At 68.4% G+C, this 56213-nt stretch carries 50 protein-coding genes (1 of these 50 only partly in view); 20 read left to right on the top strand and 30 right to left on the bottom strand.

From position 1 onward, the window contains the following. Window positions 1-2118: the 5' portion of a TonB-dependent receptor gene (locus FHW85_RS11665; RefSeq protein WP_343203696.1), read on the bottom strand. It extends 9 nt beyond the left edge of the window; 2118 of the gene's 2127 nt are visible here — the first part of the coding sequence; it begins with the start codon at window positions 2116-2118; its stop codon lies off the left edge, out of view. A 95-nt stretch (window positions 2119-2213) separates the two neighbouring features. Between FHW85_RS11665 and FHW85_RS11660 the strand changes: the two genes are divergently transcribed. The 4 genes from FHW85_RS11660 to FHW85_RS11645 all read left to right on the top strand — a co-directional run bounded on the left by FHW85_RS11660 (window position 2214) and on the right by FHW85_RS11645 (window position 6423). Beyond that, a complete protein-coding gene (locus FHW85_RS11660) occupies window positions 2214-3401 on the top strand; it encodes a peptidoglycan DD-metalloendopeptidase family protein (RefSeq protein ID WP_167253393.1) in 1188 nt (395 codons plus the stop codon). 113 nt (window positions 3402-3514) lie between these two features. Beyond that, window positions 3515-4870, top strand: a complete 1356-nt coding sequence (locus tag FHW85_RS11655; protein ID WP_167253395.1) for a S41 family peptidase — start codon at window positions 3515-3517, stop codon at window positions 4868-4870. A 118-nt stretch (window positions 4871-4988) separates the two neighbouring features. Next, window positions 4989-5618 carry a thymidine kinase gene (locus FHW85_RS11650; protein WP_167253802.1) on the top strand — a complete coding sequence of 210 codons (630 nt, stop codon included), beginning with the start codon at window positions 4989-4991 and terminating at the stop codon, window positions 5616-5618. A 40-nt stretch (window positions 5619-5658) separates the two neighbouring features. Then, window positions 5659-6423 carry a hypothetical protein gene (locus tag FHW85_RS11645; protein ID WP_168648341.1) on the top strand — a complete coding sequence of 255 codons (765 nt, stop codon included), beginning with the start codon at window positions 5659-5661 and terminating at the stop codon, window positions 6421-6423. Between the two features lie 123 nt (window positions 6424-6546). On the opposite strand, the gene mutM is transcribed toward FHW85_RS11645, so the two are convergent. The 6 genes from mutM to FHW85_RS11615 form a co-directional block, all read right to left on the bottom strand. After that, window positions 6547-7371 (bottom strand): bifunctional DNA-formamidopyrimidine glycosylase/DNA-(apurinic or apyrimidinic site) lyase, encoded by an 825-nt coding sequence (mutM, locus tag FHW85_RS11640; protein ID WP_168648340.1) that lies wholly within the window; start codon window positions 7369-7371, stop codon window positions 6547-6549. 12 nt (window positions 7372-7383) lie between these two features. Beyond that, entirely contained in the window at window positions 7384-8805 is a 1422-nt protein-coding gene (gene gndA, locus FHW85_RS11635) for an NADP-dependent phosphogluconate dehydrogenase (RefSeq protein WP_168648339.1), read from the bottom strand. A 97-nt stretch (window positions 8806-8902) separates the two neighbouring features. After that, the gene (locus tag FHW85_RS11630; protein WP_168648338.1) at window positions 8903-9385 is read right to left on the bottom strand and encodes a hypothetical protein; all 483 of its coding nucleotides are present in this window, start codon (window positions 9383-9385) and stop codon (window positions 8903-8905) included. Further along, the gene (locus FHW85_RS11625; protein ID WP_168648337.1) at window positions 9382-10734 is read right to left on the bottom strand and encodes a GldG family protein; all 1353 of its coding nucleotides are present in this window, start codon (window positions 10732-10734) and stop codon (window positions 9382-9384) included. Before FHW85_RS11625 ends, FHW85_RS11630 begins: the two co-directional genes overlap by 4 nt. Continuing rightward, the gene (locus FHW85_RS11620) at window positions 10734-11522 is read right to left on the bottom strand and encodes an ABC transporter permease (protein WP_167253407.1); all 789 of its coding nucleotides are present in this window, start codon (window positions 11520-11522) and stop codon (window positions 10734-10736) included. The genes FHW85_RS11625 and FHW85_RS11620 overlap by 1 nt, the downstream gene beginning before the upstream one ends. Beyond that, window positions 11519-12256, bottom strand: a complete 738-nt coding sequence (locus tag FHW85_RS11615; protein WP_167253409.1) for an ABC transporter ATP-binding protein — start codon at window positions 12254-12256, stop codon at window positions 11519-11521. Before FHW85_RS11615 ends, FHW85_RS11620 begins: the two co-directional genes overlap by 4 nt. Before the next feature lie 161 nt (window positions 12257-12417). Between FHW85_RS11615 and FHW85_RS11610 the strand changes: the two genes are divergently transcribed. Continuing rightward, on the top strand, window positions 12418-13614 hold the full coding sequence (locus FHW85_RS11610) for a fatty acid desaturase (protein WP_167253411.1): 1197 nt from the start codon (window positions 12418-12420) through the stop codon (window positions 13612-13614). A gap of 93 nt (window positions 13615-13707) precedes the next feature. Beyond that, window positions 13708-14244, top strand: a complete 537-nt coding sequence (locus FHW85_RS11605; protein WP_168648336.1) for a DUF4166 domain-containing protein — start codon at window positions 13708-13710, stop codon at window positions 14242-14244. Between the two features lies 1 nt (window position 14245). Here the strand turns inward: FHW85_RS11605 and FHW85_RS11600 are convergent, their stop codons facing one another. Then, on the bottom strand, window positions 14246-15355 hold the full coding sequence (locus tag FHW85_RS11600) for a saccharopine dehydrogenase NADP-binding domain-containing protein (RefSeq protein ID WP_167253415.1): 1110 nt from the start codon (window positions 15353-15355) through the stop codon (window positions 14246-14248). A gap of 139 nt (window positions 15356-15494) precedes the next feature. Between FHW85_RS11600 and FHW85_RS11595 the strand changes: the two genes are divergently transcribed. The 3 genes from FHW85_RS11595 to FHW85_RS11585 all read left to right on the top strand — a co-directional run bounded on the left by FHW85_RS11595 (window position 15495) and on the right by FHW85_RS11585 (window position 19797). Then, complete coding sequence (locus tag FHW85_RS11595) at window positions 15495-16343, top strand: C2 family cysteine protease (protein WP_167253417.1); 849 nt, start codon at window positions 15495-15497, stop codon at window positions 16341-16343. A gap of 189 nt (window positions 16344-16532) precedes the next feature. Beyond that, window positions 16533-17180 carry a hypothetical protein gene (locus FHW85_RS11590; RefSeq protein WP_168648335.1) on the top strand — a complete coding sequence of 216 codons (648 nt, stop codon included), beginning with the start codon at window positions 16533-16535 and terminating at the stop codon, window positions 17178-17180. Window positions 17181-17298: 118 nt separating this feature from the next. Continuing rightward, on the top strand, window positions 17299-19797 hold the full coding sequence (locus tag FHW85_RS11585; RefSeq protein ID WP_168648334.1) for a prolyl oligopeptidase family serine peptidase: 2499 nt from the start codon (window positions 17299-17301) through the stop codon (window positions 19795-19797). Between the two features lie 92 nt (window positions 19798-19889). On the opposite strand, the gene rpmG is transcribed toward FHW85_RS11585, so the two are convergent. Together rpmG and rpmB are read right to left on the bottom strand one after the other, a co-directional pair. Beyond that, the gene (rpmG, locus tag FHW85_RS11580; protein WP_026635435.1) at window positions 19890-20057 is read right to left on the bottom strand and encodes a 50S ribosomal protein L33; all 168 of its coding nucleotides are present in this window, start codon (window positions 20055-20057) and stop codon (window positions 19890-19892) included. 13 nt (window positions 20058-20070) lie between these two features. After that, window positions 20071-20307, bottom strand: coding sequence for a 50S ribosomal protein L28 (gene rpmB / locus FHW85_RS11575; protein ID WP_167253427.1), 237 nt, complete (start codon window positions 20305-20307; stop codon window positions 20071-20073). A gap of 327 nt (window positions 20308-20634) precedes the next feature. Here rpmB and secB point away from each other — a divergent pair, with 327 nt between their 5' ends. The 4 genes from secB to FHW85_RS11555 all read left to right on the top strand — a co-directional run bounded on the left by secB (window position 20635) and on the right by FHW85_RS11555 (window position 25927). Continuing rightward, complete coding sequence (secB, locus tag FHW85_RS11570) at window positions 20635-21126, top strand: protein-export chaperone SecB (protein WP_167253429.1); 492 nt, start codon at window positions 20635-20637, stop codon at window positions 21124-21126. A 9-nt stretch (window positions 21127-21135) separates the two neighbouring features. Then, entirely contained in the window at window positions 21136-22161 is a 1026-nt protein-coding gene (locus tag FHW85_RS11565) for an NAD(P)H-dependent glycerol-3-phosphate dehydrogenase (RefSeq protein WP_167253431.1), read from the top strand. Between the two features lie 114 nt (window positions 22162-22275). Continuing rightward, on the top strand, window positions 22276-25302 hold the full coding sequence (locus FHW85_RS11560; RefSeq protein ID WP_167253433.1) for a DEAD/DEAH box helicase: 3027 nt from the start codon (window positions 22276-22278) through the stop codon (window positions 25300-25302). 7 nt (window positions 25303-25309) lie between these two features. Then, window positions 25310-25927, top strand: coding sequence for a class I SAM-dependent methyltransferase (locus FHW85_RS11555; RefSeq protein WP_168648333.1), 618 nt, complete (start codon window positions 25310-25312; stop codon window positions 25925-25927). 275 nt (window positions 25928-26202) lie between these two features. On the opposite strand, the gene FHW85_RS11550 is transcribed toward FHW85_RS11555, so the two are convergent. From FHW85_RS11550 to kdpF, 16 genes are all read right to left on the bottom strand, one after another. Beyond that, complete coding sequence (locus tag FHW85_RS11550) at window positions 26203-26526, bottom strand: hypothetical protein (protein ID WP_168648332.1); 324 nt, start codon at window positions 26524-26526, stop codon at window positions 26203-26205. An 84-nt stretch (window positions 26527-26610) separates the two neighbouring features. Next, entirely contained in the window at window positions 26611-26991 is a 381-nt protein-coding gene (locus FHW85_RS11545; RefSeq protein ID WP_168648331.1) for a DUF4440 domain-containing protein, read from the bottom strand. Between the two features lie 5 nt (window positions 26992-26996). Further along, complete coding sequence (locus tag FHW85_RS11540; RefSeq protein WP_168648330.1) at window positions 26997-27686, bottom strand: HAD family hydrolase; 690 nt, start codon at window positions 27684-27686, stop codon at window positions 26997-26999. A 90-nt stretch (window positions 27687-27776) separates the two neighbouring features. After that, complete coding sequence (locus tag FHW85_RS11535; protein ID WP_168648329.1) at window positions 27777-28256, bottom strand: DUF4189 domain-containing protein; 480 nt, start codon at window positions 28254-28256, stop codon at window positions 27777-27779. Then, window positions 28253-29497, bottom strand: a complete 1245-nt coding sequence (locus FHW85_RS11530) for a type IV secretion system protein (RefSeq protein ID WP_168648328.1) — start codon at window positions 29495-29497, stop codon at window positions 28253-28255. Before FHW85_RS11530 ends, FHW85_RS11535 begins: the two co-directional genes overlap by 4 nt. 4 nt (window positions 29498-29501) lie before the next feature. Further along, window positions 29502-30209, bottom strand: a complete 708-nt coding sequence (locus tag FHW85_RS11525; RefSeq protein WP_168648327.1) for a hypothetical protein — start codon at window positions 30207-30209, stop codon at window positions 29502-29504. 126 nt (window positions 30210-30335) lie between these two features. Continuing rightward, on the bottom strand, window positions 30336-31259 hold the full coding sequence (locus FHW85_RS11520; protein WP_168648326.1) for an AraC family transcriptional regulator: 924 nt from the start codon (window positions 31257-31259) through the stop codon (window positions 30336-30338). A gap of 327 nt (window positions 31260-31586) precedes the next feature. After that, entirely contained in the window at window positions 31587-32960 is a 1374-nt protein-coding gene (locus tag FHW85_RS11515; RefSeq protein WP_168648325.1) for an SGNH/GDSL hydrolase family protein, read from the bottom strand. Window positions 32961-33270: 310 nt separating this feature from the next. Further along, on the bottom strand, window positions 33271-33966 hold the full coding sequence (locus tag FHW85_RS11510) for a response regulator (RefSeq protein WP_168648324.1): 696 nt from the start codon (window positions 33964-33966) through the stop codon (window positions 33271-33273). Further along, the gene (locus tag FHW85_RS11505) at window positions 33966-36620 is read right to left on the bottom strand and encodes a sensor histidine kinase KdpD (protein WP_167253453.1); all 2655 of its coding nucleotides are present in this window, start codon (window positions 36618-36620) and stop codon (window positions 33966-33968) included. The genes FHW85_RS11510 and FHW85_RS11505 overlap by 1 nt, the downstream gene beginning before the upstream one ends. A gap of 112 nt (window positions 36621-36732) precedes the next feature. Further along, on the bottom strand, window positions 36733-37302 hold the full coding sequence (gene kdpC / locus FHW85_RS11500) for a potassium-transporting ATPase subunit KdpC (RefSeq protein WP_168648323.1): 570 nt from the start codon (window positions 37300-37302) through the stop codon (window positions 36733-36735). Window positions 37303-37312: 10 nt separating this feature from the next. Continuing rightward, complete coding sequence (locus tag FHW85_RS11495; RefSeq protein WP_168648322.1) at window positions 37313-38797, bottom strand: outer membrane beta-barrel protein; 1485 nt, start codon at window positions 38795-38797, stop codon at window positions 37313-37315. A 74-nt stretch (window positions 38798-38871) separates the two neighbouring features. Beyond that, window positions 38872-39063 carry a hypothetical protein gene (locus tag FHW85_RS11490; protein WP_167253459.1) on the bottom strand — a complete coding sequence of 64 codons (192 nt, stop codon included), beginning with the start codon at window positions 39061-39063 and terminating at the stop codon, window positions 38872-38874. A 29-nt stretch (window positions 39064-39092) separates the two neighbouring features. After that, complete coding sequence (gene kdpB, locus FHW85_RS11485) at window positions 39093-41180, bottom strand: potassium-transporting ATPase subunit KdpB (RefSeq protein WP_168648321.1); 2088 nt, start codon at window positions 41178-41180, stop codon at window positions 39093-39095. A 19-nt stretch (window positions 41181-41199) separates the two neighbouring features. Then, the gene (kdpA, locus tag FHW85_RS11480) at window positions 41200-43002 is read right to left on the bottom strand and encodes a potassium-transporting ATPase subunit KdpA (RefSeq protein WP_167253463.1); all 1803 of its coding nucleotides are present in this window, start codon (window positions 43000-43002) and stop codon (window positions 41200-41202) included. Continuing rightward, window positions 42999-43091, bottom strand: a complete 93-nt coding sequence (gene kdpF / locus FHW85_RS11475; protein ID WP_081805176.1) for a K(+)-transporting ATPase subunit F — start codon at window positions 43089-43091, stop codon at window positions 42999-43001. The genes kdpA and kdpF overlap by 4 nt, the downstream gene beginning before the upstream one ends. Before the next feature lie 508 nt (window positions 43092-43599). Between kdpF and FHW85_RS11470 the strand changes: the two genes are divergently transcribed. After that, complete coding sequence (locus FHW85_RS11470) at window positions 43600-44592, top strand: TraB/GumN family protein (RefSeq protein ID WP_343203695.1); 993 nt, start codon at window positions 43600-43602, stop codon at window positions 44590-44592. A 579-nt stretch (window positions 44593-45171) separates the two neighbouring features. On the opposite strand, the gene FHW85_RS11465 is transcribed toward FHW85_RS11470, so the two are convergent. From FHW85_RS11465 to FHW85_RS11455, 3 genes are all read right to left on the bottom strand, one after another. Continuing rightward, on the bottom strand, window positions 45172-45708 hold the full coding sequence (locus FHW85_RS11465; protein ID WP_168648319.1) for a pseudouridine synthase: 537 nt from the start codon (window positions 45706-45708) through the stop codon (window positions 45172-45174). Window positions 45709-45717: 9 nt separating this feature from the next. Further along, window positions 45718-46614, bottom strand: a complete 897-nt coding sequence (locus FHW85_RS11460) for a class I SAM-dependent methyltransferase (RefSeq protein WP_168648318.1) — start codon at window positions 46612-46614, stop codon at window positions 45718-45720. A 167-nt stretch (window positions 46615-46781) separates the two neighbouring features. Continuing rightward, the gene (locus tag FHW85_RS11455; RefSeq protein WP_167253471.1) at window positions 46782-47708 is read right to left on the bottom strand and encodes a LysR substrate-binding domain-containing protein; all 927 of its coding nucleotides are present in this window, start codon (window positions 47706-47708) and stop codon (window positions 46782-46784) included. 105 nt (window positions 47709-47813) lie between these two features. On the opposite strand from FHW85_RS11455, the gene FHW85_RS11450 reads away from it, so the two are divergent. Together FHW85_RS11450 and FHW85_RS11445 are read left to right on the top strand one after the other, a co-directional pair. Continuing rightward, window positions 47814-48014, top strand: coding sequence for a hypothetical protein (locus tag FHW85_RS11450; RefSeq protein WP_168648317.1), 201 nt, complete (start codon window positions 47814-47816; stop codon window positions 48012-48014). 60 nt (window positions 48015-48074) lie between these two features. Continuing rightward, window positions 48075-49019 (top strand): aldo/keto reductase, encoded by a 945-nt coding sequence (locus FHW85_RS11445; RefSeq protein ID WP_168648316.1) that lies wholly within the window; start codon window positions 48075-48077, stop codon window positions 49017-49019. 195 nt (window positions 49020-49214) lie between these two features. On the opposite strand, the gene FHW85_RS11440 is transcribed toward FHW85_RS11445, so the two are convergent. Then, a complete protein-coding gene (locus tag FHW85_RS11440) occupies window positions 49215-50000 on the bottom strand; it encodes a TatD family hydrolase (protein WP_167253475.1) in 786 nt (261 codons plus the stop codon). 464 nt (window positions 50001-50464) lie between these two features. Between FHW85_RS11440 and FHW85_RS11435 the strand changes: the two genes are divergently transcribed. From FHW85_RS11435 to FHW85_RS11420, 4 genes are all read left to right on the top strand, one after another. Continuing rightward, on the top strand, window positions 50465-52099 hold the full coding sequence (locus tag FHW85_RS11435; RefSeq protein WP_167253477.1) for a S8 family serine peptidase: 1635 nt from the start codon (window positions 50465-50467) through the stop codon (window positions 52097-52099). Between the two features lie 601 nt (window positions 52100-52700). Beyond that, on the top strand, window positions 52701-53120 hold the full coding sequence (locus FHW85_RS11430) for a hypothetical protein (RefSeq protein ID WP_168648315.1): 420 nt from the start codon (window positions 52701-52703) through the stop codon (window positions 53118-53120). Next, complete coding sequence (locus FHW85_RS11425; protein ID WP_168648314.1) at window positions 53117-55123, top strand: PA domain-containing protein; 2007 nt, start codon at window positions 53117-53119, stop codon at window positions 55121-55123. The genes FHW85_RS11430 and FHW85_RS11425 overlap by 4 nt, the downstream gene beginning before the upstream one ends. A gap of 157 nt (window positions 55124-55280) precedes the next feature. Beyond that, window positions 55281-56213 (top strand): ESPR-type extended signal peptide-containing protein (locus tag FHW85_RS11420; protein ID WP_343203694.1); only part of this gene is annotated, 933 nt, incomplete at its 3' end.

The raw sequence follows: 56213 nt of genomic DNA, 5'->3' as shown, positions 1-56213 counted from the left end.
CAGCTGCGCACCCAGCATCGCGGTGCGCCCGGGCGAGGGTTCGTAATAGCGGCCGTTGCTCTCGTTGACGATCACCGAGCCGATCACGCGGCGGTCGAACAGGTTGTCCACGCGCGCGCTCAGGTGCAGCTTTGCCGTGCCCAAGGCCAGGCCGTAGCCGATATCGGCGCCGGTCAGCACATAACCCGGCGCGCGTTCGCTGCCGCGGTCGTCGACCGTCACCGCGCCCACGCCCTGCCACTCCACGCCCATGCGCCAACCCAGGGCGCCGCCGCGTTCGATACGCAGCGAGCCGTAATCGTCGGGAACGCCGGGAATACGCGTGCCGGCGGGAATACGCACCGCCGGCGTGCCGCTCAGGAACGCGTCGCGGAAACGCGCCTGCAGATGCGTCGCGCCCAGCAGCATCCGCCAGCCGCCGCCGAGCTCGCCCTGCAGCGCAAGCTCCGCGCCCTGGCGCCGGCTGCGCCCGATATTGCGATAGCTGGAACGCCCGCCGCTGTTGCTGGCCACCGCCAGCTCGTGGCGCGTATCGGCGCGGAACAGCGCCGCTTCGAGCTGCCAGTCCGCCGCGGCCTGCCATTTCATGCCCAGCTCGCCCTGGCGGCTGCGCGCCGGCTGCAGGTCGAAGGCCAGGCCGGCGCCGCCGTCGGCGCGGTAGCCCAGTTCGGCGAAGGTCGGCGTCTCGAAGCCTTCGCCGTAGCTGGCGTAGAAGCGCAGCCGTTCGCCGGGGCGGTACTGCAGGCCGAGCACCGGCGTGGTCGCGCCGTAGCTCACGCTGCCGCTGTCGTCCGGATTGCCGGGCGCGATGTAGTGATCGGTCGCGCGAAAGCGCACCTCGCTGTGGCGCACGCCGGCCAGCAGCGACCATGACTCGGCGAAGCGCCAGTAGAGCTGCGCGTAGGGGTCGAGATTCCACACCCGGTCGTCCTCGTCGCGGCGCAGCCGGCCGCTGACGCCGAGCACGCTGCCGGCGAAATTCTCGTAGCCGCGGCGGCGCTGCTGCTGGTCGTCCCAGGACAGGCCGAGCACGGCTTCCAGCGGACGGCCGGCGAGTTCGGTGCGGCGGGTCCAGCGCGCGTCCAGGCCGCCGTAACTCGTATCCAGATCCACCACGCCGCCGGCGCTGAGCGGATTGCGCTGCGCCGCCACCGGCACGGAAAGCATCTGCTGCACGCCGCGCTCGCCGTAGTAGGCCATCAGGCGCCATTGCGTATCGGCATCGGGCGACAGCTCGTAGATCGCGCCGCCCTGCGTCTGGTGCACGCTTTTGCGCGTGTCGAACTGGTCGGCGGCGGCGATCGCCTGGCGCGGATCGGCCATGGCCTGCGCTCGGGTCAGCCCCAGCGGATCCTGCGCCTGCGGCAGGGCCACGGTGTTGAGCACCACGGTCAGGTGCCCGCGATTCCCAAGCTCGAAGCCGAGCCGCGCATTGCCGGATTCCCGCTTTGCGCGGCTGTGCTCGCGATAGCCGTCCGTCTGGAAGTGTGAGAGCGCGAGGTTGTAGTCGAAACCGCCGTCCTTGCCGCGCGTGGACACGCCCACCCGCGCCGTGCCGTTGCTGCCGCCGAACAGGCCCACCCGCGTCACCGGCGGGTCGCTGCCTTCGGCGCTCCACAGCTGCACCACGCCGCCGGACGCATTGCCGTACAGCGCCGAGAACGGGCCGCGCAGCACTTCCACCCGCTCGGCCGCATCCAGGCTGAAATGCGAGACCTGGCCCTGGCCGTCCGGCATCGTTGCCGGAATACCGTCCGCATACAGCCGCACGCCGCGCACGCCGAAGGTGGCGCGCGCGCCGTAGCCGCGCAGCGAGATCTGTTCGTCCTGCGCGTAGTTCTGGCGGTCGCGCGCCAGCACGCCGGGCACGCCGATCAAGGCCTCGGAAAGATTCACGCCCGGCTTGCCGCTGTCGCCCGGCGCCACCGCCACCACGCTGAGCGAGGCGGGCAGGTCCAGCGGCGGAATATCCAGCCGCGTGGCATTGACCCGCACCGGCGGCAGTTCGGTGGTGTCGTCCGCCTGCGCCGCGCAGGCCAGGCACAGCAGCAGGGCGCCCGTGATTATCGACTTGCCGCTGCCGCGCATCGCCGCTCCCATCCCATCGATGACATCCAAGAGACCAGCCCGCGATGGTAGGGGATGCGCGGTGACCGATCAGTGGCGGCGGTCCGCCTCTCGCCACGTTCAGCCCGCCCCCGCATAATCGCGCGATGCCACATGCCCGCTGCTCCGTCCGCCTGATCGGTGCCATCGCCCTGTCGTTCGCGGCGCTCGCCGGCGTTCCCGCGCACGCGCAGGAAAAGACCAGGGCCGAACAGGCCGAGGCGCAGAAGAAGCTGGCCGAAGTGCGCAGCAAGATGGAGGAACTGGCCAGGGAGCAGGCCGAGACCGCGAGCAAGCGCGACTCCGCCAATGCCGAACTGGCCAAGCGCGCCAACGCCGTGGCCGGCGCCGCCAAGGCGGTGCGCCAGACCGACGCGGAACTCTCTTCCAAGCAGCGCGAGCTGGAAAAACTGCAGCAGGACCGCGCCGCCCTGCAGAAGAACCTCGACGGCCAGCGCGCCGCGATTGCCGATCTGCTGCGCGCCACCTACACCCTGGGCCGCGGTTCCGACCTGCGCCTGCTGCTGGGCGACGACGACGTGGCGCGGGTGGCGCGCGCGCTGGCCTATTCGAAGTACTTCCAGGAAGACCGCGTCCAGAAGGTGCAGAAGCTGATGGGCGACCTGGCCCGGCTGCAGGACCTGGAAGCGCGCATCGCCACCGAACAGCAGGCCCTGCAGGCCACCAAGGCGCAGCGCCAGGAGCAGGCCAAGGCGCTGGAGCAGCAGCGCGCCGAACAGGCCAGGCTGGCCGCCCAGACCGACGCCCAGTACAAGGACCAGGGCGAGCGCCTGGCCCAGCTCAAACAGAACGCGCAGTCGCTCAACAGCCTGGTCGACAAGCTGCAGAAGGCCATCGACGACGCCGCGCGCGAGGCGGCCAAGGCGGCCCGGGCCAACCCGGCCGCGCCCAGCGTGTCGCCGGGCAAGGGCAGCGCCAATATCCGCGGCAACCTGCCCTGGCCGGCCAACGGCGTGGTCAACACCTATGGCAACGGCGTGCTGATCAAGGCCGGCGGCGGCAGCGAAGTGCGCGCGGTGGCGCGCGGCCGGGTGGTCTATGCGGCCTTCCTGCGCGGCTACGGCATGCTGCTGATCCTCAACCACGGCGGCGGCTGGATGAGCATGTACGGCAACAACGAAACCCTGCTGCACGGCGTGGGCGACGAGGTCGACGCCGGCCAGGCGGTGGGCACCGCGGCGGCGCCCACCGGCGTCAATACCGGCGTGTATTTCGAACTGCGCCAGAACAACAAGCCGGTCGATCCGCGCAGCTGGTTGTCACGCCAGCGTTGACGCGGGGCGTACGCCGCAGCAGGCTAGCCTGCGTTGAATTCCGGTGTCCCCCCGTGGTCCAAGCGGCCTGCCGCCGTCCGCGGTGCACCCCCAAGCTTTCCCGGAGCAAGTTCATGCGGTTTTCCTCCCTGACCCTCGTCGCGCTGCTGCTGGCGGCCCCCGCGCTGCCGCTGCAGGCCCTGCCCGCGAAGGGCGCCAAGCCGGCAGCCGAGCCGGCCAAGGCCGCTTCCGCCGCCGCGCCGGACGCGGTGGACATGGACGACATCCGCAACTTCAGCCGCGTCTACGAGATGGTGCGGCAGGCCTATGTCGAGAAGGTCGACAACAAGACCCTGATGAAGGCCGCGATCAGCGGCATGCTCACCGGCCTCGATCCGCACAGCGAATACCTCGACAAGGACGGCCTGGCCGAACTGAGCGAGGACACCACCGGCCAGTACGGCGGTTTGGGCATCGAAGTGCTGCAGGTGGACGGCACCCTGCGCATCGTCGCGCCGATCGACGACACCCCCGCCTCGCGCGCCGGCATCAAGCCGGGCGACACCATCGTCAAGATCGACGGCACGCCGGTCGACTCGGAAAACATCGACGACATGTTCAAGAAGCTGCGCGGCGACCCGGGCAGCAAGATCGTGCTGAGCATCCTGCACGAGAAGAGCGACAAGCCGGTGGACATGAGCCTGGTGCGCGAGCGCATCTCGGTCACCAGCGTGAAGGTGCGCGAGCTGGAGCCGGGCTATGCCTACGTGCGGCTCAGCCAGTTCCAGGACGACACCGCCGCGGACCTGGAAAAGAAGCTCGGCGAGCTGGTCAAGAAGAACGGCGCGCAGCGCGGCGTTGTGCTGGACCTGCGCTCCAATCCCGGCGGCCTGCTCACCGCGGCCGTGGGCGTGAGCGACGAGTTCCTCGACAGCGGCACCATCGTCACCACGCGCGGCCGCCTGCAGGACGCCAACCTGAGTTTCAGCGCGCATCCGGGCGACCTGCTCAACGGCGCGCCGATGGTGGTGCTGGTGGACAACGGCACGGCCTCGGCGGCGGAAATCGTCTCCGGCGCGCTGAAGGACAACCACCGCGCCCTGATCATCGGCCGGCGCACCTTCGGCAAGGGCGTGGTGCAGACCGTGCTGCCGCTGGATGCCGAGCATGCAGTGAAGATCACCACCGCGCGCTACTACACGCCCAGCGGCACCTCGATCCAGGCCGAAGGCATCAAGCCGGACATCGCCCTGGCCGACCTGGCGGTGAACAAGGCCGACAGCGCCGCCAGCCTGATCGGTTCGGAAGCGGACCTGCGCAACCACCTCGCCAACGAGGACGGCAGCAAGGACCGCAAGGCGATCGACAACGACGGCAGCGCCGAGAACGCCGAGCTGGCCACCAAGGACTATGCGCTGTCGCAGGCGCTGAACGTGCTGAAGGGCCTGTCGCTGAACCGCGGCAAGGCCGTGCAGACCGCCAGGCAGTAAGGCTCCGGCGTGGCCGCAGCGTGAAAGAAAGCGCCGCCTGCGGCGCTTTCCGCTTTATTACGCCAACCTCCAGTTGGCACGCGTTACCATGCGGGCCTTCTATTGCCCCGGCGCGATCATGGCCAAGCTCTATTTCTACTATTCGGCAATGAACGCCGGTAAGACCACCACCTTGCTGCAGAGCGCCTACAACTATCACGAGCGCGGCATGCGCACGCTCATCCTCACGCCGGCGCTGGACAACCGCTACGGCGAAGGCGTGGTCGCCTCGCGCATCGGCCTGAAGGCCAATGCGCGGCGCTTCCGCCCCGACGAAAACCTGCTGGCGCTGGTGGAGGCCGACATCGCCGCGCGCGGGCCGCTGCATTGCGTGTTCATCGACGAGGCGCAGTTCCTCGCCAAGGCGCAGGTGTGGCAGGCCAGCGACGTGGTGGACAAGCTCAACATCCCGGTGCTCGCCTTCGGCCTGCGCACCGATTTCCGCGGCGAGCTGTTCGAGGGCAGCCGCTATCTGCTGGCCTGGGCCGACAACCTGGAAGAGATCAAGACCATCTGCCATACCGGCCGCAAGGCCACCATGGTGGTGCGCGTGGACGAACACGGCCGCGCCGTCACCGAAGGCCCGCAGGTTGAGATCGGCGGCAACGACCGCTATGTCTCGGTCAGCCGCGCCGAATTCAAGAAGATCACCGAAGGCCACGGCCGCATCGAATTGCAGCAGCCGGTCTTGCCGCTGGGCGAACACTGACCCGCGGCGCGGCATGGCCGCCCACCACAAGGAATTCCCCATGAATGCACCGATCCGCATCCCCGCCTGGCAGCGTCCCCACTGGCATCCCGGCGGCGAGGAGATCTACCTGCACTACTACGTGTTCGGGAATTTCCAGAACGTGCGCGTGCCTTCCGCGCCCTATGGCAGCGATGGCCTGCCGCACGGCATCGAGGTGAGCAACCACCATCATTCGGCGTTGCGCTCGTGGGAGGGTTATCCGCTCAAGGGCGAGCTGGGCCGTTTGTTCAAGGAAGAAGCGCCGGACGCCTACCGCGCCGCGGTGGATGCGCCGCAGGTGATGATCCTGCGCGGCACCCTGCCGGACCAGGGCGACGTGGGTTATCTGCGCGACACCCTGGGCGTGGTGGCGGGCCTGCTCGATATCGGCGGCGTGGCCGTGCTCGATCCGCAGATCGTCACGCTGTTCGGCGCCGATGCCTGGCGCAGCCATTACCTGGTGCGCGACGGTGCGCCGATCCGCAACCACCTGCTGATCCTGCGCGACGACGAAGACAACGGCGACGGCTACTGGATCCGCACCCGCGGCATGCGCAAGTTCGGCCGTCCGGACGTGAGCCTGCGCCATGTGCCCGAAGGCGACAGCGACCGCGCCGGCATGCTGTGCGAGCGGCTGGCGGAGATGCAGGCGCTGGGTGCGCACTTCGTCGACGGGCAGGCGCTGGAAGCCGACGGCCTGCAGGGTTTCGTGGCCAGACTCGGCGGCAGTGCGGTGGAAGCGCCGTTCTACAACACCTACGTCGAATTCCGCTGGCCGCATTGAGCCTCGCCGCCAAGTAGGTTGGGGTGAGCGCAGCGAACCCCAACGATGCGCTGCGTTTGAAGGTCGCCATGTTGGGGTTCGCTGCGCTCACCCCAACCTACGCCGGACCTTGTGGGCCGGAGTTTATTTCTGGCAGCGCGGGCACCAGAACGTCGAACGCTGCCCCAGCACCACCTGGCGGATCGCCGTGCCGCAGGTCCGGCACGGCTCGCCTTCGCGGCCGTACACCTGCAGCTCGCGCACGAAATAGCCGGGCATGCCGTCCGGATTGATGAAGTCGCGCAGCGTGGTGCCGCCACGCTCGATCGCCCAGGCCAGGATGCGCTTCACCTCGGCGGCCAGGCGCGCATAGCGCGCACGCGAGACGGAACCGGCCGCGCGGCGCGGATCGATGCCGGCGGCGAACAGCGCCTCGCTCGCATAGATATTGCCCACGCCCACCACCACGGCGTTGTCCATCAGGAACAGCTTCACCGCCGCCGTGCGGCCGCGCGACATCCGCCATAGCAGGTCGCCGTCGAAGTCGTCGGTGAGCGGTTCCGGGCCGAGGTTTTCCAGCAGTTCGTGCGTGGCGCCCGGCGCTTGCCACAGCAGGCAGCCGAAGCGCCGCGCGTCGGTGAAACGCAGCACGCGCGCCCCGGTGGCGGCGGCTTCCAGCCCGAGATCGACGTGGTCGTGCTTGCCCACCGGCGCATCCGCCGGCAGCACGCGCAGCACGCCGGTCATGCCCAGATGCAGCAGCGCGCTGCCTGCGGCGGTATGCAGCAGCAGGTATTTCGCGCGGCGCTCGACGTCCTCGATGCGCTGCCCCGGCAACAGCTCGCCGATCTCCGGCGGAATCGGCCAGCGCAGATCCGGCCGGCGCAGCACCACCGAGGTGATGCGCCGGCCGATCAGATGCGGGGCGATGCCGCGCCGGGTGGTTTCGACTTCGGGCAGTTCAGGCACGGCGCGAGCTGCTCAGGACCAGTCGGCGTGGAAGCTGCCGGGGCGGTCGACGCGCTCGAAGGTATGCGCGCCGAAGTAATCGCGCTGCGCCTGCACCAGGTTCGCCGGCAAACGCTCGGCGCGGTAGCTGTCGTAGTAGGCGATCGCCGAGGCGAAACCCGGCACCGCCACGCCGGCCTGCACCGCGGCGGAGACCACGTCGCGCAGCGCCTGCTGGTATTGCGCGGCGATATCGCGGAAGTACGGATCGAGCAGCAGGTTGGCCAGCGCCGCGTCGCGCGCGTAGGCGTCGGTGATCTTCTGCAGGAAGCGCGCGCGGATGATGCAGCCGGCGCGGAAGATCTTGGCGATGGTGCCGTAGGGCAGGTTCCACTTGTACTCGTCGGAAGCCGCGCGCAGCTGCGCGAAGCCCTGCGCATAGGAGACGATCTTGCTCAGGTACAGCGCGCGGCGCACCGATTCGATAAACGCCGTGCGGTCGCCCGCGAACGGCTTCGCGTCCGGACCGGCCAGCACCTTGCTCGCGGCGACGCGCTCGTCCTTCAGCGCGGAAAGCAGGCGCGCGAACACCGATTCGGTGATCAGCGGCAGCGGCACGGCCAGGTCCAGCGCGCTCTGGCTGGTCCACTTGCCGGTGCCCTTCTGCGCGGCGCGGTCGAGGATGATGTCGACCATGGCCTTGCCGGTGTCCGGGTCTTTCTTGCCGAAGATGTCGGCGGTGATGGCGATCAGATAGCTGTCGAGTTCGCCCTGGTTCCAGTCGGTATAGACCTTGCCCAGCTCTTCGTTGGACAGGCCCAGCACCTGCTTGAGCACGGCGTAGCTCTCGGAGATGAGCTGCATATCGCCGTACTCGATGCCGTTGTGCACCATCTTCACGTAATGGCCGGCGCCGTTCGGGCCCATGTAGGCCACGCAGGGTTCGCCATCCGGCGCGCGCGCGGCGATCTCGGTCAGCACCGGCGCCACCAGGTCGTACGCATCGCGCGGGCCGCCCGGCATGATCGACGGTCCGTGCAGCGCGCCTTCCTCGCCGCCGGACACGCCGGTGCCGATGAAGTGCAGGCCGGCGTCGTTCAATTCGCGTTCGCGGCGGATGGTGTCCTGGAAGAAAGTGTTGCCGCCGTCGATCAGCACGTCGCCTTTATCCAGCAGCGGCTTCAGTTCCGCGATGGTGGCGTCGGTGGGTTCGCCTGCCTTCACCATCAGCAGGATGCGCCGCGGCTTCTGCAGCGAGTCGACGAAGTCCTGCACACTGTAGGTGGGCACCAGGCGCTTGTCCGGATGCTCGGCCATGACCTCGTCGGTCTTCTCGCGGCTGCGGTTGTAGATGGCCACGGTGTGGCCGCGGCTCTCGATGTTGAGCGCGAGATTGCGGCCCATCACGGCCATGCCGACGACGCCGATGACAGGTTGCTCGACCGAACGATTCATGCGGATGCTCCCAGGGAGGATGACGGGAATGCCTCGGATATGGGGAGGTCGCCGGGGCATGCAAGGTGCCCCGCATCATACGCAGGCCGGTGCGCGCTCAGGGCGCCTTGGCGGTGTTCGCCTTGGCCGGGCGCGGCGTGAAACGTATCGGGACCAGGGCCACGCGATCGCCCGCGCGCACGTAGCGCAGCGGGCCGGTGACGGCGACTTCGCCGAAACTCAGCGCCTGCCCGTCCAGCGTCAGCACCACCGGCGGCGGCGCCAGGCCGATCCTCGCCGGATCGAATTCCGCCAGCGGCCGCCAGCTCTGCACCGGCGCGGCGGCGGTGGCGGCGAGATCTTCCAGGCGGCCTTCGTCGACCGGCAGGGTGGTGCCGTCGACGGCCTGCCAGTGGCCATCGCGCCTGGCGTAGTGCTCGGTGACGCCGCCGTGCCAGGCAAGGTCGATGCGCTGCACCGCGGCCGGATCGAGATCGAGCAGGCTGCCCAGCGCCTGCGCGCGGTCGTGCCGCCATTGCCAGCCGGCGCCGGCCAGCAGCGCCGCGGCGATCGCCACGAACACCAGCGTGCCGCGCTTCATGCGCGGCGCCGGCGCCAGGCGATCAGCCCGCCGAGCAGCAGCAGGCCCAGCGGCAGTGCCAGCAGGAAGCCGAACGTGACCGCGTTCAACTGGCCCTGGCTGAGCTGCATCGCGCGGTCCGGCGCGCCGCGCGGCGGCAGGTTGACCAGGGCGTCGTCGCCCAGCAACCAGTCGAACACGCGCTCGCCCAGCGCGCGGTTGCCGCCGTTGCCGAGGAACGTGTTGGAGAGGAAATCGCCGTCGCCGATCATCGCCACGCGCTGCTCGCTCTTGTCCGGGCTGGGCGAGAGGCGCGCGAAGGTGAGGCCGAAATCGAGCGGGCCTTTCAGCTCGCCGGCATCGGCGTCGTAGCGGATGCTGCTGCTGCCGTCGTTGCCGATCGGCTGGAATTCGGTCCAGCTCTGCGGCCCCGAGCGCAGGAACGGCTGCACTTCCCACTCGCCGCGGCGCGCCAGCGCCAGTGCCGACACCTGCGGGAACAGCGTGGTGAGCGTGAGGCCGCGGGTGATCGCATGCACGGGATAGCTGCCCACGGTGATCAGGCGCGGGTCCTTCAGGCCCAGCGCGGCGCCCTGGCCGTCCACCAGCACGCCGGGCAGCACGTGCACGCCCAGCGCATCGGCCAGCGGCTGCAGGCCGAGGTCGTCGTTGGAAGGCTCGGTCAGCCACAGCAGGTTGCCGCCGGCGGCGACGTAGTCGGTGAGCGCCTTTACCGCGCCTTGCGGCAGCGCCAGCGTCGGTCCGGCCAGCACCACCAGGTCGGTGTGCTGCGGCACCGCGGTCACCTGCGCGAAGTTCAGCGGCACCGCGCGCATGCCGCGGCTTTCCAGCTGCGTCATGAACATGCCCAGGTCCGCATTGGCCTTGCCGTCCGCGCGGCGCTCGCCGTCGCCGGTGACGAAGGCCACGATGCGCTCGCCGCCGCGCGCCAGGCGTTCCAGCGCATTGGTGAGGCTGCGTTCGGACAGCTCGTCCAGGCGCTCCTCGCGGTTGCCGTAGTGCAGGATCAGCGCGCCGTCGACGGTGATGCCGAGCTCGCGCATCTTCGCCGGGTCCTGCTGCGGATCGACGAAGCGCAGGGTGAGGTCGTGCTTGAAGCGGCGGTAGCGCTCGATAAAGCTGGCCACCGTCTGGCGCAGGTCGCCCTGCGGGTTCGCATAGCTGACGATCTCGACCGGGCCCTTGAGCGCGTCGAGCACGGCACGGCTTTCGGGTGAGAGGCTGGAGCGGCTGTCGTGGCTCCAGTCGGCGACGTAGTCGTGGCGATACGTGAGGTAGCCGGCCGCGCCCGCGGCGGCGAACAGCGCCAGCACGAACAGCCAGCCGCGCAGGGTTCCGGTCAGGCGCATCAGCCACGCTCCTTGTCGGCGGCGACGCGGCGTATCGCCAGCGTCAGCGCGATGGCGATCACCAGCGCGAACCAGGCCAGGTCGGCGCTGGATACCAGGCCGCGCAGCAGGGCTTCCAGATGCGTGCTCAGCGACAGCCAGTTCCACAGCCCGTTGCCGATGCCGGCCTTCTGCGCGGCCAGGTTGGCGGTGAACAGCGCCAGCCCCAGCGTGAGGCTGGCGGTGGCGGCCACGGCCGGCAGCGAGGCGAAGGCCGAGCAGGCCACGCCGAGCGCGCCCAGCGCGGCGAGCGTCAGCGCCAGGCCCAGCACGGCGGCGGCGAACTTGCCCCAGTCCAGTTCGGTGCCGTGCGCCAGGCTCAGCGGCATGGCCACCGTCAGCGCCAGCCAGCCCAGCAGCCACAGCAGCACGGCCAGGTACTTGCCCAGCACGATGGCCGCCGGCGAGGTGCCGCTGGAGGCCAGCAGGGGCAGGGTGCCATTGGCGCGGTCGCCGGCCAGGGTCGACATGGTCAGCAGCGGCACCACCAGCAGGGCCAGCTCGGTGAGGCCGAACGGCAGCACGCCCATGGTCAGCGTGCTGCCCAGCAGCGGGACGCCGACCAGGTCGGTATAGCCGGGGCCGCCGGGCAGGGCGGCCAGCTTCACCTGGTTGTCGAGGAAGCTGCCCAGCAGCAGCACGAAGCGCCAGGCCAGCTGGGCCAGGGTCAGCGCGGCCAGCACCCAGGCCAGGGGACGGACCAGCAGGCGGCGCAGCTCCAGGCGGGCCACGGACAACGTCGAACTCATGCGGCCTGGTCCTTCCCGCTCATCGCGATCTCGAAAAACGTCTGTTCCAGCGCCTCGTGCCCGCCGTCCAGCGCGGCATCGTGGCGCAGCTGGCCCTCGTGCAGGATCGCCACGCGGTCGCATACGGCGGTGGTCTCGGCCAGCAGGTGGGTGGACAGGATCACCGCGGCGCCGGCGGCGGCTTCCTCGCGGATGACCTTGCGCAGCGCGGCCACCTGGACCGGGTCCAGCGCATTGCCGGGTTCGTCCAGCACCAGCAGCTTCGGCTTGTGCAGCACCGCGCAGGCCAGGCCCAGCCGCTGGCGCTGGCCCTGCGACAGCACCCCGGCCAGGCGGCGCAGCAGCGGGGCCAGTTCCAGGCGCTCGATGGTGGACTCGCAAGCCTGCTTCAGTCCGCTGGCGCGTAATCCGCGCAGGCGGCCATGGGCTTGCAGATGTTCCAAAACGGTCAGTTCCGGCCAATGCGGGGCACGTTCGGGCAGCCAGCCGATCAGGCCGCGGGCCCGTTCCGGGTGCTCGGCGAACACCTCTCCGTCCAGTTCGATATGGCCTTCGTGCGGCTGGAGCGCACCGGCGATCATGGCCAGCGTGGTGGACTTGCCCGCCCCGTTGACGCCCAGCAGGCCAAGGATCTGGCCGCGGTCCAGCGTCAGGCTGAGACGCTCCACGGCCGGACGCCCGGCGCGCAGGCGCCGAACCTGATCAAGCTTTAACAGGGGGTATGGCAGAGTCATTGCATGATTGTCACGGCGCCCCCACCGTTTGAACAGACGGCGGGGGCGTTCTTGCGCGCTGAAACACGTTCTGCGGCATAGCGGCGCAGGCATGATTTCCCATGCTGGTGGGTACGGAAACCCTCGATTAGACTGACTTTTCACCCTACTGAGTGTTTCCCATGCTCGACGCAGTGCTGAACTTCCTGTCCAACGGCCTCACCGGGGCCAGTTGGGTCGCCATGCTGGTCTTCCTGCTGGTGATGACGCAGCTCACCATCTTCACGGTGACGCTGTACCTGCACCGCAGCCAGACCCATCGCGGCGTGGACTTCCACCCCGCCCTGGCCAACTTCTTCCGCTTCTGGGGCTGGCTCACCACCGGCATGGTGGTGAAGGAGTGGGTGGCCGTGCACCGCAAGCACCACGCCAAGGTGGAGACCGAGGAAGATCCGCACAGCCCGCAGATCTACGGCATCAAGAAGGTGTTCTGGGACGGCGTGTCGCTGTACCGCGACGCCAGCTACATCAAGGAAGACCTGGAGAAGTACGGCCGCGGCACCCCGGACGACTGGATCGAGCGCAAGCTGTTCGGCGGCCACCCCTACTGGGGCCCGACCCTGATGCTGCTGATCGACCTGGCGCTGTTCGGCGTGATCGGCGCGGCCATCTGGGCCGTGCAGATGATCTGGATCCCGTTCTGGGCCGCCGGCTTCGTCAACGGCATCGGCCACTGGTGGGGCTACCGCAACTTCGAGAGCGCCGACACGGCCACCAACCTGGCGCCGTGGGGCGTGTGGATCGGCGGCGAAGAGCTGCACAACAACCACCACGCTTTCCCCAGCTCCGCCAAGTTCGCCCTGCGCAAGTGGGAGTTCGACATCGGCTGGGCGGTGATCTGCGCCCTGCGCGCGGTGGGCCTGGCCAAGGTGATGCGCGTGGCGCCGACCCTGGACATCCGCCCGAACGTGCACCTGCCCGACGCCGAGACGCTGAAGGCCGTGCTCACCCATCGCTTCCAGGCGATGACCGACTACTACCGCGGCGTGATCGTGCCGACCCTGCGCGACGAAGCCCAGCACGCCGGCGAAAGCCTCAAGGCGATGCCGCGCCGCATGCGCCGCTCGCTGGCCGACGGTGGCCGCTGGCTGGACAACGAAGGCCGCGAGCGCCTGCAGGCCGCCCTGGCCAAGCGCCCGACCCTGCGCACCGTGTGCGATTTCCGCACCCGCCTGGCCGAACTGATGGAACAGCGCGGCGCCGAGCAGAGCCTCAAGGGTCTGCAGCAGTGGATCGCCGAAGCCGAGCAGAGCGGCATCCGCGTGCTGCAGGACTTCGCGCAGCGCCTGAAGGGTTATGCGGTGAGCGGCGCGGCTTAAGCGCGGCGCCTGTCAAAATAAAAAAGCCCGCCGATCGGCGGGCTTTTTTTATGGGCGCTTGTCCGCCACGTACTAGCCACGGATGATCGCGCGATGCCCGAGCCTCTCTTCCCCGTCTTGATCGGTCCGGCCGACTGGCCGCTGCTCGCCGCGCCGGTGCAGCGCATGCACGGCGGCGCGGCTTCGCTGAGCGCGCACGGCGTGGCGCAGGTCGACGGCGCACGCCATCCCTTCGCGCGCCTGCTGCGCCGCGTGCTCGGCCTGCCGGAACCCGGTGCGGACCAGGCCATCGCGCTCAGCATCGAACGCGTGGAAGGGCGCGAAACCTGGACGCGCAGCTTCGCCAACGGCCGCATGCGCTCCACCCTGGAACGCGCCACGGGCGGCATGCATCTGCGCGAACGCCTCGGCCCGGTCTCGCTGTACTTCGCCCTGCGCCGCGACGGCGACGCGATCGACTGGCAACTGCAGCAGGGCCGACTGCTCGGACTGCCGCTGCCGCGCGCCATGTTCGGCAGCGTGTTCTCGCGCAGCCTCGCGGAAGACGGGCGCTACGTGTTCCATATCGATACGCGCCTGCCGCTGCTCGGGCAGTTGATCGCCTACCGCGGCTGGCTCGACATCGACTGACTTACTCGAACGTTTCGACGCCCGTGCGCAGCGCATAGCCGTCGAAACCCGCTTCGATCTGTTCCAGTGTCAGCAGGCCCACGCATGGCGTCGCGCCTTTGGCGTCGATCCGTCCATCCGCCATGCGGCGCGCCAGCACCACGGCAGGCGTCACCGGCACCTGCGGGCCGTCGCCCGCGTCCGCGCTCAGCCACCAGCGCAGTTTCAGCGGACGCCCATCGGCGGCGATGCCGCCCAGCTCCACCGTCATGCCGCCTACCTCGGAGCCGAAGCGCAGAAACAGCTCGCTGAAGCGCCGCAGTGCGGGCGCATACGCGGCCAAGTTACGGATCAAGCCCAGCCGCACCAGCACCGCCGCGCACCAGGTGCCACCCTGCAGCAGCGGCAGTTCGAGGCCGGCGCGGAACATCACGGTGCGTACCTGCCGATAGCGCGCGGGGAACAGATCCAGGTCCGGAATCTCGCACGCGCCCACGCGCCGCCGGCCGAACGGAAAGCGCTGCATGCGGCTGTCCATCCAGCCATGCGTCACCTGCCAGCGCCCATCGCGCCATACGCGGATCGGACGGCCGCAATAGCCCAGGATCGACGCCACCGTGGCGTCGCCGCGCGGCGTCCGGTTGCCGGGGTTGATGGTGTGCTCGATCGTTTCCAGCATGGCGAAGCGCGGCAGCAGCGCATCCACGGCCGCGGCGCTCAAGGCCGGCACGCTGGAGGCGCCGGTGACCAGCAGTCGCCCCGCCGCCAGCGCGCGTTCGTGCAGGCGTTCGATACCGGTGACGAAGCCGCGGCCATCGGCCAGGTCGACATAGTCGCTGCCCGCGGCGAGGCAGGCTTCCGCCACGCGATAGTCCTGGCCCTGGAACGGGCCGGCGGTGTGGATCACCAGTTGCGGCTGCAGCGCGGCGAGCGCCGCGGCGAAGCGCGCATCGCCGGTGTCGAGCGTGGCGATGCGGACGGAGGGATCTTCAAACGACGCGCGCATCGCTTCCAATGCATCGCGCCGCCGCCCGGCCAGCACCAGTTCGAAGCGCGCATCGCGCGCCAGCCGCTGCGCCACGCGCGAACCGAACACGCCGGTCGCGCCGATTACCACCACCCGCAAGGCCATCCCTGGGCTCCGCTCGCCAAAGCGGGCATTACAGCATGACCTGGGGGTGGCCCTAGGTAGGGATCGACCTAGCTAGGCCGTGCGGCGGCCCATCGGGTTTCATGCGATGCACAGGGTTTCCACGGTCCGGAGCAAGATCATGTCCAGCGTCAACGTCGCGTTCGCCGGTGTCGATATCCAGCGCTTCCTCGGCCTGGCCGAACACAACCCGGTGCTGGATCCGAAGATCGGCCCCGACAACAGCGCGCCGAACCGCTCGCTCTACAACAGTGCCAATGGCCAGCCGGACTTCTCCAACAGCAGCCAGCCCAATCCCAATGACGTGAAGCAGGAAGGCTACGGCGACTGCTATTTCGACGCGAGCATCGCGGCGCTGGCGCAGCAGCATCCGGATCAGATCAAGAACATGATCCACGACAACGGCAATGGCACCTTCACCGTGACCTTCCCGCACCAGAAGGACAACAGCGCCGGCAACCTGTGGGGTTTGTTCGGCGACGACTATCACGACGTGAAGATCACCGTCAGCGACAAGGACCTGCCGTCCAACGGCACCAGCTCCAGCGACGGCACCGCCAAGTGGCCGGAGGTGCTGGAAGCGGCCTACGCCAAGATGCAGGGCGGCTACGACGCGATCGGCAACGGCGGCCATCCCGCCGACGCGATGACCGCGCTGACCGGCAAGAGCGCCGATGCCTATTCGCCGAAGGACGGTGCCGGCAAGATCGAGCAGGCGCTGAAGGACGGCAAGCTGGTGACCATCGCCACGCCCGAATCCGACGGCGACCAGGCCGGCATGGAAGCCGGCAAGAATCCGCATGGCCTGGTGGGTGGCCATGCCTACACGGTGACCGGCGTGTGCACCGGGCCGGATGGCAAGAAGTATCTGGAGCTGCGCAATCCCTGGGGTTTCGATCAGCCGCAGAACATCCCGCTCGACCAGATCAACGACGGTTCGATCGATGAAGTGGAGATCGGCAACGCCTGAGCCATGCGCCGCGCTGTGATGGCGGTCATCCGCCATCGACAAACCGCGTGGCAAGCTCGACCGATGAACGTCATCGATGCAGGCCAGTTCAAGGCGAGGCGCCCCAGCGCGGGGCGCCTTGTCGCGTTCGCGGCGCTGCTGCTACTTTCGGCCGGCACTTCCGCAGGGTCGACGCAGGCAGGGAAATCCATGTCCAGCTCCAGCGATCAGCACCAGGCCGCCTCGGCGCAAGCCCCCGCAGACATCGAGATCCTCCGCGGTCGCGCCGGCGTGATCGGCCGCTCGCGCGTGGGCGTGTCGTCCATCGTCGCCACGCCGCCGCCGTTCCAGGGCGCGATGCCCGGCGCGCGCGCCACCTTGATCGAAATGCGCGACGCGCCGATGCACGTCGAAAGCACCATGGTGCTGGGCGAGAAGATGCTGCTGCCGCTGGCCGACGGCCTGCATCGCGTGAGCAAGCTCGCCATGCCCAGCGAAAGCGACCGCCAGGGCCATGTGGCGATCGACGCCGAAGCGGCGCGTGCGGGTTCGCCCAATACGGTGTTCGCCAGCGAGGAAGGCCGGCTGCGCATCGGCGGACCGGAAGTGAAAGCCGCCTACGACCTGCGCGTGCTGGCATGGACGCCGGACAAGCACGCGCCGCAGAGCGCCACCGTCGAGTGGCTGACCGCCGCCTTCCCGCGCGACAGCGTGCCGGCGCAGCAGATCCGGCAGCAGGTGGTGAAAGCGGGCGACCGGCTGCAGGTCGGCAGCGCCACGCTCACGGTCAAGGCCGTCGAAGGCCAGACGCAGGACCATCCGGCCTGGATCGAATTCGAGCTCACGCCTGGCGCTTGAACGCGGCGCCGCGGCTTCCCCCTACATGACTAACAGCATGGCGGTGCCGCTGCTCGCAGCGGTGTAACTTCCTACGGTCGCGCCCGCCATTCGGGGCGCCCCTCCAGGAGACCGCACGATGCCGTCCGCCAACCCCAGGGCACTCGCCCTCGCCGCCGCCTTGCTCGCCTGCCTGCCCGCCGCCGTGCTGGCCGGCTACGACAAGCCGCCCGAGCCGCTGCTGGGCCTGATGCACGCGCCGCTGCCGGCGATCCCGATGCTCGACCCCACCCGCTCGCGCATGCTGCTGGTCGAGCAGTCGCAGTACCCGCCGATCGCGCGCGTGGCCGAGCCTTATCTCAAGCTCGCCGGCCTGCGCATCGAGCCGGCCAATCATGCGCGGCACGATGCGTCGAGCGGCTACGGCATCCGCGCCTGCCTGAAGAGCTTCACCGTGGAAGACGTGGCCAGCCACAAGCAGCTGCCGGTGACGCTGCCGGCCGACGCCTGCCCGAGCGCGCCGCAGTGGTCGCCCGACGGCCGCCGCTTCGCCTTCGCCAACACCACGAAGGAACGCACCGAGCTGTGGCTGGGCGATGCGCTCACCGGCCAGGTGCGCCGCGTGGAAGGCGTGTGGCTCAACCCGGTGATGGAAGACGACGTGCAATGGCTGCACGGCAGCGATTCGCTGCTGGTGAAGCAGGTGCCGGCGAATCTCGGCGCCGCGCCGAAGGTGAGCGAGACCTCCGGGCCGGAGATCAAGGAATCGATCGGCGGCAAGGGCGAGAGCAGCACCTACGAAGCCCGCGACACGCTGGGCAGTCCCGAAGACGAAGCCTTGTTCGAGTACTACGGCACCGCGCAGCTTGCCGTGGTCGACGCGGCCAGCGGCAGCGTCAAGGCGGTGGGCAAGCCGGGCGTGCTCGCCGGTGTGTCCGGCGCGCCGGATGGCGAGCACGTGCTGGTGGAAACGCTGAAGAAGCCGTACTCGTACGTCACCACCTACGAGCGTTTTGCCCGCGACGTCAGCGTGCTCGACGTGCGCACCGGCCAGTCCACCGCGATCGCTTCGCTGCCGGTGGCCGACCGCGTGCCGGTGCGCGGCGTGCCGGTGGGGCCGCGCGATTTCGACTGGCGCGCCAACGCGCCGGCCACCCTGGTGTGGCCGGAGGCGCTGGACCAGGGCGACTGGAAGGTGAATGTCCCGCAGCGTGACAAGGTAATGCTGTGGAGCGCGCCGTTCAGCGGCAAGCCGCAGGAAGTGGCGCGCACCACCCAGCGCTACAGCGGCATGCGCTGGCTGGCGCAGGGCGACGAGCCCTTCGTCTACGAGTACGACGCCAACAAGCGCTGGATCCGCATCACGCGCATCGACGTCGCGCATCCCTCGAAGCCCGCGCGCACGGTGTGGGATTACTCGATGGACGAGAACTACAAGCAGCCCGGCTCGCTGCTGATGCAGCAGCTGCCGAACGGTGCGCGCGTGGTGCGGCAGGAAGGCGATTACGTCTACCTGGCCGGCACCGGCGGCACGCCGCAGGGGGACCGGCCTTTCCTCGACCGCTACGCCTTGTCCAGCGGGCGCACCGAGCGCCTGTTCCGCGGCGACGGCGCGGATCACTACGAAAGCGCGCTGGCGGTGCTGCCGGGCGGCGAGCGCTTCATCACCGCGCGGCAGTCGCCGGCCGAGCCGCCGAACCTGTTCCTGCATGCGCTGGGCGCGCCGGTGAGCGACGCCAAGCCGGGCGAAGCGGTGTTCGCTTCAAGCAGCGAGGCGATCACGCATATCGCCGACCCGACGCCGCAGGTGCGCGGCATCGCCAAGCGGCTGGTCACCTACAAGCGCAAGGATGGCGTGGAACTGTCGTTCACCCTGTACACGCCGCCGGGCTACAAGGAAGGCACGCGCCTGCCGGCCGTGCTGTATGCCTATCCGCAGGACTTCGCCGACCCGAGCAAGGCCGGGCAGGTGAGCGGATCGCAGCAGAAGTTCGATCTGCTGCGCGGCTATCGCCTGCTGCTGCTGTCGGGCTACGCCATCATCGACAACGCGTCGTTCCCGATCGTCGGCGATCCGCGCACCGCGTACGACACCTATGTCGAGCAACTGGTGATGGACGCGCAGGCCGCGGTGGACAAGGCCGTGGAGCTGGGCGTGGTCGACCGCGAGCGCATCGGCGTCACCGGCCACAGCCACGGCGCGCTGATGACCGCCAACCTGCTCGCGCATACCGATCTGTTCCGCGCCGGCGTGGCCACCAGCGGCGGCTACAACAAGGATCTCACCCCGTTCGGCTTCCAGAACGAGCGCCGCTCGCTGTGGCAGGCGCCGAAGGTGTACGAGCAGGCTTCGGCTTTCTTCAATGCCGACAAGATCAAGTCGCCGCTGCTGATCATGCACGGCATGGACGACGCCAACCCCGGCACCGAGCCGGTGCAGTCGCCCAAGCTGTTCCAGGCCATCCGCGGCCTGGGCGGCACCACGCGCCTGGTGATGCTGCCGCACGAGCCGCACTGGTACACGGCGATGGAGTCGAACGAGCAGGAGGTGTACGAGATGCTCACCTGGTTCGACAAGTATGTGAAGAACGCCGCGCCGAAGGCGGCGGCGAAGGAGCAGGGCAAGGCTGCTCCCTGACTCTGGCCTCGGCGCGGACGTCTCGTCCGCGCCGATATCGAGGCGAAAAAAAACCCGCCACGAAGGCGGGTTTTTCATGGAGCGCAGATCAATTACTTGATCTTGCCTTCCTTGTAGATCACGTGCTTGCGGACCACCGGATCGTACTTCTTGAACTCGAACTTGTCCGGGGTGTTCTTCTTGTTCTTCTGCGTGGTGTAGAAGTGGCCGGTGCCGGCGGAGGAGATCAGGCGGATCTTGTCGCTCTTGCTCTTGGACATGGCTTAGGGCTCCTCAGATCTTCTCGCCGCGGGCACGCAGGTCGGCGATCACGGCCTCGATGCCCTTCTTGTCGATGGTGCGCAGCGCCTGGTTGGAGACGCGCAGTTTCACCCAGCGGTTCTCGCTGGCGACCCAGAAGCGGCGCTCGTGCAGGTTCGGCAACCAGCGGCGACGGGTCTTGTTGTTGGCATGCGAGACGTTGTTACCAGTCTGCACACCCTTTCCGGTGACTTGGCAAATACGGGCCATGATGACCTCCGTGGATTCTGTAGACCGCCCGTTGGCCAGGGCGACATCGGCCCAGCGGCGCCATGCGCCACGCGATGCTGGAGGGTGCTGCTTTCCGGGGGCTGCCGTGAGGTCCGCATCGCGTCGCGGACGTGCCCGTAAGGCCGGGCCGGCATGGCCGAGCCGGGAATTCTCTCAGAAACCCGGGGGCTTGCGCAATCTTTAAGCAGTTCCAGGGCTTGGGAGGCGGTCCGAAAGTCCGGATAGTTCGCATGGCGGCCTGCCGGGATGTATGGAACAATCGGCCTCTTTGTCCTTTTCCGTAATCCAGATCGAGGGGTTTCACAGATGGCAGACGTCAACGCCAACGGCCAGGCCGGCCAGCCGCAGCTGGTGCTGCAGAAGATCTACGTCAAGGATGTGTCGTTCGAGGCGCCCAACGCTCCGCACATCTTCCAGGAGATCGGCGAGACCGACCAGCAGCCGCAGGTCCAGCTCAACCTGGGCCAGCAGGCCACGGAACTGGGCAACGACCTGTACGAAGTGGTGCTCAGCCTCACCCTGACCTGCACCCTGGGCGAGCGCACCGCGTACCTGGCGGAAGTGAAGCAGGCCGGCGTGTTCGGCGTGTCGGGCTTCAGCGAGGCGGACCACGCCGGCATCATCGGCAGCTACTGCCCGAACCTGCTGTTCCCCTACGCCCGCCAGGTGATCTCCTCGCTGGTGATGGAGGGCGGCTTCCCGCCGTTCCTGCTGCAGCCGATCAACTTCGACGCGCTCTACGCCGAGCAGCAGCGCCGCAGCGCCGGCGGCGACGAGGCTCCGGTCCTCAACAGCTGAGCGGCTTCCATGGCTGAACGTCCGACCCTGGCGGTCCTGGGAGCCGGCTCGTGGGGGACGGCGCTCGCCGCCCTCACCGCGCGCAATGGCGTGCCGACCCGTTTGTGGGGCCGGGACGCCGCGGCGCTGGCGGCCATGGCCGAGAGCGGGCAGAACCGGCGCTACCTGCCGGACATCCAGCTGCCCGCGGAACTGCGCTACGAAAGCGACCTGGCCGCCGCGGTGCGCGGCGCCGGGATCGTACTGATCGTGGTGCCCAGCCACGCCTTCGCCTCCATGCTGGACGAACTGGCGCCCCTGCTCGACGCCGGCGCCGGCGTGGCCTGGGCCACCAAGGGCTTCGAGCCCGGCACCGGCCGCTTCCTGCACGAGCTGGTCGACGAGAAACTGCCCGGCCGCGCCGCGGCGGTGATCACCGGCCCCTCGTTCGCCAAGGAAGTCGCCCTGGGGCTGCCCAGCGCGGTCACCGTGCATTCCGACGACGAAGCCTTCGCGCAGCAGCTCGCCTCCATGCTGCATGCGCCGAATTTCCGCGCCTATTCCGGCGGCGACGTGCTCGGCGCGGAGCTGGGCGGCGCCATGAAGAACGTGCTGGCGGTGGCCACCGGCGTGGCCGACGGCATGGACCTGGGCCTGAACGCCCGCGCCGGCCTGATCACCCGCGGCATGAACGAGATGCTGCGCCTGGGCGTCGCGCTCGGCGCCCGTCCGGAAACGCTCATGGGCCTGTCGGGCCTGGGCGACCTGGTGCTGACCTGCACCGGCGATCTCTCGCGCAACCGCCGCCTGGGCCTGGCGCTCGGCCGCGGCATCGCCATCGACGAAGCCGTGCGCCAGATCGGCCAGGTGGTGGAAAGCGTGGTGACCGCCGACGAAGTGGCCCGCCTCGCGGCCAAGCATGGCCTGGACCTGCCGATCAGCGGCGGCGTGCGCGCGGTGCTGCACGGCGAGGTGACGCCGGTGGAAGGCGTGCGTGCGCTGATGTCGCGCGAGCAGAAGCCGGAATATCCGCAGGGACTTTTCGGGGTCGCTTGACCCTTTCCATGCATCGCGTTCACGCCCGCAGAAAAAATCGGGCGTGAAGGCGCGCATCTGCACATCGGCCTTGCTAAGCTCGGTCTTTTGGTCTTCCCGGCGGACCGCACGCGCATGCAGCAACCCGACGAGAAACGCCTCGCCGAACCGGTTCCTCCGCACCATGAGGAGCACGCGGAGCCGCTGCCCGCCGTCTGGCGCCGCCTGCTGGACGAAAGCGCCGCCGCGGCCGCCGCCGAGCGCGGCGTGCTGGGTTTCTTCCTCGACGCCATTCCGGAAGAAGGCGCGCCCTACGTGCGCCTGGAACTGGCGCCGGTCCTGCTGACCGTGGCCGAGCAGGGCCGCTTCGCGCGCCCCGCGCCGCTGGACAGCCGCCATCTGGCCAATCTGCCGTTGGAACCACCCGAGCAGCGCCTCGCCGCCACCGTGCTGGGCCTGCCGCAGACCGTGCGCAAGAGCCGCAGCTATGCGCGCCTGGCCGGTCACGTCGGCGACACCTTGCTGGCCGAAGTGCTGGACACCGCGCCGTGCTTCCTCGGCGGCCTGGCCGGACTGCGCCTGTCGCGCGGCAAGGGGCATCTGCTCAACTGGCATTGGCATCTGGAAAAGGACGGCAGCCAGAAGCTGCTCCCCGCGCTGCCGGCCAACCAGCGCCTGGTGCGCATCGACGGCCTCTGGTACCTCGACGCCGAGCGCGCGGAGCTGGGCCACCTGGAAGCGCCGGCCGGGGAAACCCTGTGGCTGGATCTGCCGGCGCTGAAGCACGAGGACAGCGCCACCCTGCGCGACGCGCTGCCCGGCAGCCGCGTCGCCCATCGCGTACCGGCGCCGCAGGTGTTCGACGAACTGCGCCGCGCGGAACTGGCGCCGCGCCCGGTGCTGATCCTGCACGCACTCACCCGCCATGCGCGTCTGGCCGCCGGCACGCCGCCGCTGGCCTATGCGCGGCTGGCCTTCGACTACGCCGGCGAACGCCTGCCCGGCCGCGGCGGCGAGCCGCTGGTGCGCCGCGTGCGCCACGGCACCCTGGTGGAGATCACCCGCCGCCGCGCGGAAGAACTCACCGCGATGGAGCAGCTCGAACGCGCCGGCCTGACTCCCGGCGTGGACACCGAAGGGCTGCCCTGGGATCTCGCCGACACGCTGCCGGAAGACGCCTGGCTGTTCCCCGGCAAGGGCTATGCCGGCGCGCTCGAAGTGAACACGCCCGCGCGCTGGCTGGCGCTGCGGCCCAAGCTGGAGGCGGAAGGCTTCCTGCTCGAGTACGCGCCCAGCTTCCCGTTCGAGGTGCTGGAAGGCCCCGTGCAGTGGTACGGCAATGCGGTGGAAGACGCCGACGACCATGCCTTCGACCTGGAAATCGGCATCGAGCTGGAAGGCAAGCGGCACAACCTGCTGCCCGCGGTGGCGCAGGCGCTGGCCGAGCACACGCTCAATCTCAGCCCCGCGCCGAACGAGCCGGAAGACGCCGTGTGGTACGCGCCGGTGGACGAACGCCGCCGCGTGCCGGTGCGCCTGAAGGAACTGCGCGGCCTGCTGGCGCCGCTGGCCGAATACCTGGAAAAGCCGCGCAAGAAGCTGCATCTGCCGCGCGTGCAGGCCGGCCGCCTGGAAGAAATCGTCGAGGCGCTGCCGGTCGGCGCCGCCCTGGAAGCACCGGAGCAGCTGCGCGGCTTCACCGCGCGCCTGCGCGACGCCGCCGAGCGCGCCAGCGACGCGGTGCCCGAAGGCCTCACGGTGGAGCTGCGCCCGTACCAGCGCGAAGGCCTGCGCTGGCTCAATGCGCTGGCCGAGGCCGGCGTCGGCGGCGTGCTCGCCGACGACATGGGCCTGGGCAAGACCCTGCAGCTGGTCACCCATCTGCTGGCGCTGAAAGAACGCGGCGCGCTGACCCAGCCGGCGCTGATCGTGGTGCCGACCAGCCTGATTCCGAACTGGCAGGCGGAGATCGCGCGCTTCGCACCGGCGCTCAAGGTGCTGGCCCTGCATGGTCCGCAGCGCGGCGGCGATTTCTCGCAGCTGGGCGCGCAGGACATCGTGCTGACCAGCTACGCGCTGCTGCCGCGCGACGTGGTGGCGCTGCGCAAGCAGCCGTTCGCGCTGATCGTGCTGGACGAGGCGCAGCAGGTGAAGAACCCGCGCACGCAGGCGCGCCGCGCGGTGCTGAGCCTGCGCGCGCCGCGCTGCATCTGCCTCACCGGCACGCCGCTGGAAAATCACCTCGGCGAACTGTGGTCGCAGGTGGACCTGGCCGTGCCCGGCCTGCTCGGCGACGAGGGCGCGTTCCGCCGCCACTACCGCGTGCCGATCGAAAAGCAGCACGACACCGAATGCCAGGACCGCCTCAACCGCCGCCTGGCCCCGTTCATCCTGCGCCGGACCAAGTCGCAGGTGGCCTCCGAACTGCCGCCGAAGACCGAGATCACCCGCCGCGTGGTGCTGGAAGGCCGCCAGCGCGAACTGTACGAAAGCCTGCGGCTGTCGCTGGCCGAGGAATTGCGCGAGGTGATCGCGCAGCGCGGCATCCAGCACAGCGGCATCGTGGTGCTCGACGCGCTGCTGAAGCTGCGCCAGGTGTGCTGCGATCCGCGCTTGGTCAAGCTCGAGGCCGCGCGCGGCGTGCGCGATTCGGCCAAGTTCGACCTGCTGATGGACATGCTGCCCGCGCTGCTGGCCGAAGGCCGCAAGGTGCTGCTGTTCTCGCAGTTCACCGAAATGCTGCGGCTGATCGCCGGCGAGCTGGACCGCCGCCGCATCCACTACGTGATGCTCACCGGCGAGACGCGCGACCGCGCCGAACCGGTGCGCCAGTTCCAGGAAGGCGACGTGCCGCTGTTCCTGCTGTCGCTGAAGGCCGGCGGGGTGGGCCTCAACCTTACGGCCGCCGACACCGTCATCCACTACGACCCGTGGTGGAACCCCGCCGCCGAGGCGCAGGCCAGCGACCGCGCGCACCGCATCGGCCAGGACAAGCCGGTGTTCGTGTTCCGCCTGATCACCTCCAACACGGTGGAGGAACGCATCGAGGAACTGAAGGCGCGCAAGGCCGAGCTGGCCGAGGCGGTGCTGGAAGGCGGCGGCACGCGCGAGCGGCTCAGCTTCGACCAGGAAGACCTCGACGCGCTGCTCGCGCCGGGTTGATCGACGCATGAGCGACCGCGGCTCGCGCTGGGACGAGGTGTACCGGAGCAAGGGCGCCGACACGGTGAGCTGGTACCAGGCGCGGCCGGTTATGTCCCTGGCCTTGATCGAACATGCCGGCGTGGTCAAGGGCGCTCCCGTCATCGACGTGGGCGGCGGCGCTTCGTCGCTGGTCGATCACCTGCTGCACGAAGGCTATGTGGACCTGGCCGTGATGGATCTGTCGGACAGCGCGTTGGCCACTTCGCGCGAACGCCTGGCCGAGCGCGCCAGCCAGGTCGACTGGATCGCCGGCGACGTGCTCGCCTTCGCGCCGTTGAAGCGCTATGCGTTGTGGCACGACCGCGCCGTGTTCCATTTCCTGGTGAAGGCCGACGACCGGCGCCGCTATCTCGAGGCGCTGCACCGCGCCTCGCAGGTGGGCACGCAGGTGGTAATGGCCACGTTCGCCGAAGACGGCCCGGAACGCTGCAGCGGCCTGCCGGTGGCGCGCTACCGCGCGGCCGAATTGCATGCCGCATTCGGCGCGGATTACGAGCTGGTGGAAAGCACGCGCGAAACGCATCGCACGCCGGGCGGGGCGGAGCAGCACTTCACCTGGGTGCGGATGCGGCGGGTGCGTTAGCTCGTCATCCCGGCGCGGGCCGGGTGGGCATGGCGACATCGCCTGATTTTCGCGTAATGCCTCGAAGCTCTTTGCTCGTCATCCCGGCGCAGGCCGGGATCCAGTGGCGACATCGCCCGATTTTCGCGTAATGCCTCGGAGCTTTTTGCTCGTCATCCCGGCGCAGGCCGGGATCCAGTGGCGACATCGCTTGATTTTCGCGTAATGCCTCGGAGCTTTTTGCTCGTCATCCCGGCCGGCGCCGGGATGACCAGCTGTGAGCGTGAAGTTGCTTGCTACTGCGCCCTCGTGCGCAGCAGCGCGTCCACTGCCTGCTGCCACTGCGGAGAACCGGGCTGGGATTGCGGCGCTTCCTCGCCCAGCTTGCGCTGCACGGCGTTATTCCATTCGTCCGAACCGCCGTCGGGGCCATGTCCGTCGCCATCGCTGATGGCCAGCCGCTGGTCCACCCACTGATACCACTCGTGCGAACCCAGCGATGCGTTGGCCGGTGTCGCCGCGGAGGACTGCGGCTTGGGCTGGTGGTCCGGTTGCGGCGCCTGCGGCGCGGAACAGGCCGCCACGAGCACGGCCAGAGGCAGAAAGACAATTCGACGCATGACAGCTACCCCGAAAACTCCGAGGGTTCAGCCTAACGCCGCCAGCGGGCGCGGCGGTGAATCGTGCCTGACAAGCGTGGGCGCTCAGGCGCCGTCGAGCACGACGGTGCCTTGGTGATACAGGATCTTCCATTCGTCGCCATCCCGCCGCCAGATCGTCGACCTGCGCGTCACGCGCGTCCCTTGATGCAGCGTGTAGGTGACCAGGTAGGCCTGTCCGTCGATCGGCGTGCAGCGGAAATCCTCCAGCTCCAGCGGCTCGTGGAGCCAGCCGTCGCGATGGCGCTGTTCCAGCATGTCGAGCACGAAGCCGCGCTCGTAGCGGCGGCCCGATGCGCCGACCTCGTGGAAGCCCGTTGCCGTCATGCGCTCGAAGTCGGCGCGCGCATGGCCGAACTCCTCGCAATGGAAGATCGGCTCGCGCCGGCGCAGCTGCGCGCTCACCTCGTCGATGCCGTTCGCCATGCGCGTCAAAGCCTCGCGGCCACTTCGTCGATATGCTTGAGCAGGTCGGCGGGGTCGTCGTATACGCGCAGCGCGCCGGAGCGGGCGAGTTCGTCCTCGCTGTAGCCGCCGGACAGCAGCCCCACGCCGAGCGCGCGGGCGCGCTGCGCGGCCAGCATGTCCCAGATGCTGTCGCCGATCACCAGCGACTGTTCGATATCCACGCCGAGCTTTTCCGCCGCGGCGAGGAACAGATCCGGATCCGGCTTGGCATGGCGCACCTGGTCGCGGGTGATCACCGGCACCTTGGACGGATCCACGCCCAGCGCCGCGATATTGTGCGCGGCCGTGGCCATGCGCCCGCTGGTGGCGATGGCCCAGGGATAGCCCTGCTCGGTGAGATAGGCGAGCAGTTCGCGTGCGCCGGGCAGCGGCCGCACCAGGCCCTGGGTGTGCTGGCGGTTGAACGCTTCGACGTGGCGCTGATGCAGCCGCGCCAGGCGCTCCTCGGTGATCTCCAGCCCGGTCTCGCGCAGCAGGATGTTGGTGAACAGGCCGCCGCTCATGCCGATCTTGCGATGGATGCGCCACACCGACAGCTCCACGCCCTCGGCATCGAGCGCTTCCTTCCAGGCCAGCACGTGCTGGTAGACGCTGTCGATCAGGGTGCCGTCGAGATCGAACAGGAAGGCGGTGCTGCTGCGGGCGCGGTGCATGGCGGGGCTCCGATGGGGCAGGGGGCACACAGTGTCGCCCATCTGGTGGGAGCGGTGCATGGTGGCTGTCGATGCGCTGCGCATGGGGTGTTATGGAACCTGCTCGGCAGGGCTGCATTCGGTGTAGACGATCTGGCAGTCGCTGGTTTTCTTCCGGCAGCGCTTCATGGAGATCGCGGAAGCTTCGTCCACGGTCATGGCGCTGCTCATGGAGGAGTAGGTGGCGCCCCAGGCGACGGCTACGCATTGGTCGCGGTAGGTGAAGTCGATCCGGCAATCAGGGCTGGCGCATCGTTCCATCGCGTTACGTTGGGCAATCGATTGGCTCAGCTCGCCGAAGGAAACACCCATCTTCTGCGTGGTATTGCTGGTCGCGATGGATCCCCATCGCGACAGGTAGCGCACGGGCGGAGCTGGCGAGGCGTTGGCGCGACAAGGCCCTCCGCCCATGTTGTACAGGCCCGGGCCTCGCGGACCTTCCGGACGCCATTGGCAGGACTGGGCCAGGGATTCCTTACAGGTCACAAGCAGGACAACCAGCACGGACCATTTGCATAGGAGCGTCGTCATGGGCTTTCCGGGGTGAGAGCGACAGGCGCCCGTGAAGGATCCGGCCCGCGATCGGTGAATGACGCATGGGGGCGGGGAGAACGCTTGATGACGTCTTCGTTCGCGCTGGCGCCATGGCTGGACCCGCGCGTTGCTCCGACCACTTCCGGCGGCTTCATTCTTCCGGCGGTGTCGCCATTCCTCGGCTGATCGCCTTGCGCGTGGCCCTGATGGGAGCGCACAGGCTGCGGTTGCGCGGCGGGGACCTGTTCATTTGAGGTGTTTCCGCCAAACATCGAGTAAGCGCTGAAATGCCCCAGCGTTCCCATGAAAAACTCGGCCGTCATCTGCGGCACCGTCACGATCAGCAAGGTCATGATCAAACCCAGCCCGCCCTGCTGCAGCGCCATGCTCGACACGCCCTCGGCCATCTGCAGATCGACCGCGCCGTTGCTCAGCCTCTGCACCGCCGCATGGAGCAGCCGGTCCGCCCAGAACGCCGCCGCCACCGCGCACACCATCTTCAACGCCACCGAGGTCATCACGGCCGTGACCGCGAGCCGGAACAGCGAGCCCACGCAGTACTGCAGCCAGCGCCGGAAGACCGGGCGCGTGGCCTGGAACAGCAGGCACATCACCGCCAGCGGCGCCATGGCCATGAGGAACCGCAGCACGATCTGCATCAGCATCAGCAAGGTGCCGCCCACCACCACCGGGCCGGCGGTGCCGATGCCGGCGAACCACAGGCTGCGCTCCCTGGCGGATGCGATGGCGGCATCGCCGCCGGTGGGCAGGGTGTCGATGCTGGACAGCGCGAACTGCATCCAGCCCAGGCTGGCGCGGATCTGGCCATCCATGTCCTGCTCGCCGCTGACCAGCACGCTGATCAGCTGATCCAGTTCGTTGATCCGCGCCGCCATCCACGGATTGCCCATGCTGGCGCCGGTGACGGCGAATACGATCAGCGCCGCGCGCCCGGCATCCGTCACCAGCCCCATCATCGGCTCGCGTGCGCGCCCGCTGACGATGCGATAGCCGTGCAGCAGGATCCACGTGGTCAGCAGCGGCAGCGCGAACAGCGCCAGCAGCGAGCCGAGGCGTTCGGCCATGCCGGCGGTCCATTGAGTGATCAGGCCATCGTCGTCGAGCAGGAAGTCGCGGATGGCGGAGAAGAACACCACGTGGCCCATGTCGCCGGAAGGCGCGAAGAAGGCGATGGCGCCGGTGGGCATGAAGTCGTCCATGACACGGAGCATCGGCATGCGCCTATCGATGCCTGGCGGCGTCGAGCGCCTGCCTCAGCGCAGCACCCTGGATCAGCATGCCGGCCAGGCCGCCGGCGTCGGCCGGAGCGCTGGCAAGCGCCTGCCCCGTGAGCTGCGCCTGCTGCTCGCGCACGGCCTGCCCCAGCGTGGCGTACTGGTCGAGCGCCGCCCGGGCGCCATGCATGTCCTGCCCCAGATTGGCCTGGAAGGCCTGCACTTCGGTATCGAACGCCTTGAGTCCACCGAGGTCGTCCGAACCTGCCCGGGTGATGCGCCGCGCCAGGATGGCCCGCATCTCCTGCCCGCGCCGTTCGATCAGCCGGTTGAGATCGACCAGCACGTTGTAGCGCCGGTTCTCCAGCCGCAGCAGCATCCGGCAGAACACCTGCTGCTGCCGCGCGAGCGTGCCCGCCTGCACGGGGCAGCGCTGCACCATGCCATCGTCCTCGCCGCGATGCTGCAGCGGCGCGCCGGCTAGGAACGATGGCCCCGCCTGCACCACATTGAGCATGGTGAAGTACTGCTGCTGCCACTGCGCGAACTGCTGCTCCCACTGCAGCCATTGCTTGCCCCAGGCCTCGGTGCCGATGCGGTTCTGTTCCACGTCCACCACGGCCCACTGCGCCATGCCGTCGGCGATGGCGCAGCAGAAGAGGAGCAGCGCCGCGAGTCCGCGCATCCACCCGGCATGACCGGCTCCCGATCGCATGTGCTGCTCCCGCGGCTGTGGCTGTTGAAGCCAGATGCCGCATTGAAGCCGCAGCGCAAGGCGCTTCGCTATCGGACTAGGACGAAAGTGCGGACACCCCTTGCCGTTCTGCGAAGCGCATTCCAATCACGGCGCACTCCGGCAACCCTCGTCGCCGGCCGTCGTTGCCGCCCGCACCGCGCGCATCTCGCCAGGGCACATGCCCTGGATCCGCTTGAACAGCCGATAGAACGCCGCCTTGCTCGCATAACCCACCTGCTCGGCCACGTCGGCCACCGACAGCCGCGGGTCCTGCAGCAGCCGCTCGGCCAGATGCATGCGCCAGTAGGTGATGTACTGGCCCGGCGGCATCTTCATCAGCTGGGTGAAGCGCTGGGTGAAGGACGAGCGCGACATGCAGGCCAGCGCCGCCATGGTCTGCACGCTCCAGCCGCGGCCGGGGTCTTCGTGGATGGCATTGAGCACCTTGGAAATGCGCCGGTCCGAAAACGCGGTGAACAAGCCTAGGTTGGCGTCGGAACGCTTCGCGTAGTGGCAGATCGCGATGGTGAAGAGAATCTCGGCGAGCTTGTTGAGGATCACCCCGCGCCCGGTGATGCTGGACTGCGAGACCTCGATCATCGCGTTGGAAATCCGCCGGTAGACATCGCCCGCGTCGCCGGGGCGGATCACGAACCAGGGCGGCAGCACTTCGTGGAACTGCCGGTGCCAGCCGCCGGTGAAGTAGAGGCGGCCGCGCAGCAGGCTGGGGCCATGGATCTGCAGGCCGATCGCCTTGAGATCCCCATGGACGTCGAACGAGGCGATCAGCAGGTCGCCGGGATCGAGCCGGATGGGCGTGTCGATCGAACCGCCATGTACCTGGCAGGCATGCACGCCCGCCATATGGAACAGCCCGCAATACTGCCTGGACGGTGCGTGCTGCTCGTCCATGTCCTCGCCCTGGATGTCGACATGGACCAGCGACAGGTCGAGCAGGGTCTCCAGCGAGTGGATGAGGTCATCGCGATGGTGTCGCTTGACAAGGGACGTTTTCAGCTCGGTGTACATACGGATGTCCTTCCTCTTTGCTTCGTCGGCATGGCGTTGCGCGAGGTTCGTTCATGCGCTTGCGGCTCCAGTTGGCGGAACGATGGGGATGAGTAACTAAGAATTTTCTCAGTTGCTGATGACCCGGATCGGGTGCCGCGCGATGCGGCGTGGTACTTCTTGCCTGATGCGGGCGCTCACATTCTATGGAGTCGCGCCGGAAGATTTCGTTCCCCTGCGCCGCATCAAGCTCACGCCTTGTTGTCCATGCAGATGCTTCGAAATGATCGATAGCGCGGTTACCGTTGAGCGATGAGAGAGATGCGAAAGTAACGAATCGCAAGCTGTCTATGGATGCTTCGCAGCTTTATCAGACACATCTGATTGGATCGATGCTGATAACTCATTAGGGAATTTTCCTAGCAAGAATGCAGTGACTTTCTCGGCGAGAATCCGTTGGCCTTTTGCCGTCGGATGCAGCCCGTCCCAAAAGAAGTAGTCCTCGGCGCGCGTGCATGCCGGACGCGGGCTTTGCCTGCTGACATAGGCCAGGGCGCTGCCGTAATCGACCTGCAGGCAGGAGTCGGTGAAGTTGGCGAGGCGGTAGCCCCCGGGGTTGGCGCCCACTTCGTCGAGCAGCGGCGTGCTGTCCATCAGGACCAGGCGCGCGTCGGCATGCTTTTTCTGCAGGCGAGCGACGATGAGGCTCAGCTTCTGGTTGTAGCTGGCCACATCCTTGGCCACGGTGGCCTTCTTGCTGGAGGTGCGCAGGCCCGGCGCCAGGGTGAGGTCGGGCAGGTTCAGCACCAGCAGATGCTTCGCGCCTTGCGCGATCAGTGCGCTCAGCGAGGCTTCGACATGCTGCGCCACGCTCTCGGCGGAGCGGCCGTAATTGATCAGGTCGTTGGCGCCGATCCACAGCGTGAACAGCGTCCGCGCCGGCTGGTAGTTCCTGGCGGAGCGCATGTACTGCGTCCAGGAGGCCACCTGCTCGCGCAGCCCGGGTATCACCAGGTAGCGGTCGCCCGCCGCGCCGCCTACCGACCAGTTGTACAGGGGCAGGCCCAGCCTGGCGGCCACTTCTTCATTCCACAGCGGACCGTTGCTGAAACGGCCCAGCAGCCAGCTCTTGCGATGAGGCATCTTCCACAGCGAACCGTTGTACAGGTTCATCGTGTCCGACAGGCTGTCGCCAAAGCTCACGATGCGGTCGATCGACGTTCCGCCATCCTTCTCGCCGTTCGTCCAGATCAAATAGTTGAAGGAAATCCGGTTGTCGGCCGCATGCAGGTCGAACAGCGCGGCGGGGCGGTTCCTCTGCCGCAGCGTGTCCCGGCAGATGCGTTCCAGCTCGGCGCGCGCGACGGTGGTGTAGAACATGTTCCGCCACTCGAACGCGAAGCTGTCGTACCAGTAGCCGGGCAGCTTGTAGTAGCCGCCTTGCTCCGTGCGCGCCCATTCGTAGCCGGATTGCGGATCGAGGTCGCTGGCGTTCTTGCGGTACCAGCAGCGCACGTAGGTGTAATCGCGATCGAGTGCGGCGCGCAGCAGCGAGCGCTGGTGGCGTTCGAGGGGAGCTTCCGGCCCTTCGTCGGAGATCTGCCGTCCGTCATAAGCGGTGGGCTCGTCGTCTTCGTGGTCCGCGGCCGACTGTCCATGGGCCGGGCCGAACAGGCCCAGCAAGGTGGCGAACACGATCAATCGCAGGCATGGCTTGCTCATGGCTATGGCTCCGTCGGCGACGCGCGGGTTCATGCCCGGCGGGCCGCGCAAGGCCGCAGATGCACCTGTGTGCTTGCGGCGGTGGAAGCAATGCGGGCGGCGAAGTTACGCACCCGGATCGCGGATCGGGAACGCGATGCCCGACTCGAGAGGCCGCCGGTTCGGCGACGGCATGGAAGGATTCTTATGCCGGCATCGGCGAGGCTCCATCGCCTGCTGCCCTGCCTGCGGTGTCCGCCTGTCCGAGAGCGCGCACGCTACAGCCGGCGGACAGCCCGCCGTCAGCCATGCTTAGGGTTTGCGCGCGGCCTCAGCCGGCGAGGAAGCGATAACCCACGCCGGGTTCGGTCTTCAGCCAGCGTGGCTCGGCCGGATCGTCGCCCAGCTTCTGGCGCAGCTTGCCCAGCACGATGCGCAGGTAGTGCGTGTCCTGCACGTGGGTCGGCCCCCAGATCTCGCGCAGCAGTTGCTGCTGCGTCACCACGCGGCCCGCATGGCGCAGCAGCATCGCCAGCACGGCGTATTCCTTGCGCGTGAGCGCAAGCGCCTCGCCGTCGAGCTGCACTTCGCGCCGCGCCAGGTCGATGGCGAGGCGGCCGTCGTCGTAGCGCTGCGCGGCCGGTTCCGGTTCGCCCGGGCGGTTGCGCAGCAGGGCGCGCAGGCGCGCCATCAGCTCCTGGATGCCGAACGGCTTGGTCACGTAGTCGTTGGCGCCGGCATCGAGCGCGCGCACCTTTTCGCTCTCGGCATCGCGCACGGAGAGCATCAGCACCGGCACCTGGGTCCACTGGCGCAGTTCCTTCAGCACCTCGTGGCCTTCGCGGTCGGGCAGGCCGATGTCCAGGATCACCAGGTCGGGCGAGCGCGTGGCCGCCCTGGCCAGGCCTTCCTCGGCATTGGCGGCGAGCACCACCTCGTAGCCTTCGGCGCGCAGGCCGATGTCGAGGAACTTGCGGATCTGCGCCTCGTCGTCGATCACGAGCACGCAGGGTGCGGCAGCGGTCATCAGGGCGGCGTCGGCAGCGGCAGGGTGATGCGAATGGTGGTGCCCGCGCCGTCGCCGGGCAAGGCCTCCACCGAACCGCCGTGCGCGCCGATCATGCCGCGGCAGATCGCCAGCCCCAGGCCGGTGCCCTGCGGCGCGCGGTCGCCGCGCGAGACCGAATAGAACATGTCGAAGATCAGCGCCCGCTCGTCCTCGGGAATGCCCGGGCCGCGGTCGCTCACGTCCAGAACGAGTTTTTCGTCCTGCGTGCGCACCAGCACCCGTACTGCCTCGCCCGGCGGCGAGAAGCGCGCGGCGTTCTCCAGGATATTGAACAGCGCCTGCTCGATCAGCGCCGGATGCACGTACAGCAGCACCGTGCCGGCCGGCAGCATGGTGTCCACCTTCAGCTCCGGGAACAGCTTGTGCAGCCGGGTGACCGCGGCGGCGACGATCTCGGCCACGTCGGTCCAGTCGCGATTGAGCTTGAGCGTGCCGTGGCCCAGCCGCGTCATGTCCAGCAGGTTCTGGATATAGCGGTCCAGGCGCTGGCCTTCGCCCAGGATGGCGTCGAGCAGCTCCTGGCGTTCCTCGCGCGGCAGCTGCTCGCCATAGCTGGACAAGGTGCCGGCCGAGCCGATCATCGAGGCCAGCGGCGAGCGCAGGTCGTGCGACACGGAAGACAGCAGGGCATTGCGCAGCCGCTCGGTCTCGCCCTGCACGCGCGCGCCTTCCAGTTCCTCGGCCAGGCGTGCGCGCTCCAGCGCCTGGCCGATGTCCTGCACCATGGCCATGGCCAGGCTGCGCTGGTCAGGCGACAGGTCGCGCTGTTCGGGCGGGAAGCGCATCGCGGCGACGCCCAGCGGGCGGCTTTCGCTGCCCAGCGGCAGCACCCAGCAGGGCGCGGCGTTGAGCGTGTCGGTGTAGCGCCCGGCGGCTTCGGCGTGTTTCTCGCTCCAGTCGGCGGCGCCCAGGTCCTGCGCGGTCAGGCGGAAATCGCGCGGCGATACCGAGGCCACCTGCAGCACGCGGCCGGGATCGCGCATCAGCACCGCCGCATCGCAGCGCAGCGCGCGCGCCAGCGCCGCGGCGCCGACGTCGCGGATGCCGCTGGCATCGGTGCTCGCGGTCAGCCGCTGGCCCAGCGCCAGCAGGGCGCGCGCCTGCGCGTGCGCCGCGCGCATCGACTCCACCTGGCTGGACAAGCGCGTTGCCAGCCGGCTGCACACCAGCGCCGCGACGAAGAACAGGCATACCGCCAGCACGTCGTCGAAGTTGGCGATCATCAAGGTGTAGCGCGGCGGCGCGAAGAAAAAGTTGTAGCCGACGAAGCACAGCGTCGCCGCATACACCGCCACCGCCATGCGCGTGCGTACCGCCACCACCAGCACGGCGGTGAGGAAGATCAGCGCCAGGTTCGCCACCGACAGATAACGGTCGGCGATAAAGGCCAGCACGAAGGCGACCAGCGCGGCGAGGGTGGCGTAGATGTACTCGCCGCGCCGCCCGCGTCCGCCCGGCATGCGCAAGCGCAGCCGCGACTGGGCGCGCTCGGTCGGCGTGGCGATGATGGTCAGTTCCAGATGCGCGCCGCGGCGCAGCAGCTGCTGGGTGAGCGAGCGGCCGAGCATGCGCGCCAGCGGGCGCTCGCGCGTGCGGCCGAGCAGGATCTGGCCGACGCCTTCGCGGTCCGCATGCGCCAGAATCTCGTCGGCGATCGTATGGCCGCGCAGCACGATGGTTTCGCCGCCCAGGCGCCGCGCCAGGCGCATCGCGGCATCCAGCTGCTCGCGGCGCTTGCTGTCCAGGTCCGCGCCGGTATCGACGAAGGCCACGCTCCACGGCGCGCCGCGGCGCTCGGCGATGCGCCGCGCCACGCGCACCAGGTATTCGCTCTGGCCATGGCCGTCGATCGCCGCCAGCACGCGCCGGCGCACCGGCATGGCGCCGCCGCGCGCCAGCATGTGGCCGCGCAGGTCGCTGTCGACGTGGCCGGCCACGGTATCCACCGCCAGCTCGCGCAGCGCGGCCAGGTTGGTCGGCGAGAAGAATGCATCCAGCGCGGCGGCCGCGGTTTCCGGCACGTAGACCTTGCCCTGCTTCAGCCGCCCGATCAGTTCGCGCGGCGGCAGGTCGACCAGCACGATGTCGCGCGCGCGGTCCAGGAAGGCATCCGGCACGGTTTCGCGCACGGTGACGTTGGTGATGCGCCGCACCTGGTCGTTGAGGCTTTCCAGGTGCTGCACGTTGAGCGCGGTGTAGACCTCGATGCCGGCATCGAGCAGCTCGGCGATGTCCTGCCAGCGCCGCTCGTGCCGCCCGCCGGGCAGGTTGCGATGGGCCAGCTCGTCGACCAGGATGACCGCGGGCTTGCGCGCCAGTGCGGCGTCCAGGTCGAACTCGCTGAAGTCGCGGCCGCGGTATTCCACCGGCCGGCGCGGCAGTACTTCCAGGCCGTCGACCAGCGCCTCGGTCTCGGCGCGGCCATGCGTTTCCACCAGCCCGATCACCACGTCCACGCCTTGGCGCTTCAGCTCGCGCGCCGCGGACAGCATGGCGAAGGTCTTGCCCACGCCGGGCGCGGCGCCGAGGAAGATCTTCAGGCGGCGGTGACGCTCCTCCTGCACGCTGTCGAGCAGCGCGTCGGCGCGCAGTTCGCGGGAGAGGTCGGACATGGAAGCAGGCAGTCCTTGAGGCGTGAACGCATTGTAGGTTGGGGTGAGCCGCAGGCGAACCCCAACGGGGCGATACGCCTCAGGGCGGCGATGTCGGGGTTGTCACCCCAACCTACAGCCGGTCCAGCGCCAGGTTCAGTTCCAGCACATTGACCCGCGGCTCGCCCAGCACGCCGAACTGCCGCCCGCTGGTGTACTGCGCCACCAGCTGCTGCACCCTGGCCGCGTCCAGGCCGCGCGCCTTGGCCACGCGCAGCAGCTGGTACCGGGCCGCGGCGGGGCTGATTTCCGGATCCAGCCCGCTGCCCGATGCCGTGACCAGCTCCACCGGCACCGGCGCCGTGTTGCCCGGGTCGGCGGCGCGCAGCGCATCGATGCGCTGCTTGGCGGCATCGGTGAGCGCGGGGTTGGTCGGTCCCTGGTTGGACGGCGTGGACGAGGCGCCGTTGTCGGCCATCGGCGACGTCGCCGACGGGCGTCCCCAGAAATACTTCGGCTCCGTGAAGGACTGGCCAATCAGGCGCGAGCCGACCGGCTTGCCATCTTTGGCGATCAGGCTGCCATTGGCCTGCGCCGGAAACAGCAGCTGGGCCAGGCCGGTGGCGGCCAGCGGATAGAGCAGGCCGAGGAGCGCGCTCATCAGCACGAGCAGGCCGGCGGCATTGAGTATCAGGCGTTTCATGCGCTTTGCCTCAGTAGTGCAGGATCGCGTCGACCAGGGCGGTCGTCTGGTGGTTCTTGCGCCCGCCGTCGTAGGCGGGGAAGTCATAGGCGTGCTCGTAGCGGATCTCCGGGCGGATCTCCAGGTCCTGCGTCACCCAGTGCGTCATGCCCACGGTATGGCTGGAGTAGCGGGTGGCGAAACCGGTGCGCTGGCCCTGCAGGTCGCGGTAGAACTCGTTGCGCACCGACAGCATGTTGCTCGGGCTCAATTCGAAGTTCAGATAGTTGACGATGCCGAAGGCGGCGCTGCGGCCGAGCGGAAAGTCCGGCGCTTCGCCGAGCGGGAAGCCCGGCTTGCCGGTCGGCGCGTGCGACTGCGAAGGGTCGGTGGCCAGTGCCTGGTCGCGCACGTAGATGCGGTAGGTCTCGGTCAGCATGTGCACGCTGGGCGAGAAGCGGTGGCCCCAGGTGAGCACGAATTCCTGCAGGTTGTTGTAGGTCTGCCTGGCGTGGTTGTACGACTCGACGCAGGGATACAGCATGTCGTCGTTGGACTTGGACACCCACCGCACGCAGGCCTGTGCGCTGAGCTTGCTGGTGCTGTCCCAGGGAGCCGAATCGTCGCCGCCGTGCACGCCCAGCTGCAGCGTCCACTGATCGTTCAACTTGGTCGTGGTGAGCACGCCCACGTTGGTATAGGCATCGACGGTGTACAGGATCGAATGCGTCAGCAGGTAGTTGTTGGGCGAGAACTGCGCCTCGATGTCCGGCAGCGAAAGGTAGCGGCCGGCGGTGACCACCATGCCCTGCGCCACCCACGGAATGTACAGGTCGACATAGGCGATCATCGGGTCGTTGCCGTAGATCTTGCCGTTGAGCGCGCTGTCCGGCCGCGGGTGATGCAGCAGCTGGTCGCTGGTGATGCCCTTCATGGTCGTGTAGTGGTAGTCGTAGCCGTACAGGTCGTCGAAATGAAAACCCCAGTCGATATGGTCGGTCTGCACGGTGTCCGGCACGCGCTGGATGCGGAACAGGAACTGGTTGAACTCGACCCGGTTCGGACGGGTGGCGTAGGACAGCGGATAGTTGGTGTGGCTGGACGAACTGATGTTCATCGACGGATTGATCCAGCCGTACACCTCGATGCGGTTGTCCTGCATCCAGTGGCCCAGGCGGGTGCAGGCCAGGGCCTTCTCCAGCGGGTACTGCGCGTTCTCGTTCGGCACGCCGATGGGGTATTCGACGCCGCCGAGCTGCCATTCGGCGGACGGGAACGGCGGCGAGGAAAACGGCGAGTCCATGCCGCGGCGCCTGGCTGCCGGCGCGTTCGGGTCGGCCGGCTGCGCGTCTTCGCGGTAGGCCGCGGCCAGGCGCGAAAAGAACCCGGCGGAGCAGTCGCTGCTGGCGGCAACGGGCGCGCCCGGCGCGGGGCCCAGGTCCGAGGCCGCCATGGCTTCGCCGGCGGGTGCCAGCGCCAGCAGTAGCGCAAACGCGAGTGCCTTCTTGTGCTGCATAAAGTCCTGTGAAAACCGGTCCGCAAGGACCGCCTTGTCTGTGTGGGAAAGTGGGTGAATCAAAAGAGCATGGTTCAGATGCCGGCGTAGCCGCCGAGCACATATTCGTCCTGCTCGGGCGTCATGGCCGCGTCACGGCGCGCGTCGCGCGAGCGCGCCGGCAGCGCGATCACCACGTCGCAGGCGGAATCGTCGGCCGACAGCCGCAGTTCCACGTTGTCGTGGTCGGCGTCGGGCAGGGACACGGAAAGCTTCAGGGTCTGCATGGAACACATCTCCTCGTGATGGATCGCGCTCAGGCCAGGCCGAGCAGTACCAGCAACAGGTCGATCAGCTTGATGCCGATGAACGGCACGGCGATGCCGCCCAGCCCGTACACCAGCAGATTGCGGCGCAGCAGCGCGCCCGCGCCCAGCGCGCGGTACTTCACGCCTTTCAGCGCCAGCGGAATCAGGAACACGATGATCAGCGCGTTGAAGATCACCGCCGACAGGATCGCGCTCTGCGGCGTCGCCAGCTTCATCACGTTCAGCGCATTGAGCGCGGGATAGGTGGTGGCGAAGGCGGCCGGGATGATCGCGAAATACTTGGCGATATCGTTGGCGATGGAGAACGTGGTCAGCGCGCCGCGCGTGATCAGCATCTGCTTGCCGATCTCCACCACCTCGATCAGCTTGGTGGGGTTGGAGTCCAGGTCCACCATGTTGCCGGCTTCCTTGGCCGCCTGCGTGCCGGTGTTCATCGCCACCGCCACGTCGGCCTGGGCCAGCGCCGGCGCGTCGTTGGTGCCGTCGCCGCACATCGCCACCAGGCGGTTCTCGGCCTGGATCTTGCGGATCAGTTTCAGCTTCGCTTCCGGCGTGGCTTCGGCGAGGAAGTCGTCCACGCCGGCCTCGGCCGCGATGGCGGCGGCGGTGAGCGGGTTGTCGCCGGTGATCATGATGGTCTTGATGCCCATCCGGCGCATTTCGGCGAAGCGCTCGCGGATGCCGCCCTTGACGATGTCCTTCAGCTCGATCACGCCCAGCGCGGTGCTTCCTTCGACCACGATCAGCGGCGTAGCGCCGCGGCGCGCGACGTCTTCGGCCATGCGCTTGACCAGTGGCGGCAGGTGGCTGCCGGCGGCGTCCAGATAGCGCTCCACCGCGTCCAGCGCGCCCTTGCGGATGCGGCGCTCGCCCACGTCGACGCCGCTCATGCGGGTCTGCGCGGTGAACGGCACGAACACCGCGTGGCTTTCTTCGAGGTGGCGCTCGCGCAGGCCGAAGCGCTCCTTCGCCAGCACCACCACGCTACGGCCTTCCGGCGTTTCGTCGGCCAGCGAGGCGAGCTGCGCGGCATCGGCCAGGATCGATTCCTCCACGCCCGGCGCCGGCATGAAGGCCACCGCCTGGCGATTGCCCAGGGTGATGGTGCCGGTCTTGTCCAGCAGCAGCACGTCGACGTCGCCCGCCGCTTCCACCGCGCGGCCGGAGGTGGCGATCACGTTGGCGCGGATCATGCGGTCCATGCCGGCGATGCCGATGGCCGAGAGCAGGGCGCCGATCGTGGTCGGGATCAGGCACACCAGCAGGGCGATCAGCACGGTGAGGGTGATCGGGTTGCCGTGGCCGCTGGCCTGCACGCTGTAGATCGAATACGGCAGCAAGGTGGCGCAGGCCAGCAGGAAGATCAGGGTGAACTTGGCCAGCATGATGGTCAGCGCGATCTCGTTCGGCGTCTTGCGCCGCGCGGCGCCTTCCACCATCGCGATCATGCGGTCGAGGAAGCTCTCGCCCGGGTTGGCGGTGATGCGCACGATCAGCCAGTCGGACAGCACCCGCGTGCCGCCGGTGACCGCGCTGCGGTCGCCGCCGGATTCGCGGATCACCGGCGCGGACTCGCCGGTGATCGCGCTCTCGTCCACGCTGGCGGCGCCCAGCACCACCTCGCCGTCGCCCGGCAGCTGCTCGCCGGCATCGACCAGCACGTAGTCGCCGGTGCGCAGCTCGCTGGACGGCGCGAACGTCACCGCCGCGTCGCGCTGCGGCGCGGCCAGCTTCTTGGCGATCACGTCCTTGCGCGAGCCGCGCAGCGCGACGGCCTGCGCCTTGCCGCGGCCTTCGGCCAGCGCCTCGGCGAAGTTAGCGAACAACAGGGTGAACCACAGCCACAGCGACACCCAGAAGATAAAGCCGGTGGGCGCCTCGCCATGGCCGGCCAGCGCCTGGCCCCACAGCAGGGTGGTGAGCACGCTGCACACGAACACCACGAACATCACCGGGTTGCGGAACTGCTGGCGCGGCGACAGCTTGCGGAACGAGTCCGCGACGGCCTTGAGGATCAGATCGCGGTCGAACGAGCGCGCCGCTTGGACGTGCACAGATTGAGCGTGCGAAGTCATCGAACGGTATCCCTATGAATCAATGAGCCGACATCAGGAACTCGGCAATCGGGCCGAGCGCCAGCGCAGGCAGGAAGGTCAGCGCGCCCACCACGATCACCACGCAGGCCAGCAGGGTGACGAACAGCGGCGTATGCGTGGGCAGGGTGCCCGCCGAGGGCGGCACGTGGCGCTTGGCGGCCAGCGAGCCGGCCATGGCCAGCATCGCGATGGCCAGCGGGAAGCGGGCGATGAACATGCACAGGCCGGTCAGCACGTTCCAGAACGGGGTGTTGGCGGAAAGGCCGCCGAACGCGCTGCCGTTGTTGTTGGACGCGGAGGTCACCGCATACAGGATTTCGCTGAAGCCATGCGCGCCCGGGTTGGCGACGCCCGCCACGCCGGCCGGCGCCATCACCGCGACCGCCGTACCCACCACCACCAGCGCGCAGGGAATCAGCACGGCCAGGCTGGCCATCTTCATCTCGTGCGCTTCGATCTTCTTGCCCAGGTATTCCGGCGTGCGGCCCACCATCAGGCCGGCGATGAACACCGCCACCACCGCGAAGGCGAGCATGCCGTACAGGCCCGAGCCCACGCCGCCGAAGATCACCTCGCCCAGCTGCATCAGCCACATCGGCACCAGGCCGCCCAGCGGCGTGAGCGAGTCGTGCGCGTTGTTCACCGCGCCGCAGGAGGCGGCCGTGGTGATGGCGGTGAACAGGCCGCTGGCGGCGATGCCGAAGCGCGTTTCCTTGCCTTCCATATTGCCGCCGGACTGCAGCGTGCTGGCCTGCTGGTCGACCGCCAGCCCATGCAGCGCCGGGTTGCCGGCCTGCTCGGCGGCCACCGCGCCGATCGCCAGCGGCACGAAGATCAGCAGCATGGTGGCCAGGATCGCCCAGCCCTGGCGGCGGTCGCCGACCAGCACGCCGAAGCTGTAGCACAGGCCGCCGGGGATGATGAAGATCGCCAGCATCTCCAGGAAGTTGGCGAACGGCGTCGGGTTCTCGAACGGATGCGCCGAGTTGGCATTGAAGAAACCGCCGCCATTGGTGCCCAGCTGCTTGATCGCGATCTGCGAGGCGGCCGGGCCCATTGGCAAGGTCTGCACCGTGGCCGGCGATTCCTTAGTGAGCGGATTGCCCTTGGCGTCCTTCAGCGGGTTGCCGTCGGCATCCTTGAGCTGCTCGACCTGGGTGATGTGCTGGGTCAGCGGCACGTCGACATAGGGCTTGAGGTTCTGCACCACGCCCTGCGACACCAGCAGCAGGCTGAGGATCAGCGAGAACGGCAGCAGGATGTACAGCGTGCTGCGCGTCATATCCACCCAGAAATTGCCGATCGACAGCGAGCTGCGCCGCGAGAAGCCGCGCACCACGGCAACCAGCACCGCGATGCCGGTGGCCGCCGACAGGAAGTTCTGCACGGCCAGGCCCAGCATCTGGGTCAGGTAGCTCATGGTGCTTTCGCCGCCGTAGCCCTGCCAGTTGGTGTTGCTGGCAAAGCTGATGGCGGTGTTCATAGCCGAATCCGGCGACACCGCGGCAAAGTGCTGCGGGTTCAGCGGCAGCCATTGCTGCACGCGCTGCAACAGGTACACGGCCAGCAGGCCGAGCATGTTGAACACCAGCATGGCGATGGCATAGCGGCGCCAGCCCATGTCTTCCTCGGCGCGGATGCCGGACAGGCGATACAGCAGCCGTTCCACCGGCGCGCCGAAGCGCGTCACCCGGTTGGGCTGATCGCCGAAGACCTGCGCCATATAGCTGCCGACCGGCTTGATCAGCAGCAGCAAGACCACGAGGAACACCGCGATCTGGATAAAGTCATTGGTGGTCATTCGAACCACTCCGGCTTGAGCAGGGCCACGCACAGGTAGCCGAGCAGGGCCACCGCGATCACGGCGGCCACGGCGTAGAAGAAAGTCATGGGGGATTTCCGCGAAGGGTGCGATCAGCGGCCTCGGCCCAGCCGGTCGCAGATCAGCAGGAAGCCGATCGTGGCGGCGAAGAGCACGAAGGAGAACAGCAGATAGAGAGCGTCCATGGCGAACGTGGGTACCGGCAATGCAACGGCGGGTATTGTCGAAATGCCGGTATAAGAAAGGGGTAGTGGATTGGGGGTGGGGCGTATAGAACGCGTAAAATTTCGCGCCTTGCCTCAGTCCCCAAGTCCGAACTCTTCGCCCCTCCGGGGAGAAGATGCCGGCAGGCAGATGAGGGGGCGGGGCTCGCCAAGAACGATCAACGAAGCGTCGTTTGCTTTCCGCTCCCGCTTCTACGCTCCGCCCGGCCCCTCACCCCAGCCCTCTCCCCGGAGGGGAGAGGGGGCTCTACGTTGAACCTTCGTGCCATCCTTAAGTCCGACCACCGTCCCCGATCCCCCGGAGTTCCGACAAATGCGCCTGGTCCCCCTTGCCCTTTGCCTGGCGTTGCTGGTGTCTCCTGCATTCGCGCAGGAAGCGCCACCCACCCCCGTGCCCGCCACCTCCGTCACCAACCTCGAATCCGTCGTCGTCAGCGGCGTCGTCCCCGGCCCCGGCCTGTGGAAAGTCAGCAAGGGCGATCACGTGATGTACGTGCTCGGTACCTTGTCGCCGCTGCCCGAACATATGCAGTGGAAGACCGACGAAGTGGAGGGCGTGATTGCGGCCTCGCAGGAAGTGCTGTCGCCGCCGTCGGTGTCGATCAAGCCGAAGGCGAGTTTCTTCGGGAAACTTTTCCTGCTGCCGTCGCTGATCGGTGCGCGCAAGAACCCGGATGGAATTACTCTGCAGCAGGCCTTGCCTGCCGACGAGTACGCGCGCTGGGCCACGCTCAAGCAGAAATACATCGGCAGCGACCGCAGCGTGGAAAGCTGGCGCCCGATCTTCGCTGCCGTCGAGCTGTACGAGAAGGCGATCAAGCGCAGCGGACTCAATGCGTCGGGTGGCGTGAAGGACGCCGTGCGCGAGCTGGCCAAGAAGCACGGCGTGAAAGTCAGCGCCACGCGCTACGAGATGGTGATCGAGGAACCGCGCGCGGCACTGAAGACCTTCAAGACTTCCTCGATGGAGGACAAGCAGTGCTTCAGCCAGACGCTGGACACCGTCGAGCACGGGCTTGGCCAGGTCACCGCGCGTGCGAATGCATGGGCCGTGGGCGATATCGAGGAGTTGCGCCATCTGCCGATGAACGACCAGCGCGAAGTCTGCATCGAGGCGATCACCGGCGCGGGTTTTGCGGAGAAGCTGGGCTTGAAGGATGTGCCGGGGAAGGTGCAGGCGACCTGGATGGCGGCGGTGGATCGCGCGATGTCCGCGAATGCGCAGACGTTTGCGTTGCTGCCGATGGAAGAAGTGCTGTCGCCGAAGGGTTTGCTGGCGAAGTTGAAAGCGCGCGGTTACACGGTGACGGCACCGGATGAGGATGATGCGGCGCCGTCAAACTGACGACGATTCGAATCGGATTCGCCCTACAGACAACCCCAAGTTGCTCTGCTAGCGTGTTTGCGTTGTCCGCGTAGTGTTTCAGGACGTGTCGCGGACAACCATGGCAGCAATGTCGTGAGAGCGCGGGCCGAGGGTGTAACGAGCACCTCCGACCCGCTAACCATCACCAACTTGTAGGAAGTCGATCATGGCTAAGCCATGATCATACGTCACTCGCACGCTCGCCGATTCCCTGGGCGACATCTCCACCGGCTGACCGGGCCGTCCGCTCTCTTCGCGGACACGGTTGAAGAACGCGCTGCGCGACGCAGGCGCATTAGCGGATGCAGTGGTTGCAGGTGCGCGCCGAGGAGCATTCGACGATCGATGCCGAGAGCGACGCTTCCTAGAACAATCCAGCGACACCCTCTCATCCCCCTCTCCCCTCCGGGGAGAGGGTCGGGGTGAGGGGACGGGCGGAGCGTAGAAGCAGGAGCAGAAGGCAGGCAGCGCCCTGTCGATCCTTTGCCGCGAGCACCCGCCCCTCATCTGCCTGCCGGCATCTTCTCCCCGGAGGGGCGAAGAGTTCTTCGTAGGAGATTATTTCAGCAAGGTGCGGGTCTCGCCCGGCGCCAACCCATCCAACGCATATCCACCCACACTCACCCTGATCAACCGCAACGTCGGAAACCCCACCGCCGCCGTCATCCTGCGCACCTGCCGATTACGCCCTTCGCGCAAGGTCACACTGATCCAGCTCGTCGGAATACTTTTCCGGAACCGCACCGGCGGCTCGCGCATCCACAGCCATGCCGGCTCGTCCGCATGCTCCGCACCCGCGGGCAAGGTCGGCCCATCGTTGAGCGTCACGCCGGCGCGCAGCTGCGCGATGGCTTCATCGGTAACGGCGCCATCCACCTGCACCAGATACGTCTTCGGTTGCTTGTGCCGCGGATCGGTGAGCTGGTGCGCCAGGCGCCCGTCGTCGGTCAGCAGCAGCAAGCCTTCGCTGTCGTAGTCCAGCCGCCCCGCCGGATACACATCCTTCTGGCGCACGAATTCGGCCAGCGTCCGCTTGTCCCCTTCGGGACTGAACTGGCACAGCACGTTGAACGGCTTGTTGAGCGCCAGCAGCATGCGCCGCGCTCAGTGCGCGGCGGTCTGCGTCGTGGCTTCCGGTTTGACGAAGCGCAGGGTCATGCGGTCGGACTCGCCGATGGCCAGGTACTTGGCCTTGTCCTGTTCGCCCAGGGTGAGCGTCGGCGGCAAGGTCCACACGCCCTTGGCGTAGTCCTTGGTGTCCTTCGGATTGGCGTTGACCTCGCTCTGGCCTTCCAGCCTGAAGCCGGCGTCGGTGGCGAGCTTGATCACGAAGGCGGTGGGCAGGTAGCCGCTGTCCTTGATGTCTTCGAGCCTGGCGCCGTCGGCGGCGCGATGGTCGACCACGCCGAGCACGCCGCCCGGGCGCAGCGCGGTGTAGAAGCCCTTGAACATGGCGGGGGCGCTGTTGTCCTCCACCCAGTTATGCACGTTGCGGAAGGTCAGCACCATGTCGGCCTGGCCCGCGGGGCCGAACGAGGGCGCCTTGGGGTCGTATTCGACGATCTGCGCCTTGCCGTAGTGTTCCGGGTCGGCCGCGAACTTCGCGCGCAGGCCGCCGTCGCCCGCTTCGCTGCCGGACTTCTTCACCGCCGCGGTGTAGCTGCCGTTGTCCTTCAGCAGCGGGGCCAGGATCTCGCTGTACCAGCCGCCGCCGGGGGTGATCTCAATGACTTTCAGGTCCGGGCGGATGCCGAAGAACTGCAAGGTGCCCTTCGGATGCCGGTAGACGTCGCGCGCGCGGTTCTTCTCCGAGCGCCAGCTGCCGGCCAGCACGTTGTCCAGCTGCGACGAGGTGAAGTCGGTGGCGGTGGTCGGCGGCACCAGGCCGCCGGCGGGCTGGTCCTGCTGCGCGTCCAGGGCGGCGGCGGGCATGGAGTTGCCGGTGCATGCTGCAAGCAGGGCGGCGGCGAGCACGGCGGCGAAGGGGCGGATCGTCGGCATGGGGGCGTTTCCGAAAAGTGCCTGTTGGAGGCTAGCACGCGTTTTCGTGCCGGCCATGTATACGTTTGGTCGATGGACAGTGAGTGCGGCGTGTAGGTAAGGAGGTTCCAGAACCTGGCGCGCCAACGCTCAAAAAAACGCCGGCCCTGGCGGCCGGCGCGCGCATTCTAAGGCAAGGCGGCATGGGCGGCGGCGCGGCGGCTCGACGCATCCGCCATGTCCCGCGCATAGGCCTCGGCCTCGCAGCGGATCCAGTCGCGGAAGATGCGCAGCCCCGCGTGTTCCAGCGAACGCCGCGGATACACCAGGTAATACGCCTCGGTGATCGGCAGGTAGCGCTCGCCCAGCACGTGCAGCAGCCCGGCGGCCACCAGCGGCCGCGCGGTGACCATGCGCCCCAGCGCCACGCCCATGCCTTCCAGCGCGCCGCGCTGCAGGGCGTCGGTGGTGTCGAACTGCGCCACGTAGCGCGGCGGCGGCGTGCCGCCGAACACCTCGAACCAGTCGCGCCAGCGGTTGCCCGGGTCGCCCAGCAGGGGCCAGGCGCCGAGGTCGTCCGGGTCGGTGCCGCGCATGCGTTCCAGCAGGGCGGTGGATGCCACGGGCGCGATCCACTCGCCGAACAGATGCTCGCTTTCCACGCCTTCCCACACGCCGCGGCCGTAGCGCACGGCGGCGTCCACCGGGTCGCGCTCGAAATCCACCAGCAGCGAGCTCGATTGCAGGTTGAGCTCCAGCTCCGGATGCGCCGCCACCAGCCGCGCCAGCCGCGGCACCAGCCAGCTGCTCATCACGCCGGGGCTGGCGCTCAGGGTCAGCGCTTCCTCGCGGCGGCAGCGGTAGCTGGTCATGGCGCGGTCGATGCCTTCGAAGTGATGCCCCACCGCTTCGAGCAGGCGGCGCCCTTCGGCGGTGAGCTGCACGCCGCGCGGGCCGCGGTCGAACAGCTTGCGTTCCAGGCGCTGCTCCAGCTGGCGGATCTGGTGGCTGAGCGCGCTGACGGTGAGGTTGGCCTGCTCGGCGGCGCGCGACAGATTGCCCAGGCGCGCGGCGCTGACGAACTGCTGCAGAAGGTCCAGCGAGATACGTGGCATCTTGAATATCCCTCAAGGCTGGCTTGCGAATATATCGCTTTGTCGCGGCCTGGCGGCTGTCTATCTTGAGCGGACCGCCAGATGGCGGACACCCGGGAGGCTGCCATGAGTTCGATCTGGAACGACCTGCTGTTCCTGCACGGCCATATCGCCGATGCGAACCTGGCGCGCCGGCTGGCGGCGGTGCCGGACACCGAAGCCCAGCCGCGCGAGCCGGCCAGGCACAAGGAAAAGACGCCGCGCACGGAGCGCATGGAGGTGGCGCGGATCGCCGCTTGCGGCAACGGCGCCTGCACGCCGACTTGAATTGCCCCGGATCGGGCGGCAAGTTTCCTGGATCACTCCCCCGCTACAGGAAACGCAGCCATGCAACATCGCCGCCTCGGTCGTTCCGATCTTTCCATCGCGCCGCTCGCCTTCGGCGGCAATGTGTTCGGCTGGAGCGTGGATGAAAAGCGCTCGTTCGAGTTGCTGGACCAGTTCGTCGACGCCGGCTTCAACCTGGTCGACACGGCGGACGTCTATTCCGCCTGGGCACCCGGCAACCGCGGCGGCGAATCGGAAACCATCATCGGCAAGTGGCTCAAGCAAAGCGGCAAGCGCGACCGCGTGGTGATCGCCACCAAGGTGGCGAAGTGGGTGGAGCACCGCGGCCTGTCGCCGATGAATATCCAGCAGGCGGTGGAAGGCTCGCTCAAGCGCCTGCAGACCGACCATATCGACCTGTACCAGGCCCACGAGGACGACGCGAGCGTGCCGCTGCACGAGACGCTGGGCGCGTTCGGCCGCCTGATCGAGCAGGGCAAGGTGCGCGCCATCGGCGCCTCCAACTACAACGCGGACCGCTTTGCGGAGGCGCTGGAAGTTTCAGCGCGCCATAACTTGCCGCGTTACGAGAGCCTGCAGCCCGAGTACAACCTGGTGGCGCGCGGCGGCTACGAGCAGGCGCTGGAGCCGCTGGTGCTGAAGGAGCAGGTGGGCGTGATCAATTACTACGCGCTGGCCAGCGGCTTCCTCAGCGGCAAGTACCGCAGCGAGGCGGACCTGGGCAAGAGCGCGGCGCGTGCGGGGGCGGTGCAGAAGTTCCTCAGTCCGCGCGGTTTCGGCGTGCTTGCCGCCTTGGACGACGTGGCGAAGGCGCATCGGGCGACGCCGTCGCAGGTGGCCTTGGCATGGTTGATGGCGCGGCCGGGGATTACGGCGCCGATCGCGAGTGCGACGAATGCGGATCAGCTTAATGAGCTGCTGGGGGCGGTGCGGGTGCAGCTGAGTGCGGATGAGGTTGCGCAGTTGGATCTCGCAAGCGCCTGATCGAAGCAACTCTTCGCCCCTCCGGGGAGAAGATGCCGGCAGGCAGATGAGGGGCGGGTGCTCGCGGTGGCGTTTTTACGAAGAGAAGAAGAGCTTTTGAGTTTGTAGCGACCCTCCGCTGGCCGCTCCGCCCGGCCCCTCACCCCAGCCCTCTCCCCGGAGGGGAGAGGGCGCAAAGGTGCGGTGCTTTGGAGTTCACAAGCCGAAAAACTTCTCCGCCGTCGCCGTACTGTTCGCCGCCGTGACTTCCACCGGCTCGCCGCGGTCCCGCGCGATCTCATAGCAGATATGCCGCAGATACATCGGCTCGTTGCGCCGGTGGCTGGGCTGCGGCTTTACCGTGCGCGGCAGCAGGTACGGCGCGTCGGTCTCGATCATCAGCCGGTCGGCCGGAATCTCCTTCACCAGCTCGCGCAGATGCGTGCCGCGGCGCTCGTCGCAGATCCAGCCGGTGATGCCGATATGGCAGTCCAGCGCCAGGTAGTCGCGCAGCGCCTCGCCGGTGTCGGTAAAGCAATGCACCACTGCCGCCGGCACGCGGTCGCGGTAGCGGCGCAGCAGGGCCAGGAAATCCTGGTGCGCGTCGCGCTGGTGCAGGAACAGCGGCTTGCCCAGGTCGGCCGCGATGCGCAGCTGCTTCTCGAAGACGTCCAGCTGCACCTCGCGCGGCGAGTAGTTGCGGTGGTAGTCCAGGCCTGTCTCGCCCACCGCGCGCATTTCCGGCTGGGTGTGCAGTTCGCGCAGCAGCGCGTCGGTGGCGTCGTCGTAATCCACCGCATGGTGCGGATGCACGCCGGCGGTGGCGTACAGCTCGCCGGGGTGGCTGCGGGCCAGTTCCAGCGCATGCACGCTGGCCTCGCGCGAGGCGCCGGTGACCACCATGCGCGTCACGCCATGCTCCCGCGCGCGGGACAGGACTTCGTCGAAGTCGTGGCGGAAGGATTCGTGGGTGAGGTTGGCGCCGATGTCGAGCAGGTGCATGGATCGTGAGTCGCAAAAAGATGCATTGTCCCCGAGCCTGGAAGCCGGAGCAAAGCTTAAGCCCCTCTCCCACCGGGAGAGGGGTTGGGGTGAGGGTACGGGCGGAGCGCAAGGGTGATGTGCTCCGCTCCGGCCGAACCCTCATCCGGCTGCCGCCACCTTCTCCCGGAGGGAGAAGGGTTTCACTCCCCCAAGTCAATCCGTACCTGGCGCTCATCAGTGCCCCTCCCTCCGAAAAATTCCTACGAATTTTCGTGCCCCGTCGACATTTCCTTCGGATTTGTCTTGTTAGCGTGAACCCGGGTCCACCAGTTCCGGTTGACCCATCTCTTGATCGGGGGAGGCCGGGCTCGCCAGCCCGGCGGTCGATCTGCGCGCTCTGGGGAGGGCGCGCCGGCCGTACATCCTCGGGGGCACCTCCGTTCATTCAATCCATCCAGACCAAGTAGATAGAGGGAGTTCGAATGAATCGTTCGCATATGAAGCTGCTGGCCGCCTCGCTCGCCCTGGCCCTGGGCCTGCCCGCCGCGGCCATGGCCGCCGACGACATTGCCGGCAACACCCGTTTCGATCTCAGCTCGGTACAGGAAACCGCGACTTACGACCGCTTCGTGGTGGTCTACCGCGACGGCAGCACCGAGCGCGGCAATGCCGGCGCCGCGGTGCAGGCCATGTCGGCCGCGGCCGGCAAGGCGAAGCTTGTCGATGCGGTGCAGTTCGGCGGCCGCGCGCTCGGCCTCAACTACAAGCGCAAGCTGGCCAGCGGCGGCGATCTCGTCACCACCTCGCGCCGCCTGAATGCGGCGGAGACGCGCCAGTTCGTGCAGCAGATCGCCGCCGACCCGGCGGTGGAATTCGTGCAGCCGGACTACCTGCGCCAGGCGCTGGACAAGCCCAGCAAGGTGGTGCTGCCGCAGGGCGCGGCCACCTTCACCACGCCGAACGACCAGTACTTCGCCGGCTACCAGTGGGATTACCTTGCCGCCGGCGGCGCGGCCTTCGCCGACGCCAGCCTGGGCACCAGCGTGGCCAACTGGGGCGGCGCCAACATCAAGCAGGCGTGGACCCTGGCCGACGGCACCGGCGTGATCATCGCCAGCCTCGATACCGGCGTCACCAACCATCCGGATCTGGACCTGACCCTGGCCAACGCCGGCTACGACTTCACCAGCACCGCCCTGGTCTCCGGCCGCAGCACCGACGGCCGCGTGGCCGGCGGCTGGGATACCGGCGACTGGACCACCGGCAGCAAGTACCTCGCCAGCAACGGCGGCTGCGTGGATTCCACCCATCCGGCCGAAGACAGCAGCTGGCACGGCACCCATGTGTTCGGCACCGCCGGCGGCGAGAAGACCAACAACACCACCGGCATGGTCGGTACGGCGTTCGGCGCCAAGGTATTGCCGGTGCGCGTGCTCGGCCACTGCGGCGGCTACGACAGCGACATCGCCGACGCCATCACCTGGGCCTCGGGCGGCCACGTCAACGGCGTGCCGGACAATGCCAACCCGGCCAAGGTGATCAGCATGAGCCTGGGCGGCAGCGGCACTTGCACGTCCAGCAGCGTGACCGGCAAGGCGATCAGCGGCGCGATCAGCCGCGGCGCCACCGTGGTGGTGGCGGCGGGCAACAGCAACGCCAACGTGTCCGGCTTCTCGCCGGCCAGCTGCCCGGGCGTGGTTGCCGTGGCCGCCACCGGCATCACCAGCCGCCGCGCGTTCTACTCCAACTACGGCAAGGGCATCACGCTCGCCGCGCCGGGCGGCGGCGTGTACGCCAACGACGGTTCCAGCGGCACGCAGGCGACCACCGGTTTCATCTGGTCGACCATCGACTCCGGCACCACCACGCCGTCCGGTTCCACCTACGGCGGCATGGCCGGCACCTCGCAGGCCACGCCGCACGTGGCCGGCGCGGTGGCGCTGATGCAGAGCTATCGCCTGTCGCTGGGCAAGTCGCTGCTCAGCTCCACGCAGATCGCTTCGCTGCTGAAGTCGTCGGCGAGCGCGCCGCACGTGGCGGCCAGCGGCAGCAAGCCGATCGGCGCGGGCATTCTCAATGCCTATGCGGCGGTGCAGGCGGCGGGCGCGCAGCCTTGAGTTGAGCTTGTGCGGCGGTAGAAACAGCGAAGGCCGGCGCGCAATGCGCCGGCCTTTTTTATGGCCGCTACAGCGATGTCCTAATCAAATAAGAAATTTCGCAATTTCTTATTGACGCACGCAAGAAGGCACTGATAGTTTCGCCAACGCGCCAATGATTTGACGCACGCATCACGCATCGCGAAGGACGTGTCGCATCTTAAGGAAGCATGGCGGGGGCCATGTGCACGTGTCCGATTCGAAGCGCAACGCTATCGAGGGGAAAACACATGGCACATGAGCAAGGGCCGCTGCCGGCCTTCGGCGTTCTTTGTCCTGGATCCGGCCATGGCGGCCGATGGCGAATACGCCCGCATTAAACCTTCCGTTCTGAATCACGGCTGCCTTCGCCGGTAGCCGCGGACGGCCATTCGTTCGATCTGCACACCGAAGGCGCCAGCCATCGGCGGACGCGTGCGGCCGCTCCAGACGCATCGCTGCAACCCACACCGCAGGCCGGGCGTACGCGCTCGGCCATCGAAAAGTCGGCGCCGGCCTTCGCTGCCTGCGCTGTTGTTCGCGGAGCCGGCCGACGGTTCCGCCGCCTATGGGAGGAGTACAGATGGAAAACACGGGAAAGATCCAGGCCATGGGCCTGTTGCTGATGGCGGTGTTCGCCACGGCAAGCATGGCGGGGGAGGGACGCACGGCCGCGCCGGCGTCGACGCAGAACCAGCAGGTGACCTTCCGCGATCCGGCCACCGGCCGCACACGCACGCCGACCGAAGCGGAACTGGCCGAGCTGTCGCGCATCGCCGCACAGGAAGCCGCCACGCAGCCGTCGATCGGTCCGGCCACCGAAGCCGATGCGCGCGCCACGCTGCGCAAGGTGCGCCTGAGCACGGGGCTGGAAGTCACCGTGATGGACGTGCCGCAGAGCCTGGAAACCTCGGTGGTGGCCGAACGCGGCGCCGACGGCAAGTACCGCGTGCACCACGCTGGCGACGAACCGCGCGCCGCGGCGCCGGAGGTGTCGCAATGATCGCCTGCAAGCCTCTGTTCAAGGCCCTGCTCGCCACCGGCCTGCTCGGCCTGGCCAGCGCCGCCGCCGCCGCGGACATCCGCATCATCAATCTCGACGCCGGCACCGGCAAAGGCCTGGACGATCCCACGCCGGTCGCGCCGATCGGCGGCAATCCCGGCGTGACCCGCGGCGAGCAGGCGCGCATCGCCTTCGACTACGCCGCCTCGCTGTGGAGCGCGGTGCTCAAGAGCGGCGTGCCGATCGACATCAACGCCAGCTTCCAGAAGCTCGCCTGCACCGCCACCGGCGGCACGCTCGGTTCCTCGCGCGCGCTGTCGATCACCGCCTTCAGCGCCACCAACCTGCCGGCTGGCGCCAAGGCCGACACCTGGTACCACATCGCACTGGCCAACACCCTGGTCGGCGAAGACACCAGCCCCAACAACGCCGACGTGCAGATGCAGTTCAACGGCGCCATGGGCACGCCGGGCTGCCTGGAAGGCATGCAGTGGTACTTTGGCCTGGACGGCAATACGCCGGCCGGCCAGTCCAACTTCCTCAACGTGATGCTGCATGAGATGGCGCACGGCCTGGGCTTCTCCGGCTTCAACAATCTCACCACCGGCAAGCCGCTGCTGGGCAACGACGGCGTGGCGCGTCCGGACATCTACTCCAGCTATGTGTACGACAACGGCGCGGCCATGAAGTGGTACGACATGACCGACGCCCAGCGCGTCAGCTCCGCCTTGAACGATGGCCATCTGGTCTTTACCGGCCCGAAGGTCAAGGCCGATGCGCCGCTGGCCCTGGGCACGCGCGCTGCGCTGATGGTGAGCGCGCCGGCCGCCGCCGCCGGCGAATACCTGTACGGCCAGGCCCAGTTCGGGCCGGCGGCCAGCGTGGCCAACTTCAACGGCAGCGTGGTGCGCGCGGTCACCGGCGCGAATGCGGAAGGCTGCGCGGCGTTCGACAACGCTGCCGCCGTGGCCGGCCATATCGCCCTGGTGGATCGCGGCACCTGCGGCTTCGCGGTGAAGGCGCGCAATGCCGAAGCGGCCGGCGCCACCGGCATGGTCATCGCCAACAATCAGGCCGGCAACGATCTGATCACGCCGGTAGGCGATGGCGGTGCGCCGATCAATATCCCGGTGGTGGCGGTATCGCAGAACTCCGGCATCACGCTGAAGGCCAACCTCGCCGGCCTGGCCATCGCCATGAGCACGGTGCCGGCCGGCATCGACGCGGCAGGCAATGTGCAGATCTACGCGCCCAAGACCCTGGTGGTGGGTTCGTCGTTCTCGCATTTCGACACGCGCCTGTCGCCGAACGCACTGATGGAATACGCCGAAAGCCCGGACCTGAAGGGCCATATCGACGTGGACCTGACGCCGTCGCTGTTCATCGACGAAGGCTGGCGCGTCAACGGCGGCAGCCAGCTGCTGCGCACCTGCGACACCGGCGTGCCGGCCTGGGTGCCGGGCGGCGTGATCGTCGGCGCCAATATCTCCGCGGAAGCGAAGAAGCTGGCCAAGGCTTCGGCCACGGTCGGCGACTACGCGGCGGCGATCCGCGCGCATGCGGCCAAGCTCGCCACCGACGGCCTGCTCACCGCGCCGCAGGCCAGCAGCCTCAATGCCTGCCTCAGCGATGCGGAAATCGCCAAACAGTACGACAACTGGCGCCAGGGCGGCACCGGCGCACCGGCGGTGGTGGACATGGCCAACGGCCAGACGCTGACCGCGCAGGCCGGCGCGGCCGGCAGCGAGCGCATCTACACGCTGGTGGTTCCGGCCAATGCGCGCACGCTGAACATCCGCACCTTCGGCGGGTCCGGCGACGTGTCGCTGTACGTCAAGGCCGGCGCCGAGCCGACCGCGGCCAGCAACGACTACCGCTCGGTGCACGTGGGCAACAGCGAAACCGTGGTCGCGGCGCGGCCCGCGGCCGGCACGTATTTCATCAAGGTGGCGGGCGACAAGGCCTACGCCGGGGTGAGCGTGCAGGCCAGCTACAGCCTGTAAGAGCGATGCGGCATCGCGGTATCCGCGCTGCCGCATTCCATGGAACGCAAGCGGGGGACGCCGCGACGGCACCCCCGATGAATGCAGCGGCATGGACCGTGGCGCGCGAACGCGCCGCCGCGGGCGCGTGCCCGGACGACATCAGGGAGTGCCACTCGTGAACAAGATTTACAGCAAGGTCTGGAATGCGTCGCTCGGCGTGCTGGTCGTCGCCAGCGAGCTGGCCAGCGCCCGCGGCAGGCGCGGTGCCTCCCGGCGCCTGCGCGCCTCGGTGCTGGCGGCCCCCCTGGCCGCGTGCATGGCGCTGTGCGCCGGCGGCGCGCTGGCGCAGAGCACCACCACCGCCGGCACCGGCGCCACCGCCAACGGCGAGCGCGGCACCGCGGTGGGCGAGAACGCGCTGGCCGATGCGCAGGACAGCACGGCAATCGGCGCAGGCAGCGCGGCCTTCGGCATCGGCGCCACCGCGCAGGGCGCCAGCAGCATCGCCAATGGCGCGGAGAGCGTGGCGGTGGGTTATCGCAGTTTCGCCAACGATGCGAACGGCACGGCGGTCGGTGCGAATGCCAATGCGTTCGGCATCGGTGCGTCTGCGTTCGGCAATGGCGCGAATACCAATGCGGACTATGCGACGGCGGCGGGTTACGGCGCGGTCGCTTCCGGCAAGAACAGTGCGGCGTTCGGCGCGGGTGCGCAGGCGGCCGGTGCTGGCAGCGTGGCGATCGGCGGCAACGCGGTCGACGAAGACGGCGCGGCCTTGTTGAACGATGCCAACGGCCAGCCGATCACTACCGCGGCGAGCAGCGCGGGTGTCGGCGGCACGGCGGTCGGTGCGAGTGCGAAGGCGAGCGCGCTGGGCGCCTCCGCTTACGGTCTGGGCGCCGAAGCTTCCGGCTCGTTGAGCACGGCGCTCGGCACCCTGGCGGCGGCGAGCGGTTCGCAATCCGTCGCTATCGGCTATGGCTCGTCGGCGACCACGGCATCGAGCGTGGCGCTGGGCGCCGGCTCGCAGGCCACGCGCGCGAACACCGTGTCGGTGGGCAAGGCCGGCGCGGAGCGGCAGATCGCCAATGTCGCCGCCGGCACGCAG

This window comes from Dyella sp. SG609 (genome assembly GCF_012275375.1).
Taxonomy (GTDB): domain Bacteria; phylum Pseudomonadota; class Gammaproteobacteria; order Xanthomonadales; family Rhodanobacteraceae; genus Dyella_D; species Dyella_D marensis.
The sequence above is the reverse complement of the archived record's forward strand: the minus strand, read 5'-3'. Positions and strand labels throughout refer to the sequence as shown.

Excerpts from the sequence above, each read along its gene's own strand:
- FHW85_RS11510 (WP_168648324.1), bottom strand. The coding sequence starts at position 33,966 with ATGACCGCTGCCGCACCCTGCGTGCTCGTGATCGACGACGAGGCGCAG.
- FHW85_RS11465 (WP_168648319.1), bottom strand. The coding sequence starts at position 45,708 with ATGCTGCTGGCGCTCAACAAGCCGTTCAACGTGCTGTGCCAGTTCAGT.
- FHW85_RS11450 (WP_168648317.1), top strand. The coding sequence starts at position 47,814 with ATGAGTTCGATCTGGAACGACCTGCTGTTCCTGCACGGCCATATCGCC.
- FHW85_RS11630 (WP_168648338.1), bottom strand. The coding sequence starts at position 9,385 with ATGAAGCGCGGCACGCTGGTGTTCGTGGCGATCGCCGCGGCGCTGCTG.
- FHW85_RS11455 (WP_167253471.1), bottom strand. The coding sequence starts at position 47,708 with ATGCCACGTATCTCGCTGGACCTTCTGCAGCAGTTCGTCAGCGCCGCG.
- FHW85_RS11515 (WP_168648325.1), bottom strand. The coding sequence starts at position 32,960 with ATGAGCAAGCCATGCCTGCGATTGATCGTGTTCGCCACCTTGCTGGGC.
- gndA (WP_168648339.1), bottom strand. The coding sequence starts at position 8,805 with ATGAATCGTTCGGTCGAGCAACCTGTCATCGGCGTCGTCGGCATGGCC.
- FHW85_RS11540 (WP_168648330.1), bottom strand. The coding sequence starts at position 27,686 with ATGCACCGCGCCCGCAGCAGCACCGCCTTCCTGTTCGATCTCGACGGC.
- rpmB (WP_167253427.1), bottom strand. The coding sequence starts at position 20,307 with ATGGCCCGTATTTGCCAAGTCACCGGAAAGGGTGTGCAGACTGGTAAC.
- FHW85_RS11550 (WP_168648332.1), bottom strand. The coding sequence starts at position 26,526 with ATGCGTCGAATTGTCTTTCTGCCTCTGGCCGTGCTCGTGGCGGCCTGT.
- FHW85_RS11435 (WP_167253477.1), top strand. The coding sequence starts at position 50,465 with ATGAATCGTTCGCATATGAAGCTGCTGGCCGCCTCGCTCGCCCTGGCC.
- FHW85_RS11505 (WP_167253453.1), bottom strand. The coding sequence starts at position 36,620 with ATGTCCGACCTCTCCCGCGAACTGCGCGCCGACGCGCTGCTCGACAGC.
- FHW85_RS11585 (WP_168648334.1), top strand. The coding sequence starts at position 17,299 with ATGCCGTCCGCCAACCCCAGGGCACTCGCCCTCGCCGCCGCCTTGCTC.
- FHW85_RS11650 (WP_167253802.1), top strand. The coding sequence starts at position 4,989 with ATGGCCAAGCTCTATTTCTACTATTCGGCAATGAACGCCGGTAAGACC.
- FHW85_RS11495 (WP_168648322.1), bottom strand. The coding sequence starts at position 38,797 with ATGCAGCACAAGAAGGCACTCGCGTTTGCGCTACTGCTGGCGCTGGCA.
- FHW85_RS11445 (WP_168648316.1), top strand. The coding sequence starts at position 48,075 with ATGCAACATCGCCGCCTCGGTCGTTCCGATCTTTCCATCGCGCCGCTC.
- FHW85_RS11555 (WP_168648333.1), top strand. The coding sequence starts at position 25,310 with ATGAGCGACCGCGGCTCGCGCTGGGACGAGGTGTACCGGAGCAAGGGC.
- FHW85_RS11520 (WP_168648326.1), bottom strand. The coding sequence starts at position 31,259 with ATGTACACCGAGCTGAAAACGTCCCTTGTCAAGCGACACCATCGCGAT.
- rpmG (WP_026635435.1), bottom strand. The coding sequence starts at position 20,057 with ATGTCCAAGAGCAAGAGCGACAAGATCCGCCTGATCTCCTCCGCCGGC.
- FHW85_RS11655 (WP_167253395.1), top strand. The coding sequence starts at position 3,515 with ATGCGGTTTTCCTCCCTGACCCTCGTCGCGCTGCTGCTGGCGGCCCCC.
- FHW85_RS11625 (WP_168648337.1), bottom strand. The coding sequence starts at position 10,734 with ATGCGCCTGACCGGAACCCTGCGCGGCTGGCTGTTCGTGCTGGCGCTG.
- kdpA (WP_167253463.1), bottom strand. The coding sequence starts at position 43,002 with ATGACCACCAATGACTTTATCCAGATCGCGGTGTTCCTCGTGGTCTTG.
- kdpF (WP_081805176.1), bottom strand. The coding sequence starts at position 43,091 with ATGACTTTCTTCTACGCCGTGGCCGCCGTGATCGCGGTGGCCCTGCTC.
- FHW85_RS11535 (WP_168648329.1), bottom strand. The coding sequence starts at position 28,256 with ATGACGACGCTCCTATGCAAATGGTCCGTGCTGGTTGTCCTGCTTGTG.
- FHW85_RS11595 (WP_167253417.1), top strand. The coding sequence starts at position 15,495 with ATGTCCAGCGTCAACGTCGCGTTCGCCGGTGTCGATATCCAGCGCTTC.
- FHW85_RS11590 (WP_168648335.1), top strand. The coding sequence starts at position 16,533 with ATGTCCAGCTCCAGCGATCAGCACCAGGCCGCCTCGGCGCAAGCCCCC.
- FHW85_RS11660 (WP_167253393.1), top strand. The coding sequence starts at position 2,214 with ATGCCACATGCCCGCTGCTCCGTCCGCCTGATCGGTGCCATCGCCCTG.
- kdpC (WP_168648323.1), bottom strand. The coding sequence starts at position 37,302 with ATGAAACGCCTGATACTCAATGCCGCCGGCCTGCTCGTGCTGATGAGC.
- FHW85_RS11525 (WP_168648327.1), bottom strand. The coding sequence starts at position 30,209 with ATGCGATCGGGAGCCGGTCATGCCGGGTGGATGCGCGGACTCGCGGCG.
- FHW85_RS11430 (WP_168648315.1), top strand. The coding sequence starts at position 52,701 with ATGGAAAACACGGGAAAGATCCAGGCCATGGGCCTGTTGCTGATGGCG.
- FHW85_RS11490 (WP_167253459.1), bottom strand. The coding sequence starts at position 39,063 with ATGCAGACCCTGAAGCTTTCCGTGTCCCTGCCCGACGCCGACCACGAC.
- FHW85_RS11605 (WP_168648336.1), top strand. The coding sequence starts at position 13,708 with ATGCCCGAGCCTCTCTTCCCCGTCTTGATCGGTCCGGCCGACTGGCCG.
- FHW85_RS11600 (WP_167253415.1), bottom strand. The coding sequence starts at position 15,355 with ATGGCCTTGCGGGTGGTGGTAATCGGCGCGACCGGCGTGTTCGGTTCG.
- FHW85_RS11545 (WP_168648331.1), bottom strand. The coding sequence starts at position 26,991 with ATGGCGAACGGCATCGACGAGGTGAGCGCGCAGCTGCGCCGGCGCGAG.
- FHW85_RS11530 (WP_168648328.1), bottom strand. The coding sequence starts at position 29,497 with ATGCCGATGCTCCGTGTCATGGACGACTTCATGCCCACCGGCGCCATC.
- FHW85_RS11425 (WP_168648314.1), top strand. The coding sequence starts at position 53,117 with ATGATCGCCTGCAAGCCTCTGTTCAAGGCCCTGCTCGCCACCGGCCTG.
- FHW85_RS11565 (WP_167253431.1), top strand. The coding sequence starts at position 21,136 with ATGGCTGAACGTCCGACCCTGGCGGTCCTGGGAGCCGGCTCGTGGGGG.
- FHW85_RS11460 (WP_168648318.1), bottom strand. The coding sequence starts at position 46,614 with ATGCCGACGATCCGCCCCTTCGCCGCCGTGCTCGCCGCCGCCCTGCTT.
- FHW85_RS11615 (WP_167253409.1), bottom strand. The coding sequence starts at position 12,256 with ATGACTCTGCCATACCCCCTGTTAAAGCTTGATCAGGTTCGGCGCCTG.
- FHW85_RS11645 (WP_168648341.1), top strand. The coding sequence starts at position 5,659 with ATGAATGCACCGATCCGCATCCCCGCCTGGCAGCGTCCCCACTGGCAT.
- FHW85_RS11440 (WP_167253475.1), bottom strand. The coding sequence starts at position 50,000 with ATGCACCTGCTCGACATCGGCGCCAACCTCACCCACGAATCCTTCCGC.
- FHW85_RS11560 (WP_167253433.1), top strand. The coding sequence starts at position 22,276 with ATGCAGCAACCCGACGAGAAACGCCTCGCCGAACCGGTTCCTCCGCAC.
- FHW85_RS11620 (WP_167253407.1), bottom strand. The coding sequence starts at position 11,522 with ATGAGTTCGACGTTGTCCGTGGCCCGCCTGGAGCTGCGCCGCCTGCTG.
- secB (WP_167253429.1), top strand. The coding sequence starts at position 20,635 with ATGGCAGACGTCAACGCCAACGGCCAGGCCGGCCAGCCGCAGCTGGTG.
- kdpB (WP_168648321.1), bottom strand. The coding sequence starts at position 41,180 with ATGACTTCGCACGCTCAATCTGTGCACGTCCAAGCGGCGCGCTCGTTC.
- FHW85_RS11610 (WP_167253411.1), top strand. The coding sequence starts at position 12,418 with ATGCTCGACGCAGTGCTGAACTTCCTGTCCAACGGCCTCACCGGGGCC.